Source organism: Fortiea sp. LEGE XX443 (assembly GCF_015206815.1).
In the GTDB taxonomy this organism is placed as follows: Bacteria; Cyanobacteriota; Cyanobacteriia; order Cyanobacteriales; family Nostocaceae; genus Nostoc_B.
In genome coordinates this window covers 57,672-112,617 of record NZ_JADEXZ010000009.1, presented here as the reverse complement: position 1 = coordinate 112,617, position 54,946 = coordinate 57,672, and the positions used below count along the sequence as shown (strand labels likewise).

The 54,946-nt window shown below is 40.3% G+C and carries 50 protein-coding genes and 1 pseudogene (1 of these 51 running past the window's edge); 23 read left to right on the top strand and 28 right to left on the bottom strand.

The window, feature by feature from the left end; translation table 11 throughout:
- Nucleotides 1–287 (top strand): annotated as a pseudogene (locus IQ259_RS06310) (photosystem II q(b) protein); the annotation flags it as partial.
- Between the two features lie 164 nt (nt 288–451).
- Nucleotides 452–913, top strand: a complete 462-nt coding sequence (locus IQ259_RS06305) for a DNA phosphorothioation-associated protein 4 (protein ID WP_193882533.1) — start codon at nt 452–454, stop codon at nt 911–913.
- A gap of 52 nt (nt 914–965) precedes the next feature.
- Here IQ259_RS06305 and IQ259_RS06300 read toward each other — a convergent pair whose 3' ends face one another.
- From IQ259_RS06300 to IQ259_RS06290, 3 genes are all read right to left on the bottom strand, one after another.
- A complete protein-coding gene (locus IQ259_RS06300) occupies nt 966–2,963 on the bottom strand; it encodes a DNA sulfur modification protein DndB (RefSeq protein ID WP_193882530.1) in 1,998 nt (665 codons plus the stop codon).
- Between the two features lie 6 nt (nt 2,964–2,969).
- Entirely contained in the window at nt 2,970–3,647 is a 678-nt protein-coding gene (locus IQ259_RS06295) for a GIY-YIG nuclease family protein (protein ID WP_193882527.1), read from the bottom strand.
- A gap of 73 nt (nt 3,648–3,720) precedes the next feature.
- Complete coding sequence (locus IQ259_RS06290) at nt 3,721–5,319, bottom strand: DGQHR domain-containing protein (RefSeq protein ID WP_193882524.1); 1,599 nt, start codon at nt 5,317–5,319, stop codon at nt 3,721–3,723.
- 205 nt (nt 5,320–5,524) lie between these two features.
- On the opposite strand from IQ259_RS06290, the gene dndC reads away from it, so the two are divergent.
- From dndC to IQ259_RS06270, 4 genes are all read left to right on the top strand, one after another.
- On the top strand, nt 5,525–7,150 hold the full coding sequence (dndC, locus tag IQ259_RS06285) for a DNA phosphorothioation system sulfurtransferase DndC (protein ID WP_193882521.1): 1,626 nt from the start codon (nt 5,525–5,527) through the stop codon (nt 7,148–7,150).
- 79 nt (nt 7,151–7,229) lie between these two features.
- Nucleotides 7,230–7,871: a Uma2 family endonuclease gene (locus IQ259_RS06280; RefSeq protein ID WP_193882518.1), complete on the top strand. Its 642-nt coding sequence runs from the start codon at nt 7,230–7,232 to the stop codon at nt 7,869–7,871.
- A 679-nt stretch (nt 7,872–8,550) separates the two neighbouring features.
- The gene (locus IQ259_RS06275) at nt 8,551–9,168 is read left to right on the top strand and encodes a DUF928 domain-containing protein (protein WP_228014388.1); all 618 of its coding nucleotides are present in this window, start codon (nt 8,551–8,553) and stop codon (nt 9,166–9,168) included.
- 234 nt (nt 9,169–9,402) lie between these two features.
- Entirely contained in the window at nt 9,403–9,750 is a 348-nt protein-coding gene (locus tag IQ259_RS06270; RefSeq protein WP_193882515.1) for a DUF760 domain-containing protein, read from the top strand.
- Nucleotides 9,751–9,808: 58 nt separating this feature from the next.
- Here the strand turns inward: IQ259_RS06270 and IQ259_RS06265 are convergent, their stop codons facing one another.
- Entirely contained in the window at nt 9,809–11,020 is a 1,212-nt protein-coding gene (locus IQ259_RS06265; RefSeq protein ID WP_193882512.1) for an HhoA/HhoB/HtrA family serine endopeptidase, read from the bottom strand.
- Between the two features lie 318 nt (nt 11,021–11,338).
- On the opposite strand from IQ259_RS06265, the gene IQ259_RS06260 reads away from it, so the two are divergent.
- A complete protein-coding gene (locus IQ259_RS06260; RefSeq protein WP_193882509.1) occupies nt 11,339–12,721 on the top strand; it encodes a cobyrinate a,c-diamide synthase in 1,383 nt (460 codons plus the stop codon).
- A gap of 102 nt (nt 12,722–12,823) precedes the next feature.
- Here IQ259_RS06260 and IQ259_RS06255 read toward each other — a convergent pair whose 3' ends face one another.
- Nucleotides 12,824–12,964, bottom strand: a complete 141-nt coding sequence (locus IQ259_RS06255) for a hypothetical protein (protein ID WP_193882506.1) — start codon at nt 12,962–12,964, stop codon at nt 12,824–12,826.
- Nucleotides 12,965–12,976: 12 nt separating this feature from the next.
- Here IQ259_RS06255 and glyS point away from each other — a divergent pair, with 12 nt between their 5' ends.
- The 3 genes from glyS to cobS all read left to right on the top strand — a co-directional run bounded on the left by glyS (nt 12,977) and on the right by cobS (nt 17,503).
- A complete protein-coding gene (glyS, locus tag IQ259_RS06250) occupies nt 12,977–15,127 on the top strand; it encodes a glycine--tRNA ligase subunit beta (protein WP_193882503.1) in 2,151 nt (716 codons plus the stop codon).
- Between the two features lie 83 nt (nt 15,128–15,210).
- The gene (gene murD, locus IQ259_RS06245) at nt 15,211–16,584 is read left to right on the top strand and encodes a UDP-N-acetylmuramoyl-L-alanine--D-glutamate ligase (RefSeq protein ID WP_193882500.1); all 1,374 of its coding nucleotides are present in this window, start codon (nt 15,211–15,213) and stop codon (nt 16,582–16,584) included.
- A 145-nt stretch (nt 16,585–16,729) separates the two neighbouring features.
- Entirely contained in the window at nt 16,730–17,503 is a 774-nt protein-coding gene (cobS, locus tag IQ259_RS06240; protein ID WP_193882497.1) for an adenosylcobinamide-GDP ribazoletransferase, read from the top strand.
- A gap of 43 nt (nt 17,504–17,546) precedes the next feature.
- On the opposite strand, the gene IQ259_RS06235 is transcribed toward cobS, so the two are convergent.
- The 3 genes from IQ259_RS06235 to IQ259_RS06225 all read right to left on the bottom strand — a co-directional run bounded on the left by IQ259_RS06235 (nt 17,547) and on the right by IQ259_RS06225 (nt 19,248).
- A complete protein-coding gene (locus tag IQ259_RS06235; RefSeq protein WP_193882494.1) occupies nt 17,547–18,002 on the bottom strand; it encodes a PPC domain-containing protein in 456 nt (151 codons plus the stop codon).
- Nucleotides 18,003–18,069: 67 nt separating this feature from the next.
- Entirely contained in the window at nt 18,070–18,759 is a 690-nt protein-coding gene (locus IQ259_RS06230; RefSeq protein ID WP_193882491.1) for a ComF family protein, read from the bottom strand.
- On the bottom strand, nt 18,760–19,248 hold the full coding sequence (locus tag IQ259_RS06225) for a GNAT family N-acetyltransferase (RefSeq protein WP_193882488.1): 489 nt from the start codon (nt 19,246–19,248) through the stop codon (nt 18,760–18,762).
- Nucleotides 19,249–19,514: 266 nt separating this feature from the next.
- Between IQ259_RS06225 and IQ259_RS06220 the strand changes: the two genes are divergently transcribed.
- From IQ259_RS06220 to IQ259_RS06210, 3 genes are all read left to right on the top strand, one after another.
- Nucleotides 19,515–19,919 (top strand): type II toxin-antitoxin system Phd/YefM family antitoxin, encoded by a 405-nt coding sequence (locus IQ259_RS06220; RefSeq protein ID WP_370568005.1) that lies wholly within the window; start codon nt 19,515–19,517, stop codon nt 19,917–19,919.
- A 100-nt stretch (nt 19,920–20,019) separates the two neighbouring features.
- A complete protein-coding gene (locus tag IQ259_RS06215) occupies nt 20,020–20,214 on the top strand; it encodes a type II toxin-antitoxin system VapB family antitoxin (protein ID WP_193882485.1) in 195 nt (64 codons plus the stop codon).
- The gene (locus IQ259_RS06210) at nt 20,211–20,612 is read left to right on the top strand and encodes a PIN domain nuclease (RefSeq protein ID WP_193882482.1); all 402 of its coding nucleotides are present in this window, start codon (nt 20,211–20,213) and stop codon (nt 20,610–20,612) included. Before IQ259_RS06215 ends, IQ259_RS06210 begins: the two co-directional genes overlap by 4 nt.
- A gap of 9 nt (nt 20,613–20,621) precedes the next feature.
- Here IQ259_RS06210 and IQ259_RS06205 read toward each other — a convergent pair whose 3' ends face one another.
- The 6 genes from IQ259_RS06205 to ndhC all read right to left on the bottom strand — a co-directional run bounded on the left by IQ259_RS06205 (nt 20,622) and on the right by ndhC (nt 25,753).
- On the bottom strand, nt 20,622–20,909 hold the full coding sequence (locus IQ259_RS06205; RefSeq protein WP_193882479.1) for a hypothetical protein: 288 nt from the start codon (nt 20,907–20,909) through the stop codon (nt 20,622–20,624).
- Nucleotides 20,910–21,050: 141 nt separating this feature from the next.
- Nucleotides 21,051–22,676 carry a tetratricopeptide repeat-containing protein gene (locus IQ259_RS06200; RefSeq protein WP_193882476.1) on the bottom strand — a complete coding sequence of 542 codons (1,626 nt, stop codon included), beginning with the start codon at nt 22,674–22,676 and terminating at the stop codon, nt 21,051–21,053.
- Entirely contained in the window at nt 22,666–23,958 is a 1,293-nt protein-coding gene (locus IQ259_RS06195; protein ID WP_193882474.1) for an ATP-binding protein, read from the bottom strand. The genes IQ259_RS06200 and IQ259_RS06195 overlap by 11 nt, the downstream gene beginning before the upstream one ends.
- A 187-nt stretch (nt 23,959–24,145) precedes the next feature.
- On the bottom strand, nt 24,146–24,673 hold the full coding sequence (locus tag IQ259_RS06190) for an NAD(P)H-quinone oxidoreductase subunit J (protein ID WP_193882472.1): 528 nt from the start codon (nt 24,671–24,673) through the stop codon (nt 24,146–24,148).
- The gene (locus IQ259_RS06185; RefSeq protein WP_193882470.1) at nt 24,666–25,400 is read right to left on the bottom strand and encodes an NADH dehydrogenase subunit K; all 735 of its coding nucleotides are present in this window, start codon (nt 25,398–25,400) and stop codon (nt 24,666–24,668) included. The genes IQ259_RS06190 and IQ259_RS06185 overlap by 8 nt, the downstream gene beginning before the upstream one ends.
- Nucleotides 25,391–25,753: a photosynthetic/respiratory NAD(P)H-quinone oxidoreductase subunit C gene (gene ndhC, locus IQ259_RS06180; protein ID WP_193882468.1), complete on the bottom strand. Its 363-nt coding sequence runs from the start codon at nt 25,751–25,753 to the stop codon at nt 25,391–25,393. The genes IQ259_RS06185 and ndhC overlap by 10 nt, the downstream gene beginning before the upstream one ends.
- A gap of 195 nt (nt 25,754–25,948) precedes the next feature.
- On the opposite strand from ndhC, the gene IQ259_RS06175 reads away from it, so the two are divergent.
- The 6 genes from IQ259_RS06175 (at nt 25,949) to IQ259_RS06150 (ending at nt 28,212) form a co-directional block, all read left to right on the top strand.
- Nucleotides 25,949–26,284: a rubredoxin gene (locus IQ259_RS06175; RefSeq protein WP_193882466.1), complete on the top strand. Its 336-nt coding sequence runs from the start codon at nt 25,949–25,951 to the stop codon at nt 26,282–26,284.
- A gap of 86 nt (nt 26,285–26,370) precedes the next feature.
- Nucleotides 26,371–27,393 (top strand): photosynthesis system II assembly factor Ycf48, encoded by a 1,023-nt coding sequence (locus IQ259_RS06170; protein WP_193882464.1) that lies wholly within the window; start codon nt 26,371–26,373, stop codon nt 27,391–27,393.
- A gap of 96 nt (nt 27,394–27,489) precedes the next feature.
- Nucleotides 27,490–27,738, top strand: a complete 249-nt coding sequence (psbE, locus tag IQ259_RS06165; RefSeq protein ID WP_193882462.1) for a cytochrome b559 subunit alpha — start codon at nt 27,490–27,492, stop codon at nt 27,736–27,738.
- Nucleotides 27,739–27,747: 9 nt separating this feature from the next.
- On the top strand, nt 27,748–27,885 hold the full coding sequence (gene psbF / locus IQ259_RS06160; protein WP_015115279.1) for a cytochrome b559 subunit beta: 138 nt from the start codon (nt 27,748–27,750) through the stop codon (nt 27,883–27,885).
- Nucleotides 27,886–27,894: 9 nt separating this feature from the next.
- Entirely contained in the window at nt 27,895–28,014 is a 120-nt protein-coding gene (locus tag IQ259_RS06155; RefSeq protein WP_010997988.1) for a photosystem II reaction center protein L, read from the top strand.
- 75 nt (nt 28,015–28,089) lie between these two features.
- Nucleotides 28,090–28,212 (top strand): photosystem II reaction center protein J, encoded by a 123-nt coding sequence (locus IQ259_RS06150; RefSeq protein WP_193882459.1) that lies wholly within the window; start codon nt 28,090–28,092, stop codon nt 28,210–28,212.
- A gap of 195 nt (nt 28,213–28,407) precedes the next feature.
- Here IQ259_RS06150 and IQ259_RS06145 read toward each other — a convergent pair whose 3' ends face one another.
- From IQ259_RS06145 to IQ259_RS06120, 6 genes are all read right to left on the bottom strand, one after another.
- Nucleotides 28,408–28,551, bottom strand: coding sequence for a photosystem I reaction center subunit VIII (locus IQ259_RS06145; RefSeq protein WP_193882457.1), 144 nt, complete (start codon nt 28,549–28,551; stop codon nt 28,408–28,410).
- 109 nt (nt 28,552–28,660) lie between these two features.
- Nucleotides 28,661–31,840, bottom strand: a complete 3,180-nt coding sequence (locus IQ259_RS27085) for a hypothetical protein (RefSeq protein WP_228014387.1) — start codon at nt 31,838–31,840, stop codon at nt 28,661–28,663.
- 332 nt (nt 31,841–32,172) lie between these two features.
- Nucleotides 32,173–32,418: a hypothetical protein gene (locus tag IQ259_RS06135; protein ID WP_193882454.1), complete on the bottom strand. Its 246-nt coding sequence runs from the start codon at nt 32,416–32,418 to the stop codon at nt 32,173–32,175.
- Nucleotides 32,419–32,420: 2 nt separating this feature from the next.
- Nucleotides 32,421–33,272, bottom strand: a complete 852-nt coding sequence (locus tag IQ259_RS06130; protein ID WP_193882452.1) for a hypothetical protein — start codon at nt 33,270–33,272, stop codon at nt 32,421–32,423.
- Between the two features lie 161 nt (nt 33,273–33,433).
- Nucleotides 33,434–34,210, bottom strand: coding sequence for an RNA polymerase sigma factor SigF (locus tag IQ259_RS06125; RefSeq protein ID WP_193882551.1), 777 nt, complete (start codon nt 34,208–34,210; stop codon nt 33,434–33,436).
- Between the two features lie 658 nt (nt 34,211–34,868).
- A complete protein-coding gene (locus IQ259_RS06120; protein ID WP_193882450.1) occupies nt 34,869–35,702 on the bottom strand; it encodes a photosystem II manganese-stabilizing polypeptide in 834 nt (277 codons plus the stop codon).
- Nucleotides 35,703–36,470: 768 nt separating this feature from the next.
- Between IQ259_RS06120 and IQ259_RS06115 the strand changes: the two genes are divergently transcribed.
- Nucleotides 36,471–36,788 carry a hypothetical protein gene (locus IQ259_RS06115; RefSeq protein WP_193882448.1) on the top strand — a complete coding sequence of 106 codons (318 nt, stop codon included), beginning with the start codon at nt 36,471–36,473 and terminating at the stop codon, nt 36,786–36,788.
- A 44-nt stretch (nt 36,789–36,832) separates the two neighbouring features.
- Here the strand turns inward: IQ259_RS06115 and IQ259_RS06110 are convergent, their stop codons facing one another.
- Together IQ259_RS06110 and IQ259_RS06105 are read right to left on the bottom strand one after the other, a co-directional pair.
- The gene (locus IQ259_RS06110) at nt 36,833–41,839 is read right to left on the bottom strand and encodes a hypothetical protein (protein ID WP_193882446.1); all 5,007 of its coding nucleotides are present in this window, start codon (nt 41,837–41,839) and stop codon (nt 36,833–36,835) included.
- Between the two features lie 116 nt (nt 41,840–41,955).
- A complete protein-coding gene (locus IQ259_RS06105) occupies nt 41,956–43,287 on the bottom strand; it encodes a P-loop NTPase fold protein (protein WP_193882444.1) in 1,332 nt (443 codons plus the stop codon).
- 852 nt (nt 43,288–44,139) lie between these two features.
- On the opposite strand from IQ259_RS06105, the gene IQ259_RS06100 reads away from it, so the two are divergent.
- The gene (locus tag IQ259_RS06100; protein ID WP_193882442.1) at nt 44,140–44,985 is read left to right on the top strand and encodes a cell division protein FtsQ/DivIB; all 846 of its coding nucleotides are present in this window, start codon (nt 44,140–44,142) and stop codon (nt 44,983–44,985) included.
- 889 nt (nt 44,986–45,874) lie between these two features.
- On the top strand, nt 45,875–47,161 hold the full coding sequence (ftsZ, locus tag IQ259_RS06095; protein WP_193882440.1) for a cell division protein FtsZ: 1,287 nt from the start codon (nt 45,875–45,877) through the stop codon (nt 47,159–47,161).
- A gap of 406 nt (nt 47,162–47,567) precedes the next feature.
- Here ftsZ and gshB read toward each other — a convergent pair whose 3' ends face one another.
- The 6 genes from gshB to IQ259_RS06065 all read right to left on the bottom strand — a co-directional run bounded on the left by gshB (nt 47,568) and on the right by IQ259_RS06065 (nt 53,616).
- On the bottom strand, nt 47,568–48,542 hold the full coding sequence (gshB, locus tag IQ259_RS06090; RefSeq protein WP_193882438.1) for a glutathione synthase: 975 nt from the start codon (nt 48,540–48,542) through the stop codon (nt 47,568–47,570).
- 147 nt (nt 48,543–48,689) lie between these two features.
- Nucleotides 48,690–48,962, bottom strand: coding sequence for a glutaredoxin 3 (grxC, locus tag IQ259_RS06085; protein ID WP_193882436.1), 273 nt, complete (start codon nt 48,960–48,962; stop codon nt 48,690–48,692).
- A 358-nt stretch (nt 48,963–49,320) separates the two neighbouring features.
- Entirely contained in the window at nt 49,321–50,025 is a 705-nt protein-coding gene (locus IQ259_RS06080) for a PEP-CTERM sorting domain-containing protein (protein ID WP_228014386.1), read from the bottom strand.
- A gap of 468 nt (nt 50,026–50,493) precedes the next feature.
- On the bottom strand, nt 50,494–51,642 hold the full coding sequence (locus IQ259_RS06075; RefSeq protein WP_193882431.1) for a histidinol-phosphate transaminase: 1,149 nt from the start codon (nt 51,640–51,642) through the stop codon (nt 50,494–50,496).
- Nucleotides 51,643–51,715: 73 nt separating this feature from the next.
- Nucleotides 51,716–52,351: a YqiA/YcfP family alpha/beta fold hydrolase gene (locus tag IQ259_RS06070; RefSeq protein WP_193882544.1), complete on the bottom strand. Its 636-nt coding sequence runs from the start codon at nt 52,349–52,351 to the stop codon at nt 51,716–51,718.
- Between the two features lie 95 nt (nt 52,352–52,446).
- The gene (locus IQ259_RS06065) at nt 52,447–53,616 is read right to left on the bottom strand and encodes a FecR family protein (protein WP_193882428.1); all 1,170 of its coding nucleotides are present in this window, start codon (nt 53,614–53,616) and stop codon (nt 52,447–52,449) included.
- Between the two features lie 286 nt (nt 53,617–53,902).
- Here IQ259_RS06065 and IQ259_RS06060 point away from each other — a divergent pair, with 286 nt between their 5' ends.
- A protein-coding gene (locus IQ259_RS06060) for a hypothetical protein (RefSeq protein ID WP_370568004.1) crosses the window boundary here: on the top strand, nt 53,903–54,946 show its 5' portion. 312 nt of this gene lie beyond the right edge of the window; 1,044 of the gene's 1,356 nt are visible here — the first part of the coding sequence; its start codon is at nt 53,903–53,905; the stop codon falls past the right edge of the window.

Genomic DNA, 54,946 nt, shown 5'->3' with positions numbered 1-54,946 from the left:
ACAACAGCCGTTCCTTGCACTTCTTCCTGGCTGCATGGCCTGTAATCGGTATCTGGTTTACCGCTTTGGGTATCAGCACAATGGCGTTCAACTTGAACGGTTTCAACTTCAACCAATCAGTGATTGATTCTCAAGGTCGCGTCATCAACACCTGGGCTGACATCATCAACCGCGCTAACCTGGGTATGGAAGTTATGCACGAGCGTAACGCTCACAACTTCCCCTTAGATTTGGCTGCTAGTGATGTTGCTCCTGTTGCTATCACCGCTCCTGCTATCAACGGTTAATTTTCTGGAGATGTTGCATCGCAGCGTCTCTAATTAATAAAAACAAAAACGCTCTCCTCAAAAGGGGGGCGTTTTTTGTTGGTGTGTATAAAATGATGTTGGCTTTGGGGGCGATCGCTCTTCGCTTTCGGTTATGATAACTACAACGTAGATATTTATAATCAATGGCTGCAAATAGAATCAGGGTTGCTAAAGATAAGGCTGATTTGGTGAAATCTCTAGTCGCATCAAAAGACACAACTGGGCCTTTTCAGACTTATGTAGAAGTAATGGTTTTTGCAGCAGCATTGGGCGTTAAATATAAAAAGCGCGTTCCTTTGGACTTAATTTCTAAAGATTTATCCCCACTGCGACAAGATTACTTTACTAGCAGCTTCACTCTATTAATTAATTTGTTGGCTATCACTGAAACAGAAAATATTAAGGTTATAGGTGATGATAATGTAGCTGACGAGCAACGCATTCACATTTTTGAAGAGTATGCTAATGCTGGTTTAGAGATTATACAAAATGAACTGCGCGGAGCAGTAGACTATTCAGAGCGACTTTTATTAATTCTTAGTTATGAAAAAACGAATACACAGCAGCAAGATGAGGAATTTGATCTAACCAAATTCCTATCTTGAATTATTCTCTATTACAACTTAATAACAGTTAGCTTTAATAGACTTTATATTTCTATTCAGTATCAAGTTCATCATCTTCCTCTGATACTTGGAGAAGTGAATATTGAGTATTTAATTCTGGTAAACCAATAGCGAGTATAGCAGAGAACCTGTCTCGAACCATCTCTTCTTTTTGTTGATTGTTCATTTTTTCATGTTCTTTACCATAAAAGGCAACAGTATCAAAACCTTTATACAATGCTCTGTAAGCATCTGTACAACCTGCCCACTCAGCTTTATTTTTGTCTGCACTAAAGAAATTGAGTAGTTTTCGCCTCGATAAGAGTTGAGAACCTTTTGCAACGTCGATTTGTGTTTTACGAGAGCCGAAATACCACAAACATAATAAGGAAAATATCCTATCTTCTACAGTTCTCGCCACTTTAATTTTGTCAGTATTCTGGTTTATCGCTACAAATGTCCATAAGCGAAAAGGGTAATCCGGTAAGTCAGCATCTACTTTTAGAATGCCTTTGTCATATAGTCTATCTAAACAACTCAATACATCATTGATATTACCTAAGTTTGTGTCTTTGGCTTTATAGTCAAACTCCACAATTCTGCCTAGACGAACCACAGCTTTCTGGAATATTGCTTTGAAAGCCCATTGATTATCTTTCATACTACTAATAGCAGCTTGGTGTGTGAGTATCTCTCGACTATTCCAATCACTATCCTTAGCAATTTCTTGTTCCCTAATAATTCCTTTATGCTTACTTGTCTGAGCTTGATAGCTACCAAAATTACCCTCGATTAAATTATGTTCACGAGCATACTTGAGCAGGTTTTGATATGGTTTAAATTCAAGTAAAAGTTTCAGTAGCCAAGGACGAAAGTTAACTTTAAAGCCTTCTATCGCAGAGCCAAGGTAATTCTCTGGTATTCGTGCAAATGGCGTAACAGGATTTCCATCTTCGTCACAATAGTCTTCTATGTAATATTCTTCAAGAGTGCGACTCTCGTACTGAACTTTTTCGTTATCTATGCCAAGGGCAGAATCAATACTTTCGATAAAATCTATTACGTGCTTCTTTTCCATTGGATCGCGTGGCGGTTTGAGATCCAGTGCTGCTGAAATTAGCAAATCTAAATGAACTAATGAATTTAGGTAGTAGGAGCTATCAAATCGGTTTGAGTCGTCTTGCCAGCGCACTAGAGAAAGAGGAAGCTTATCTTTCGCATCTTCGCCTGTACTCTCAGTCAATAAAGTTCTAACGCATTGGGCACTAATGCTTTTGTCATCAAGAATAAGCTCTCTAGCCTTATCTACAGTCTTAGCATTCTTATTCAAATCAGTGAATAATTCACGAGCGATTCCCCGAATTGAATAATCAGCTGTACTTTGAAGATTCTTAAAGCCCGCACTGGGATGAAGCAAAATAAATAAAATTGGTATTTTTGTTTGTTGCTCAATCGTGCGAAGAGTACCACCTCTAAACCTTGGATCTTCACGAAAGGTACGGAGCGCCCAAAGACGATGTTGCCCATCTACTGCTACTGCTAATACTCTATCTTCATCCCAACGCAGCCGAGCAGAGACTCCAGCAGAAACAAATTGAACACCTCCGAAGTTGACAACCTCACTTTGAAAATTTTTCCATTGCTCATCATCAGGATCAGTACCATCCCAAGGTATGGGAGGAGGGGCTATGCTTATTGTATTATCAAAAGCATTCTGAATCTTGCCATCATCGTCCTTTGGCATTAATACAATAGTAATTGCATTAAAAAATTTCAGCTTGTTTGGATCTAGAAGATAGCCTTTAACTATGTCGTCTTCTACTCTTTTTTCATCAATTTCTCGTTGAAAAAGCTCTTTTAGAGACCATTTTGTCTCTAATGAAGCAGGAATTTGTTCAGCTATTTTAAGTTCGTCAATAGCTCGGTTAACTTCAACCAGTGAAAGAACGTATGGAAGTGCTATGCCTTCTGATAAAGTGTAAATACCAGTTAAACCATATAGCGGTTTATTGAATCTTGATTTTCCTTCATTATTGGATAATATCAGCATTTGATCTCAACCGTATCTAAGAGTAAATGATGGAAGAAATAGTCTAGATAAAATATCTTCAACTAGTTTGTCTGAAGCGAATTTAGAACATTCATAGTCTTCTTCAATTTGATTATCTAATTCGTCATCCTCGTCAACACTATCTGACACAGTGCTTGTATCATATGAAGTATGAATAATTAGCAATCTGCATTTATTAATTTTGTGTCCAGCATCTGCAAGACGATCGCGTAAAATGCTACCTTCACGAATATGACTGCGAATCCTAGAGTATAAATTAGTTGCCTTTCCTATATATAGTGGTTGCTGAAATATGAGGGAATTATTCAAAAGCATAAAGAGCAGTTGACGGAAGGACGGATCAGCAGCTAACTCTTTCAGCAAAAGCTCTTTAGAAAATGAAGTCTCTGGCTCGAGTTTTATCCGGTGTGCTGGAGGCAGTTTTGTTTCTCTCGGAGCCGAATGATCCTTATAAAGTTCCCCCAAAATATAATCAACGAAGACTTCAGGATCATTGATGGCATTAGCATCAATCTCGAAGCGACGATACCAAGCATAGACACCACCGATATTATCGGGGATGCGGCTTAAAACAGCATTATTTCCACGCATTTGTGTCAAATCGTACAAGACGACGTTTTCACCTAGCTGTTGCACAGCATCACTGCTATATAGCAATGCCACAAAATATACTCCCTTTATACAATACGTATCAGGGTAGCATAATAATTTCTTTAAAGGCGAGTAATCATTAGGACTACAGAATAGGTGGAAGCCCTACTTGCTTAGGTTCAACAAACTCCCCATCAAAACCTATAGTTTTATCTTCCACAGTTCTAGCATCCGCCAAAGCCTTACGAAGTTCAGCACGTTCCATCTGTTCCTGAATTCCACCCAGAATGTAAACCAATAACTTCGCGGCTAAATCTCGTCCAGCAACCTGCACCCGTTTTTTATTTGGGTCATACAAAACCCCATACCAGAGAGATTGAGGATATTCCATACCACTAAAACCACCTTGCTGGTCAAACTTCCGCAGTTTCTTAAAAATATCTGCTAGAGAAAAACCTTTCTTAAATACCAAAATTCCCAAAGCTTGCGCTAATGCAACTTGAGCAACTGGACGGAAAAGCATATTTCCTTCACCTCCATCTTTCTCAAAGCTGAAGCGCCGCAAAGCTGGTGTATCCTCGTGTTCTAAAATTTTATAACTAGGAAGATTAGCCAAAGAATCGAATAGCTTTTTAAATTCCTCAATTCCCTGCTCAAGTTCTTCATCCTCTGGACGCATGGGAATTAGACCTTTCTCCAAGGGTTTCCAGTGGGGGAACTTTTGAGCCAAATATCGCTCAGACATATCTTGTAGAGCTTGCAAAGTGGTCAAAACTGTAGAATTGGAGGCTACTGTTGCACTATTCCAATTAACGCGGGGTTTGCGTTCTTGTTGTTGTTCTAAGAGTGGATGTGTAACTGCAATTTTTCTAGCAACGATCGCAAAACCATCATCTTCATTCAACTGTGTTAGTTGCCCTTTAGTCAATGGTGCAGCCATCAGGTTGACATGAACAAAAATCGATCTTACCCTCCGCCTCGCCTGAGTGCGAGTTTCCCCAGCCGCTACCGCACAGATGAACTCAATACCAATTTTTTCCTTGGGTAAATTTTGCAAGTAAGCAAGGTCTACTTGGTACTTTTCTATTAAATCATTGACTGTAATAAAACTGTCATCAACACCTTTATCTTTTTTATAGCGCTGGAGTTTACGAGTTTTGATTAACTCCATCAACCCCTGAACCCCCATTAATCGGTGTTGACCATCTAGTGCATATATGGTTACATCATCCTCAGAAATATTTAGCAGACCTACCTTACCGTCTTTATCTAAGGGTATAAAATCAGTCGTAGACTTTGTGGCGCGTCCTTCGTTATCCCACTCAGCAGCTTTAGGATTATCTACCCACGGTTGATTTATCACCACCAACACTGGCGGAAACTTATGATTGTCTCTAGCTGCTAAATACTGGACTAGCGGTGCTTGACGTGACCAATCAAGGGGACGTTGCTGAATTTCATCAATACTATCCGCGTCAATTTCGACATTATCAGTCTCAGGATTGTACTTTTTTTGAAATAAAGGTAAGCCAGAGGCGAAGTGAACCCGACCTGCGAACCATTCCAGTGTAACAGAGCTAACATAAGCCTCAGTACCACCCATCTCGGTTTTTTGAACGAGAATCTGATCTTTTCTCCCTAAAAACTTCTCTAAGAGTAAAGCTAGTACCTGTTTTTCCTTGTCTTCCCGTTCCAGGTATTCTCTAGCAATGTCAGCAGTGGGGTCAGATGCACTATCTTTCATGTTAAATTTTAAAAACAGAATAAGATTATGTCGTTTAATTATCCAAAAATTTGGATATTAGTAGTAAAGTTTTTAAAAACTTTTTTTCAACCCACGGAGGTGGGTTTTGTATTTCGACTCCGCTCAACACAAGTCTGTGTAGCCGCGAATTCCATTCGCCCTATTTGCCCGAATATTACGCCAGCGTTTCCAGAGAGAAGGAGAAATGACTACAGCACAACAAGCAGAAAATAAAGGTCAGCAAACACGTACTGTAGCAGAGTTAGTGGATTACATCCAAGCTCTCACCATTGAAATTCAAGAATTGTATTGTTTAGATGAGATACCTTGGGTTTTGGGCGTGTCTTGGGGAAAGGATTCTAGTACAGTATTGCAGCTTGTATGGAATGCGATCGCATCTCTTGCTCCAGAAAAAAGAACTAAAACAGTCTATGTAATTACAACCGATACTCAGGTAGAAAATCCTGTAGTGTCTGCTTGGGTTCGCAAATCCTTGCAGAATCTCAAGGTAGCTGCAAAAGAACAGGGGATGCCGATTGATCCACATTTACTACAACCAGTAATTCAAGACACATTTTGGGTAAATCTTATTGGTAAAGGATATCCAGCACCTCGTAACCAGTTTCGCTGGTGTACACCACGCTTAAAAATTAATCCTGCTAATCAATTCATCCGTGAAATAGTTAGAGCTAACGGTGAAACAATTCTTGTATTGGGTACTCGCAAAGCAGAAAGCGCCAAACGTGCTGCCACAATGAAAAAGCATCAAGTTGATCGAGTACGAGATCGCCTGAGTCCTAATGCCAGCCTACCCAACTCCTTAATCTATACCCCTATAGAAGATTGGAGTAATAACGATGTCTGGATATACCTGAATCAGTGGGATAATCCTTGGGGACAAAGTAATAAAGAATTATTTGCTATGTATCGGGGTGCAACAGCTGATAATGAATGTCCATTAGTTGTTGATACTTCTACTCCTAGTTGTGGTGATTCCCGATTTGGCTGTTGGGTTTGCACATTAGTGAATAAGGATAAATCAATGGAGGCGATGATCCAAAATGATGAAGAAAAAGAATGGATGCAGCCATTATTAGATATTCGTAATGAACTAGATATCAAAGATGACCGAGAAAAAAGAGACTTTAGAAGAATTTGGGGAGATGTCCAACTATTTGAACGCAATAAAAACGGGGAAACCTCCATTGAACCAATCCCTGGCCCCTATACTAAATATTGGCGGGAACATTGGCTCAGACGATTATTAGAAGCGCAAACAAAAACCCGTCGTACAGCGCCAGAAAGTATGCGCGACATCACCCTAATTACTCTCGAAGAAATGAGCGAAATCCGCCGCATTTGGCTAGAAGAAAAGCACGAATTTGATGATAGTTTACCCCGGATTTATCAAGAAGTGACTGGTGAAGAATTTCAAGACCCCCGTCCTGGCTCTGACTATAGCTTACTAGGTCGTGATGAATGGATAGTATTAGAAGAAATCTGTGAAGGTGACGCGATGCACTTGGAACTCATGGCGAAATTGTTAGACACAGAACGCCAGTATCGCAAAAAAACTCGTCGCGTGGGAATATACGAAACCCTAGAAAAATGCTTTAATACTAGTTCCCGTTCTCCAGAAGATGCGATTAAAAATGCTCGTTTGAAACGCGAATTAAGCGAAGCAGTTAGTCAAGGTGATGTTGCAAAAGTTAAGCAGATGACTTTGGGCGATGTTGCAGCAATCAATGAAGTCGATGAAGGTAAAAGTGAAAGTGATGAAGAGGTAACTTGGGCAAGTATGAAATTTAAAAAGGAAAACTCAGAAGAATAAAATAATAGAAGATGGGAGTCAACAAACTGCTTAAAGAACGCTTGAGAAAGTTTGATTATCTTAAAACAAGCGAGGTTCTATGATTCAAGTCATACACAAATTAGTAACTTTTGAAGATTTTGCAGCCTGGCGGCCTGAAGGTGGAAGATACGAATTACATGATGGCGTGATTGTTGAAATGGCTCAACCAGTGGGAGATCATGAAGATGTTGTTGGTTTTTTGGCACTAGAAATATCTGCTGATATCAAGCGTCTAAATTTACCCTATTACATTCCAAAAACTGTATTAGTCAAGCCATTTGAAGGTGAATCAGCTTATTCACCAGACATCTTAATAATCAATCGACCAAATTTGGTGAATGAGCCTTTATGGAAAAAAGAATCAACTGTATCTCAAGCGATATCTATTCCCTTAGTTATTGAAGTTGTTAGTACTAATTGGCGAGATGATTACTACAAAAAATTAGCTGATTATGTTCGCGTAGCGTCTCGAAGAGAAGCTATAGGTATTCCCGAATATTGGATTATAGACTACGCGGCTATAGGTGCTAGGAAGTTTATTGGTAATCCTAAGCTGCCTACTATATCCATTTATCAATTAATTGATGGTGAGTACCAAGTTACTCAATTTAAAGGCGATACCCATATTGTCTCGCCTACTTTCCCAGAATTGAATTTAACCGCCGAACAGATTTTTCAAGCTGGAGGTGTGCAAATCTAGCCACACTTACCAACACTGAGACAGATACAATCGCATTTCTTAACAGTTAGTGATGGTATTATCCTGCTTTTGTCACTTTCCGGGAGGGCAATTGCTAGAAGTCTTATGAGGCAATCAATACAAGCTATCCTATTAGAAAAAAATGGGTCTTGTATTTGTGATTAGAAAATAATCGTGCGATTGCCTACGGCACTGGCGAAGCCAATCGCTTGCTATGCAAAAGCTCTAGAATTCAGCAATAGCAAATGTTTTCGGAGAGTGACAGAACAGGGATAAATAAAACCTAATTATATCCTGTGTTCTTTACTGCGATTGAATTTTAAATTTTTCAGAGTTTCTATAAAACTGCGATTTTAATGCCGTACCATAAAACCAACGCAAGAACCAAAAACTTTAAATTTAATATGTAATAAAAAAAGCTTCGTGGGCAATTCGCTATAATTGGAGAAACAAAATTTACATAATTTAGTTTCAAAAACAGCACTGAAAGAAATTATTATGAAGCACAAAATAGTTAAAAAATCTCTAATTGGAACTTTGGTTGCAACATTATTGTTTTCTGTGAACGTAATACCTGCTCAGTCACAGTCTATATCTATAGCGCAAAAAAAACATAGATAGCAAAAAGATAGTACCAGGAGCGCCAATCAAATATCAACATTTTGGCAATGGACAACGGATGAGGCGCATCCCAGGAGGAGTAAGAGAGCATTGTTTGCTAGGTAGAGATAAGAATCATCTGACTGTTTTAGTCCCGGAAAATAACCCTGTACTGACTACTGTTGAGCGTCCCAAACTATTTTTCTATATTCCCAAAACTGCCAAAACCACTGTACAAGGATTTGAGTTTTTTGTAAAAGATCCTGCTCAAAAAGTAATTTATCAGCAAAAATATAAAGTTAATCAGCAACCAGGAATTTTTAGCATTGATATACCTGCTGATAAAAATCAGCTATTACTTGAAGCTGGTCAAGAGTATCATTGGTATTTAGGCGTGATTTGTCAACCTCAAGACCGCGCTCGTGATCAAGTTGTAGGTGGAACTGTCAAACAAATCGTTCCTGACAAAGAGTTGACTAATAAGTTAAAAAAAGCTTCGCCAAGAGAACGTGCGGCTCTATATGCAGCCAATGGCATTTGGTACGATAGTTTGGCTATCCTCGCACAGTTACGTCGTCAGCGTCCAAATGATGCAGCTTTGCAAACAGATTGGCAAAGTCTTTTAGAGTCTGTCAAATTAGCAAATATTGTCCCAGAGCCTTTAGTGGGTGAGTTAGAAGTAGATACAACAATCTAAACATGAGGGTTTTTCAGTGTGGTTTAATTACGAATTAACGTGAATTCGATGAACCCTACCCCAATCCCTAGTGTTTTTACTATAACGGCGCGTCAGCCTGTCCTAAGTAAAGAATACGAGCTTTTAACTCTAGCCTCCTCGAAGTGAGATATAAAAGCGATAACCCAGGAAAAGGCCCTACTCTTGTACTATGGTTTAGAGTAGAATTAGCAACTAAGCTAAAAAAGACTGCCAATGGTGTTTGATCCTGACTTTTTGAATGACAACTCCGAGGAACACCCGAATCAACTTCTAAACGAGAACTTTGAGGAAAACCCCAATCAGTTACTCCAGTATTTGCAACATCAGTCTCCTGATGTTCTAGCTCGTGTCGCCCAGTCCGTCAGCCCCGAAATTAAACAAATCATTTCCCAAAACGTCCAAGGGCTGGTGGGGATGCTTCCCGCAGAAAACTTTAATGTGCAGATTACCACAGACCGAGAGAATCTAGCTGGGCTATTAGCATCGGCAATGATGACGGGGTATTTCTTACGTCAGATGGAACAAAGAATGCAGTTAGATTATTTGTCTGACGGCCAATAGTTATCAAGAGTCAAAGTCAAAAATATAGAGACTCAGACTTTAGACTCTGGACTATTGACTATTTTTTGTTTTTGGGATAAATCCCTGACTGCACTTTAAAAATCTGTATTTTCCCACTGCGGTTGATTTCAAGTACTAAGATATCTCCAACTGTGCTGGATTCTACCAGTTTCTGGACTTGGGCGGCTGTTTTAACTGGTTTCGCGTTAACTTTTTGAATTACGTCTCCAGGAAGCAGCCCTGCCCGTTTTGCTGGCGAGTCATCTGAAACTCCCTTAATAACAACGCCAGTATCCGGCTGGATGTTGAGCTTGTTTTCCAGATTAATTTGCTGTTTTTTAGTTGGAGATAAATCTACCATATCAATCCCCAAAAAAGGATGATCTACCCGCCCTTTGGTAAATAGTTCTTTGGCAACACGGGCGGCGGTTTCAATGGGAATAGCAAAACCTAATCCTTGTGCATCAGCGCGAATGGCTGTATTAACGCCAATTACCTCGCCTTGGGAATTTAACAAAGGCCCCCCAGAATTACCGGGGTTAATAGCTGCATCAGTTTGGATAAAACTAACGCGTTTATCTGGGACACCAACTTGAGCGCTAGTGCGGTCTGTAGCGCTAATAATGCCGATAGTAACAGTGTTATCTAAACCCAGAGGATTGCCAATAGCGATCGCCCACTGTCCCGGAATTAAATTTTGAGAATTGCCCAGCTTCACAGTCGGCAATTTATCACCAGGAATTTTCACAACTGCCACATCTGTAATCGTATCAACGCCTAGCACCTTCCCCTCAAAAGTTCGACCATCTTTGAGAGTAACTTGTACTGTATCTGTGTCAGCCACCACATGGGCATTCGTTAGCAATTCACCATTTTTACTCAAAATAAATCCTGAGCCTGTGCCGCGCTCAATTCGCTCCTGGGGAATTGCTTGTTCCTCTTCGCCAAAAAAGCGCCGTAATAGGGGATTTTTTAAAGCTTCTGAGATGGGATTTGCCACCTTACGAGTCGCATTAATGCGTACTACCGCCGGGCCGACTTTCTGCACTGCCGTGGCGATAAAATTTACATTATCTCCGCCACTAGCTCCCATAGAGCCAGGAGGAGCATAAGGAGTAACAGATTCTGGAGGTAAAGCCATCGTCACATTTCTTAACTCTTGAAACGAGCGATTTTGCGTCAGGAGATAGCGACTACCAAACAAACCTGCACTACCACCAACCACCAGTAAAGATAAATAAATAGCCAGTTGCTTGAAAGATAAATTCATAATAATTACGCTTAAGGACAGCAATGCAGTTGCTAATTTCTAAGTGTAGTCAAGCAAGTCATAAGTGGACAGATAAATTTAACATAGAGTTGCTTAATAAATATTAAAACTAAAAATTGGGTAATGGAGACAGAGGAATGTGAAAGATATAGACCCCTAACCTGTTCGTCCTAAAGAAGTATTAGAAAAATCTATGCAGGTGTCGAGCTTTTGAAATCTCATCCATATTGACAACTAGAGTTTTGTCAGAAGGTATATTACTGTGAAAAAGTGGGTTTGGCAAAGAACAAATAGGGCTGCTCAAAATTAACTGGTTTTATGGCTTTAGTAATTGCTGGGGAACGTAGTGGGGTGGGTAAGACAACGGTCACGCTCACCCTATTAGCATCTTTACGTCGTCGCGGTGGCCAGGTGCAATCTTTCAAGGTTGGCCCAGACTACATTGACCCAATGTTTCATCAGTACGTTACTGGTCTTGCTTGTCGCAATTTAGATCCGGTGCTGACTTCAGAAAATTATATTCAACAATGTTTTGCCCGTCATAGCCAAGCAAGTGATTACACTTTAGTAGAAGGAGTAATGGGCTTATTTGATGGTGTTTCGTCATTTGCAAAGGATAAAGGGCAAATCACAGACTTTGCGAGTACGGCGCATATTGCCCGATCGCTCGATTTACCTGTAGTGTTGGTAATTGATTGCAGTCGCTTATCTGGTTCTGTGGCCGCGATCGCTCACGGTTATTGTTCTTTTGATCCTAAAATTAAAATAGCTGGTTTAGTACTGAATCGAGTAGGAAGCGATCGCCATCTCTCCCTACTCAAGGATGCTCTACAATCTCTACAATTACCGATTCTCGGTGTACTGCGTCGTCAAGATAATATTACAATTCCCGATCGCCATCTCGGTTTAGTCCCCACCGCAGAACTCAGCGAATTGGATGCAGTTATTGAACGCCTTGCAGATTTAGGAGATACTTGCTTCGATTGGCAGAGTTTATTACCTTTGTTAAAATCACCATCTTTTCCGCCATCTCCACCTCCTAGTTTCGCCCCTGCCTGTATTAAAATTGGAGTTGCGTGCGATCGCGCTTTTAATTTTTATTACCAAGATAATCTCGATTTACTCCAACAATTAGGCGCAGAGTTAGTCTTCTGGAGTCCTTTAGAAGACTCTGAACCACCACAAAATATACAAGGAATGTATTTTGGTGGTGGTTTCCCAGAAGTGTTTGCTCAACAATTAGCCGCCAATACCAGCGCTCGTCAGGCAGTAAAAACAGCTATTCTTCAGGGAATGCCCACAATTGCCGAATGTGGCGGATTGATGTATTTGTGTGCAGAAATAATTGATTTTGAAGATAAATCTTACCCAATGGTGGGAATCATACCAACATCTGCTTGCATGGGTGGACGTTTAACTTTAGGATATCGTCGGGCAGTAGCTTTACAAGATAGTTTGTTAGTAAATGCAGGTACAAATGTCTACGGACATGAATTTCATCGTTCCAGTTTAAGCGCAAATTCCCCTCAACCATTGTTTGAAACTTATCGCTACGATTGCGAAGAAAATATGGGATATGAAGGCTGGAATTTCCCCGTCAATCTTCATGCTTCCTATGTGCATTTACATTGGGGCGCAAGTGTAGAAATTCCCCAGCGATTTATTCAGCAATGTCTGGAAAAACTGCTGAGTCTTGAGTAACATCATGTTAAGTAGTCGCGCAAAATTAAATTCATTCGTAGAGAGAGGGAACAGGTTACAGGTTACAGGTTACAGGAAAACAATATGTGTAATTAATTCTGTTTAGGTACTTAGCCAAGGTGACGAACTGGGTGTAGGTGAGGAGGCGGTGTTAGTCGGGGCTTCTGCTGCTTCAGCTAAAACATCGCATACTTCAACATGATGGCAAGGTAAACTGGTGGAATTGACTGATGTGAAGCTCAACAACAGTGTCTTATGCCTGCATTTTTATTAGAAGTTGGTACAGAAGAACTACCTGCAAATTTTCTCCGTGATGCCATAGTACAATGGCGATCGCGTATTCCCCAAACTCTCGCAGCCAACAGTCTCAGCAGTGAAGCTGTAGAAGTTTATGGTACTCCCCGACGCTTGGCGGTACTAATTAAAGGTCTACCACAGCAACAACCAGACCGGGAAGAGGAAATCAAAGGCCCTCCCGCCCAAGCCGCTTTTAAAAATGGTCAACCCACACCAGCCGCTGTCGGCTTTGCTAAAAAACAAGAAGTCGAACTTGACGCGCTACAAATTCGCCCCACTGACAAAGGCGATTTTGTTTTTGTCAATAAAAAAATTCTTGGTCGTCCCGTAGCCGACATTTTGACAGAACTAGTTCCCCAATGGATTTTTAATTTAGAAGGTAAGCGATTGATGCGCTGGGGTGACGGCGATGTAAGATTTTCTCGCCCGTTGCGTTGGTTGGTGGCTTTGTTAGATGATGCAGTATTGCCAATAGAATTAGTTAATGGTTCAGAGATTATCAAGAGCGGCCGCATTTCCCAAGGCCATCGGGTTTTACATGCTGAACCTATAACAATTAACCAAGCAACTGATTACGTTAACACTCTACGTTCTGCCTACGTAGTAGTTGATGACAATGAACGTTCAACTATAATTCAAGAACAAGTTCACGCAGCAGTTAATAGTGTCAATGGCTCCACCGAAATCTACCCTGACTTATTAGCAGAAGTGACTAACTTGGTGGAATGGCCTTCGCCAGTTGTTGGTAGATTTGAATCAGAATTTCTGCACTTGCCAACAGAAGTAATTACTACTGTGATGGTGAGCCATCAGCGATATTTCCCAGTTTTTAAAGCAGAAAATTATCAAGAATTACAACCCTATTTCATCACTGTTTCTAACGGCGACCCGGCAAAAGCAGATATCATTGCCAAAGGTAATGAGCGAGTCATCCGTGCCAGATTAGCAGATGGACAGTTTTTCTACAAAGCCGATATATCTAAATCTTTAGAAAGCTTTTTACCGCAGTTAGAAAAGGTAACTTTCCAAGAAGATTTGGGTTCGTTACGTGCTAAGGTTAATCGCATAGTTAATATTGCCGAGCAAATTGCGACACAACTGCAATTAGGAGAAACCGACCGCCACAATATTCAAAGAGCAGCTTTGTTGTGTAAGGCTGATTTAGTTAGCCAAATGGTTTATGAATTCCCGGAATTGCAAGGCATTATGGGGCAAAAATATGCTTTAGCAAGTGGTGAATCAAAAGAAGTAGCAACAGCAATTTTTGAACATTATCTACCACGGGGAGCCGATGACATTTTACCGGAAACTTTAGCAGGTCAAGTTGTTGGTTTAGCAGATAGATTAGATACATTAATCAGTATTTTTGGCTTGGGGATGATCCCCACAGGTTCTTCTGACCCCTTTGCTTTACGTCGGGCAGCAAATGCCATTATTAATATTACTTGGACTGCAAATTTAGCAATAAATTTAGACCATTTATTGCGGCAAACAGCAGCTAACTTTGCTCAAGAATATAACAAAGAATCAGGGCAATTAGTAACAACGTTGCAAGAGTTTTTCTTGCAAAGAATTCGGACTTTACTACAAGAGGAAAAACAAATTGATTACGATTTGGTGAATGCTGTTTTGGGAGAAAATGACCCAGAATATACAGAAAGAGCGTTGCAAGATTTATTAGATGTACGCGATCGCGCCCTATATCTGCAACAAATCCGCAACAATGGTACTCTAGATAAAATCTACGAAACCGTCAACCGTTCTACACGCCTCGCGGCCCAAGGTGATTTAAATACCAAACAGCTAGAACCAAAAGGTTTAATTCGTCCCGAACTATTCCAAAAGTCATCTGAACAAGCATTTTACGATGGCATTATAGAATTAGTACCACAAACCCAAACCGCCCAGCGATCGCGCAATTATCAACTGTTAGTTACAGCGTTAGCAAAAATTGCTCCTACCGTCAGCAATTTCTTTGATGGTGCGGATAGTGTGTTAGTTATGGATACCAATCCCGAAATTAAGCGCAATCGGCTGAATTTGCTAGGATTACTGCGAAACCACGCGCGGGTTTTAGCTGACTTTGGTGCGATCGTTAAAAATTTGTAGCATAAATCAACAAAAGATGGTGTAAATGTTGCCAATAAGCGCTAGTATAAGTAGTGCTTAACCAGGGGTCTCTGCTACAGTCTATGTCCAAAGCTCATGTAATTGGATTAGGTAAGTCCGGTGTTGCTGCGGCGAGATTGTTGAAACGGGAAGGCTGGGAGGTGGAGCTAGGCGAGCGAAACACCTCTGACACCTTCCTGCAACAACAACAAGAACTTGCTGCCGAACAAATCACCGTTAAACTAGGGTATTCTCTAGATTTAGATGGTGCTGATTTACCCCAATTAATTGTTGTTAGTCCTGGTGTACCCTGGGATATACCCGTGTTAGTTAAAGCACGAGAATTAGGCATTGAAACCATTGGCGAAATGGAACTTGCTTGGCGATATTTGCGATCGCAACCTTGGGTAGCAATCACCGGTACAAATGGCAAAACTACCACCACAGCCTTAATTGCAGCCATTTTTCAAGCAGCCGGCTTTGATGCTCCCGCTTGCGGTAACATCGGCTATGCAGCTTGTGAAGTTGCCCTTGTACCCAAACTTCCTGATTGGGTAATTGGCGAAATTAGCAGCTATCAAATAGAATCATCCTCATCTTTAGCACCCCGCATCGGCGTTTGGACAACATTCACACCAGATCACCTCGCCCGCCACAAAACTTTAGAAAATTACTACGACATCAAAGCCAAGCTGTTACGACAATCGCAATTGCAAGTATTTAACGGCGATGATGCTTACTTAAATAAGATAGGTCTTAGTCATTGGCCTGATGCTTACTGGACAAGTGTCAAAGGCAAAGATTTCTTAATCAGTGAAAAAGGTTTTTATATCGAAGATGGCTGGGTTGTCGAAAAATTAAACGCAACTTCAACACCAACCAAAATTGTTGAAACCTCTGCATTACGAATGGTAGGAGAACACAACCTGCAAAATCTCCTCATGGCTGTAGCAGCAGCGCGGTTAGCAGAAATTAAACCCGATGCGATTACCACAGCAATTCAAGAATTCTCTGGTGTACCCCACCGTTTAGAACATATCTGCACTTGGGAAGGTATCGACTTTATTAACGACAGCAAAGCCACCAACTACGATGCAGCCGAAGTAGGGTTAGCATCGGTGAATAGCCCGACAATTTTGATTGCGGGGGGAGAAGCTAAACCCGGCGATGACGCAGGCTGGTTAGCCCAGATTCAAGCCAAAGCGGTTGCGGTGTTATTGATTGGTGCTGCTGCACCAGCTTTTGCCCAACGTTTGCAAGAAGTGGGTTACACCAATTACGAAATTGTAGAAACGATGGAGAAAGCAGTTCCAAAATCAGCAGAATTAGCTAAACAGCATCAAGCGGCTGTGGTTTTATTATCTCCCGCTTGTGCAAGTTTCGACCAGTATCCCAACTTTGAAGTGCGCGGTGACGACTTCCGCAACTTATGCCTAGCTTGGGTAGAAAAGTCCTAAGTGAGGTGTCAGCCTCAGTCATCTCCTTATTTTATACCAATTCGTAATTCGTAATTCGGGTTTGATCTGGGTTGTGGGGTTTGAATGTGTTGCCTAATTTTAGAGAATTGGTATTAATTAATAGCCGTTCAAGAATGTAACCAATATGGCCAATTTTTCACTGTGGTGGAAAACATCTTTATGCAATCTTGCAGCTAGTATAATATTTTACAGTATTCTCCCTTTGCCTTATGTCAATGGCTTAGATTTTCGGGGAGTAGCACGCTTGTCTCCATTGATAGGGCTAATAATTGGGGGAATTTTAAGCTTATGTGACACTGGGCTGAATTATTTGAGTATACCAGTATTAACACGCAGTGCTATAGTCGTTTGCGCTGGGATTGCTTTGACTGGAGGATTACATTTAGATGGCGCAATGGATACAGCCGATGGTTTAGCAGTGGAGAATCCCGAAAGACGACTAGAAGTGATGGCTGATAGCGCCACAGGTGCGTTTGGGGCAATGGCTGCGATCGCCATCGTATTATTAAAAACAGCAGCTTTGACAGAAATTGAGGCTAACCGTTGGTTAATCTTGATGGCGGCTTGCGGTTGGGGACGCTGGGGACAACAACTAGCAATATTGCGATATCCTTACCTAAAACCCACTGGTAAAGGTGCATTTCATAAAGAAGCCATTCGTTCCTACAAAGATGTAATTCCAGGACTGCTGTTGCTATGGGGTTTGAGTGGTTTACTGTGTTTGTTAAATAGCCAAAATCTATTTTTCGCACTAGCCATGATAGTTGTAGGTAGTGCGATCGCCTTTGTCACAGGCGCATGGTTTAATCACAAACTAGGGGGACACACAGGTGATACTTACGGCGCAGTTGTCGAGTGGACAGAAGCCTTATTTCTCTGTGTATTGACTGGTTTGTAATAACTCAGCACGGGCTGAACGCCCCGCTACCGCTAACAGCACTTTACTTAATCGGTTGCAATTTTGTTACCTTAAGTTTGAAATTTCCAACTCCAGTTTCCCCAAAAGAGCGAACACGAATAATGTATATCCCTGTTTCGTTGATGCGGGTAAATAGCAGAGAATTACTTGTACCATCAGGCCCATCGTCATTTTCCGCCACTGTTGAGCCATCTGGTGCTAACAAGGTGATAATGCTGTCAAAGTTTTCGGAAGATAAATCAACTGCTAGATTATCACCCTTACTCAACTTAACTGTATAGTCACGGGCGAATCCACCCTGCCCCGTGGGTATATCTTTGTCTGAAAGCGTATCGGACAGTTCAGTAATATTAGTTAAAGGAATAGGACTGTACAACTTATTTTGAGCTAATGCTGCTGTTGTACTTATACCAATTGCCAGAAAAGTAGTAGGAACAATGATTAATCTTCTTAAACCTGCTGCAAAAGCTTTACTCATAATCTCAGGCAGTGTTACCACAACACAGGGTATTCGCTTAATTATAGATTTGTCAGGGATGACTCGCCTAAGAACTGGTATGTTGGTCTTTGACGGCAATAGCAACCGCTGCTAACCCTAAGACTGTAATTCCAGACTGACGAAGTGTTTGGACAGCAGACTTGGTAGTAGCACCAGTAGTGTAGATATCATCTACCAACAATAATGGAATATCTGGGCAGGGACTGCGAAATTCTTGCCCAACAGCAAAAGCTTCAGCTAAGTTCTTTTCTCGCTCAGACATCGACAAACCAAACTGCGCTTGAGTTTCTCGCACCCTTTTCAAACCGTTTAGTTTCAATTTTAACTTAGTTGTCTGGCAAAAGCTTTCGGCGATTAATGCAGCTTGATTGTAACCACGTTGCTTTTGCTTTTGAGGGTGCATGGGAATCGGTACAACTAGAAGTTGAGTATGACAATGAGGCGAGTTTGATAACCATGCTTCGCCTAACCATACACCTAACATCCGGGCAATATCTGGCTGATTGTCATATTTCATCACAGCGATCGCACGTTTTAAACTACCACCATACACTCCCCAAGCAAATACTGGTATTTCACCTTGCCATGATCCACAAGGATTTTTTTGAGCGCAGTTTTGTAATTGTCTAGCACAGTATTGGCACAAAGCATCAGACGTACTTCGCTGACACAAAGGGCAATGAGATTGTAAAAACAGGTTGAGAAAGCTTTTAAAATTATGCGTCCAACTAGGCATTTAGAATTGGTTGAGATATTTAACATACACGCGATCGCATCGTGCAGTTTCCACACCTGTTTCTGGTTGATAGCCATTGCTTTCGTATAGCTTGACTGCTTCTACTAAACTGCTGGCGGTTTCAATCCAAATTTGCTGAAAACCCCGGATAGCGATCGCTGCTTCTAGCTGTTGTAACAAATATTTCCCCAATCCTATACCCCTAACACTCGGTAAAAGATACATTTTGCGAATTTCGACGGCTTTTTCCCCACGGCTTATGGGGTAATATGCCCCAGTACCTACTATCTGACTTTGGTGTTCAATTACCCAAAACTCACCACCTGTCGCTAAGTAACATTCCTCTACTTGCAACACGTCTCTGTCAGCACCGTTGGGTTCCCAACCCAAGCCGTATTCTGATAATACATAACTGATGACTGCGGCCGCTCTGGTGCGATCGCCTTTATCCCAGCTACGAATCAAGAAATCTCGATAATGTTCTCTCATTCCGATGTGTGGGTTAGGTTTGGACAGAAAAATTTTCTGGATCTATATCCCAATTTACCTACTGGATAGCTATTCTTGCAGAAAGAATATCAGATAGCGCACTTAATGTATGTATTCTGCCCGTACTGGAGTAAGTCATCTTCATTGGAATTAAAGTTATGAGTTGATCGCTTTCATCAGTAGACTGCAAACACTTCATAATTAGATTGACAAACTAAACAGATACTTTTTAGCATTGAATTAGATGCTAATTCAATATTTATATTATGATAAATCTATCAAAAGATATACATTCTCTCACTGAGTTTAAACGTAATACTACTGAGTTCTTACAACAGATTAAACAAACAAAACATCCCTTAGTTCTGACTGTCAATGGAAAAGCAGAGTTAGTTGTTCAAGATGCAGAATCTTATCAAGAACTTTTAGATGCGGCTGAGTTAGTAGAAACTTTAAAGGGTATTAAACTTAGTTTGGAACAGATGCAGGAAGGACAAGGGAAAAAAGCAGAAGATTTTTTCAATGAACTGGAGCAAGAAATCCGCGATTTGTTGCCAAAACGCTATAGACAACGTGAAGAAGTGCTGGCTCGTATTCGTCAACGGGTGGAGGCGTTACCGATGGAAGCAGAAAGCCGGGTGCAGACTTGGAAATCAGCAGGACAATCCTGATGGTGATTGATACGATGGTTTTTCGCCCTCACAACTCCATCATTCCGCCTCAGAACACGAAACTTCAATTACAATCGTCATAAAGATATTTAGTCATACCATGAAAACTGATTTTGTCATTGATGAAAAGCTAATAGATGAAGCAATTAAAGTAACTGGCCTTAAGACTAAACAAGAAGTAATTGAGCTTGGTTTGAAGACACTAATTAAACTAAAGCAACAAGAAAAAATAAAGGCTTATCGAGGTCATCTCAAATGGGAAGGCAACCTTGATGAGATAAGAACAAATCCATGATTCTTGTAGATTCAAGTGTATGGATAGACTATTTCAACGGTAGAGAAACTCCGGAAACAAACAAGCTGGATACTCTTTTAGGAGTAGAACCGCTTGCCATTGGTGATCTTATATTGATTGAGGTACTGCAAGGATTTCGCTCAGATGTAGATCATCAAACAGCAAAGGAATTGCTGACTTCTCTGACAATTTTTGAAATGTTAGGTATTGATCTTGCCGTCAAAAGTGCTGATAACTATAGAATTCTCCGAAAGCGCGGCATTACTATTCGCAAAACGGCTGATGTGATTATCGCTACTTTTTGCATTGAAAGCCAAAATGCACTTTTATTTAGTGACAAAGATTTCTTGCCATTTGTTCAACATCTTGGGTTGCTTTCCGTTCCCACAAAAATATGAGCTAAAAGATCAAGCGATCGCCTTCACAACCCCGCCATTCCACTTCAGAACACAAAACTTCGAGCTAAAAGGTGAAGCGATCACCTTCAAAACTCCATCATTCCGCCTCAAAACACAAAACTTCGAGTAAAAAGCTAGAGCGATCGCCTTCATAACACCACCATTCCACTTCCGAACAAGAAACTTCAAGTAAAAAAGGTGAGCGATCGCCTTCACAACTCCACCATTCCACTTCAGAACACAAAACTTCGAGTAAAAAGAGTGAGCGATCGCCTTCACAACTCCACCATTCCGCATCAGAACACAAAACTTCTAGCTTGAAACAGGAACATTCTCACTTGAAACAAGAATGTTCTCACTTAAAACAGGAAGCTCTTATTTGAAACAAGAATATTTTTGTCTGGAATGTGAAAAGCTGAGATTAGGCGATCGCTGCTATTATTCTGAGGATAGGCGATCATGTAAAGTTGCTAAATTTTTACGACAAGCTACAGTATTTGGGTGATCCACCCCCAACTGTCTCTCTAAAATATCTAAAGCTTGGATATACAAAGGTTCGCTTTTGCTGTATATCCCTTGAGAGTGATATAGTGCTGCTAGGTTGTTTAGGCTTGTAGCAACATCAGGATGTTCTTCTCCTAAAAATTTGCGTGTAAGTGCCAAAGCTTGTATATACAAGGGTTCAGATTCCTCATATCTACCTTGAGATTTGTATAGATGTGCTAGGTTGTTGAGGGTTGTAGCAACATCAGGATGTTCTTCTCCTAGAAATCTGCGATATAGTGCCAAAGCTTCGATGTACAAGGGTTCAGCTTCACTGTATCTACCTTGGGATTCATAAAGTGCCGCAAGGTTGTTGAGGCTTGCAGCAACATGAGGATGTTCTTCCCCCAACAGTTTGCGCCTGAGTGCGAAAGCTTGGATATACAAGGGTTCAGCGTCGCTGTATCTGTCTTGGTAATAGTAGAGTAATGCTAGGTTGTTGAGGCTAGAGGCGACATCGGGACTGTCTTCCCCCAGCAGTTTACGCGACATTGCCAAAGCTTCGATGTACAAGGGTTCAGCTTCGTAGTATCTGCCTTGCAACTCGTAGAGTAATGCTAGGTTGTTAAGACTTGTGGCGATATCGGGATGTTCTTCCCCCAGCAGTTTGCGCCACAGTCCCAAGCTTTGGATGTACAAGGGTTCGGCTTCGCTGTATCTGCCTTGCAATTGGTAGAGTAATGCTAGGTTGTTGAGGCTAAGGGCTAAGTCTTTCTCTAAACCTAACTGTTGTTGTAATTCCACAGCTTTGCTTAAATATTTAATTCCTAATTCTTGCTCTTTTTTATAATCCTGAAACTCACCCCGTTCCAGTCTTTTCCTATAAATATTGCCTAAACTAAAATATAAGGTTGCTAAAGCCGCATCTTTTACATCTCGCTGTTCTGCATCTTGAATAAACCTTTGCAAATCTTCTATAGGCAATAAATAATCATTGTCATCATCCAAGTTTGAAATCTCATTACCACTGAAAGCAAAACGAATCGGCTCTAATTCTCTACCAGAAATAGTGTTTTTCCTTCTAGACACAAACCGAAAAACACCATTGCGCCAACTCCAAAAATCAGGTGCTTTCTTCATCAAATCAACTAATATTTGATTAGTCACCCAGAGAACTATAGCAAAAGGAAATGCCCTCAATGCTTCTCTTGTCCACTGTAAATAACCAAAAAAAACCTGTTGTTCCGATCGCTCATTCCCCATTTTGAGAAAATAAAGCTGTTCTGCACCAGTTACAGTAATAACTGCTGGGTTATGTTGCTGCAAATATTTTTCTCTTTCCACTAATTGAGCAACAGCAGCCGTCAAACTCGGTTCACCCCGCGCCAATGTCACCCGATAGCAACAAATTTCAGGCTGTAATTCTGCTTCATACTGAGCAATAATTTCATCACGAAAACTAGCATCATCACAAACCGCAATTAGCAAATTTAACCGATGTGCTTTAGCCTCGATAGAAACAATTAAATCATCATAAACATCTCGATTTTCTGCATCTTCAAATAGTTCATTAACTGTCATTGATTAACCCCTGGTCTCTCAAGAGTTCTACAACTATTGGATGAACGTCGTACCAGTTCTTGCGGTTGCGATATTCCAAAATATAAAGTCCGTGGAGCAAATCTAAAAACTCAGAATCTCTCGGATCATCGGGCATAAAGTTGTTATATGTAGTTTGCAAGATGCCATAATCCAGTTTCCCCAAAGGCACAGCAAAATCATTACGGATATTATTAACCGCCTCATCTAAAATTTGCTCATCAATAACCACAGCTTGTTCAGGTTTACGCCTAATTAATCGCAGACAAATACGACAGCATTCATTAGCAATTCTCACCAACTCTCGCAACACGCCACCACTATTTAAAACAATCTTTTCTGCCGTTTGTGCTTCTATAAGTTCAGATGCAATTCGTTTTTGTAAGATTTCACACAAAATATCCTTTGCTTGCGGTCGAGGCTTTGCACCAACCTGACGGCTTTGCCCCTGTTCAAATAACTTTAATACAGGCATAACTACAACTTGGTCATTAGTTTCCGTCTCAATCAGTCGTCTGAGAAACTTATCTCGTAAAACAGCAATAGGTAGTGTATAAATAATTCTAAAATTTGGTTGACATAAAGTTTTAATATTGTCTCTATATATATCATTTACCCTTTCTAGTTCCAATTTATCTAAATCATCAATAATCACTACAACATCTTTTCTAGTAGCTACATGAATAACGGCAGCTATTTCATTAATCCGAGCAATTAAATCAGAAATTTTTCTCTCAAACTCTTGTTTAATTTCATAACGAACAGCAGCATCAGCTTTTAACTTATTACTAATCAACTTGAGCAAATCAAACCCAAGTGAAGTTTCAGCCTCAATGTTAAATTCTTCAGTCTTAGTCCGAGTAGCAAACCACTTATAAAAAGCATCTTTCGCAGACTTAGGAATTTCAACTCTACGAGCTTCCGCCTCATACATTAAATTAACAGCGATCGCAAACAAAATATTGATGTGATTAACATCTGACATCTCAATTGTGTCTGAAATAGAAAACAAAACCACAAAATAACGGTCTTGCATTCTTCTACTAAACTCAGCTAACAAAGTAGACTTACCACAACCACGATGTCCAGTAAAAATAATCTTGCCATCACCATTAGGACTATCTTCGACTAACTGTTCTAATTCCTCAATCACCTCATTACCATAATTCACCCTAAATCTATCTAAATCTTTTATCTCAATTAGCGGTAATAATTCTAAATTTCTATATGCTTGCTGAAAAGACTTTAATAATTCATTAGACATAAGCCATCACTGCACAACTTAACTATTCATATCATCACCCATCCTTGCAAAAGTAGAAATATTCTCTGCGAAACTCTGCGCCAACCTCCGCGCCACTTTGGGTATAAAAAACATTACCCCTCTCCGCCGCCGGAAAGGGGTTAAAGATGAGACATCGAAATTCTCACCAACTTGCACTCAGCACTTTTTAATAAGCGTCTTGCAACTCGTAAAAATCAGGCGAGACGTAATCTTTCCGCAAAGGCCAACCCACCCAATCTTCCGGCATCAAAATCCGCTTGAGATTCGGGTGTCCTTCGTAGACAATGCCGAACATATCGTAGCTTTCACGTTCTTGCCAGTCTGCGGTTTTCCAAATCCAGTACACTGAAGGCACTGTGGGATTTTCTCGTGGTAGGAACACTTTCACCCGCACTTCTTCCGGCTTATCAGCATTATCACTCACCTTAATTAAGTGATACACGCTAACCAAATCCTGTCCTGGGCCAAGGTCGATACCACCTTGAAACTGGAGATAATTAAACCCATAAGCATACAAAGCTGTAGAGATGGGGAGCAAGAATTCTGGCCCCACTTTAATTATCTCTACCCCGTTCTTATCAGGCGCTAAAGATTCATGATCAAACCCATTTTCTGCCAACCATTGAGAAATAGCCCCAGCTTGAACTAAGGAATCTTCCCCTGCTGGTACTGGTTTAGATTCTTCTTCAGCCACGGTTCAGTTCCTCCTTGGTTTGCGAAGTTAGCAGCGCCGGTGGTACTGGTAAACCAATTGCTTCTGTCAATTCCTTCGGTGGAGTGAAGCGAGTTTCTGACTGCAAATACTTACCAGTTAAAATTTGCTCTGTCGGCTTCAGGTTATGTGTCGTGCTGTAGAACCGGTGGGTTTGCTTGATTTGATCCCGTTCCTGCATGGAATCATTAGCGATTTTCTTCCGCAGCTTAATGATCGCATCAATAATCGCTTCGGGACGGGGAGGACAACCGGGTAAATACACATCCACCGGAATCAATTTATCAACTCCGCGCACAGCCGTGGGAGAATCCACGCTGAACATCCCGCCAGTAATTGTACAAGCGCCCATAGCAATGACATACTTCGGCTCAGGCATTTGCTCATAAAGACGCACCAACTGAGGAGCCATCTTCATGGTGATTGTCCCGGCTGTAATAATCAAATCAGCTTGACGGGGACTAGAACGGGGAATCAAACCAAAGCGGTCAAAGTCAAACCGAGAGCCAATTAAAGCTGCAAACTCAATGAAGCAGCAAGCTGTACCAAACAGTAAAGGCCAAAGACTCGAAAGCCTTGCCCAGTTGTAGAGGTCATCAACCGTTGTCAAGATAATATTTTCTGAAAGGTCTTGAGTGACTGTCGGACGCTCAATGGGGTTGATGATTCGCTCTTTGTCTTGGGTGCTTAAATCAGAATTCAAGACCATTCCAAAGCTCCTTTACGCCATGCGTAAACTAGGGCAATTACAAGAATTGCGATAAAAATTAGCGCTTCAATGAATGCCAATAGCCCCAAACGGTGGAAAGCAACCGCCCAAGGATACAAAAACACGGTTTCCACGTCAAAAACGACGAAAACCAGAGCAAACATGTAGTAGCGGATGTTGAACTGAATCCAGGCTCCTCCGATTGGTTCCATCCCAGATTCATAGGTAGTGCGGCGTTCCAGGCTGTTACCACTAGGTCTGAGAAGCTTGGAAGCAGAAAGCGCTAGGGCTGGCACTAGGCTACAGATAATTAAGAAGCCTAGAAGGTACTCGTAACCGCTAAGGACAAACACAATGAATTTCTACCACTTATGGTGTAAATAAGGCTGTTACTTTCTTTTACATTATATCTTTTCGACTTTTCTGAAATCTGGGAAACAGAAGGATTTCAGGTATTTAATTCATTTGTGTGAGTGATAGAAAAGTCTAACAGTTATGTCATAATTTTTAACGTATATTTAATAATTCCCCTCTGGGAGACCTTAGCCATGAGCGAACAAGCTGTTGAGACTCCAGCGTTAGACCGCTATGAGTGTCGCGCCTGCGGTTATGTTTATGAACCTGAGAAGGGAGATGATAAGCATGATATTCCTTCAGGGACACTCTTTACAGAATTGCCTGTAAATTGGCGGTGTCCAGTTTGTACTGCCAAAAAAACTGCTTTTGCCAACATTGGCCCGTCTGGTACAGCATCCGGTTTCAAAGAAAATCTCGGTTATGGTTTGGGTGTTAACAAGCTCACGCCAGGACAAAAGAATATCTTAATTTTTGGGGCTTTGGCTCTGGGTTTCTTGTTTTTTATCAGTCTTTACGGCTTACAATAAGACCCGCTATCTTTTTTTACCTGTTCTAGAGAGCGATCGCATCTCTCAAGTAAAGCTTTCTTTGAGAAAACACTAAACAAATACTGATGCACTCCATTTTGAAAAGTTGGCAACGTATAGTTGCCTTGTTAATAGTAGTCGTCTTGTGTATTGGTTGCAGCAAAGTGCCTTCTACTAGCTCCAACCCTTGGGAAGTTATCACTGTACCAACCAAAGAAAAACTGCTGGATATCGCCTTTACCAAAGATCCACAGCATGGTTTTTTGGTGGGTGGTAACGCTACTCTCCTAGAAACCCAAGATGGTGGCAACACCTGGAAACCCCTGACACTAGAACTGGATGACTCTAGATATCGCTTTGACGCGGTAAGTTTTTCAGGACAGGAAGGGTGGATTGTCGGTGAGCCTTCGCTGCTACTACATACCACCGATGAAGGTCGTTCTTGGTCACGTATTGCCTTAAGCGAGAAGCTTCCTGGTAGCCCAGTTTCCATCCAAGCCCTGGGAGCAAACTCCGCTGAAATGGCTACTGATGTAGGGGCAATCTACACAACCACAGATAGCGGCAAAAACTGGAAAGCTCAAGTAGAAGCAGCTGTAGGTGTCGTGCGGAACATGGAACGTTCTGCTGATGGTAAATATGTCGCCGTTTCTGCCAAGGGTAGCTTCTACTCTACTTGGGAACCAGGACAAACTGCTTGGGTTCCCCATAACCGCAATAGTTCTCGGCGGGTGGAAAATATGGGTTTTGCTGACAACGGGCAGTTGTGGTTGTTAGCAAGAGGTGGTCAGATTCAGTTTAGCGAGCCAAATAACGCTGAAGAGTGGCAAGAAGCTTTATATCCAGAGTTATCCACCAGTTGGGGTTTATTGGATTTGGCATATCGCACCCCCGAAGAAATTTGGATTGGCGGTGGTAGTGGAAACTTATTACGTAGTAATGATGGCGGCAAAACCTGGGAAAAAGACCGTGATGTAGAGTCGGTAGCAGCCAATTTGTACAAAGTCGTCTTTTTTCGCCCAGATCAAGGATTTATCATCGGCGATCGCGGTGTTTTACTGAAATATAACCCTAATACTGAGAAAGCTTTGTCATCAGAGCCAGCTTAGTGCTTTTTCTGAGAAGGACGTTGCAACTTGTAACTCTTTCTAAACTTTGTAGGATAATAAACTCAATAACTGTCTTTCTTGAAGGTAGATATCTAAATGTCAGGTACCACTGGAGAACGTCCGTTTTCGGACATTATTACCAGCATTCGTTACTGGGTAATTCACAGCATCACCATTCCAGCATTGTTTATTGCAGGCTGGCTATTTGTCAGCACCGGGCTGGCTTATGATGTGTTTGGCACACCCCGCCCCAACGAATATTACACACAAACACGGCAAGAGTTGCCCATTGTGAAGAACCGTTACGAAGCTAAACAGCAAGTTGAACAATTTATCGGAAAGTAGTTTGAGATCATGACTAGCGGAAATAACATCAATCAACCAGTTACCTACCCAATTTTTACAGTTAGATGGCTGGCAGTTCACACTTTAGGTGTGCCAACAGTGTTTTTCTTGGGCGCGATCGCCGCAATGCAGTTTATTCAACGCTAGGAGTAAATCATGGAAAGAACGCCTAATCCCAATAACCAGCCGGTTGAACTAAACCGTACTTCTTTGTACTTAGGATTACTACTGGTTTTTGTTTTAGGGATTCTATTTTCCAGTTATTTCTTTAACTAACTGGAACTGCTTTTGTGAATCTTTGTTTATCTAATTTGTTTGTGTTGATTTGTTTTTAAGGGAGGAGGAAAATCTGTGTCAGCAGGAACTGGGAGAATTCCCCTGTGGGTTGTAGCTACAATCGCAGGGCTTGGTATAATCACTGTTTTAGGTATTTTCTTTTACGGAGCCTACGCTGGAATCGGTTCTTCGCTCTAACTGCGATTTGAACCTAATAATTATCGACTGAATTTTCTAGCTCTTGTTTAGAAATCAGCAACAAAAAACCGCCTGACTCCCGGAGACAGGCGGTATTATAATCATTAGTGAATTTTACAATTAGGTAAATTAGCAGTTAGTAATAAGTAATTGGTAAAACTTGCAGTAGCCAATTAACTATTACCAAATACCTAATTAGGCAATGTCTTCGCGTTCAATGTATACCAATAGAAACGCGAATGTTGCAATTGGTAAAACCCAACCAATAATGGGAATAAAGATAGGAGACAAGTACGATGCAGAATAAGCCAAAATGTGCGGCAAAAATTCAGTAGACATGGTAAAGTTTCCTGTTAAATCACACTACAATTCAAAATGAGCTTACTGCAAATTTAGTCCTTTTTTTTAAATTCTCAAGATTTTTAACACAGTTGTTTGAGGAAGTCCTTCACAAACCAAGCAATTCATCTAGCTGAAAATTTGGTAAATCTGGTGGAATCACAGTTCTTACTGCTGTGGCTTTGTGACTTTCCTGCTGAGTATAAGTATTGAGTGCGATCGCCTCTAAGCGAATTTCCACACAGCCAAAGGGAACATTGACTTGAGTCATTACCTCCACACCACCCAAAGGTTTAGGTAACATATCCTTCAACAAATGAGGGCCGTCTAACAACCCGCGAGTTTGACAATCCTCAATCCATAGCTTCACTACAACTTGCGGAGAAACTTCTGGTAGTCCTATACGCACTCGTATAGTCTGTCCAGCAATCAACTCGCCTTCTGGTATGTGCATCTGAGGAATTGGCAAAGACTCAAGCATTTCGCCATCCGAAGGTAATAAATTCGACACAGCCGAGATAGACTGCTGTTTTTGCTCTACACAAAAGCTTCCCATAGCATCATCTTCTGGTTCACTATAGGTATCATCAACAACAATCTCTTGTGCTAACCAAGCTCGTGGTATCTTGATTTTTTGCGTCAGAAGTAGCTGTGTTAATGGTAATGAAGGCGTTGACAATTCTTGAGTAATGTTTTCTGTTTCAATTTCCGCCGAGGTATTCAATTCCTCAGGTTCCTCGGTAATTAAACTTATCTCCGTGTCTTCCCAAAGTTCTGAGGGGATGAGACTTCTCTCTGTGTCAATTTCCATCTCCGATTCACCATCTAGATTTTCTAATTCCATATCTAGATTTGATGACAAATCAAAATCAACACTTGGCATTGGTAAGCTAGGCTCTTCTTCAACCGGCGCAATTTGAGGCTCTATTACCTCATTTTTGTCACTTTGGTATGTCGCAGGAGGAAGCTCAGGCACAAAGTATCCTTGGCTCTGCATCCATTTTCTAATTAAGGGAGATGAGTAAGGATTAACCTCTGCGATCAGTTCGGAACTGAATGGAGTGGCTGGTTCTAAGATCGAGTTATTACTAAATTCCAAACTTGGTGTTATGGCCATTTCTGTCATAGATTCGGCTAATAACTCCGAATTTAGGGAGTCTAATGTTTCTACAGTCGGATCATCTGCATCTAAGTTGTCATCGGCTGTAATAGCTGGCTCGACTTGCAGAGAGTCTTGAACTGTGGAAGTATCAGAGACATCCTGTGGATTAGTTTTCTCTTCTGTTTTGTCAGCAGGCAAAGTTGTGAGGCGTTTGAGATAGGGGAAGATATTACCTAACATCCACCCTCGACGATTTTTAATTTCCAACTGTTCTAAGTTGATAGGAGCCAGGGGGATTGTAGTCGGAACTGGTACATTGTCTTTTTGCTCAAGTTCTTCCTTCCCTTCAGAAGGACTTTCTGTCACCACATCATTAACAGCAATCGCACTAACTTGATTTTCTGGTAACTTCGGTAGTTGCGGCGATCGCAAATCTCCTGATTTGTTGAAAGACAACAAATTAATTTGTGGTGGTAGGGGCTGGTTCGGTGATGGAAGAATAGTTTGAGGTTGAGGTTGTGTTAAAGGGGTTTTCACTAGGTTAAACAGTTCTAAACCCAAACTCACAGATGCTTCTGGCTCTGTGTTTGGTACAGAAACCGCTAGGGCGCTAGAGTCCTCCAAAAAGTTTTGCTGATTGGTTTTGGCAACAACTGTCATTGCCAGTAATTCTGTTACGTCCGCAGTAATTGTAAAAGACCTACTAGCTAAAAGTATCACTTCGCCGAAATCTGTAAGTGCGCCATATAAACTGAGTTCTCCCAAAAGCAGCTTAGATTCGCAGTCAACAGGAATATTAATTGCAGAGTTAATTGTAAAAGGCAGTAAATTATCTGTTAAAGGTTGCCGTACCTGAGTTAAGATTTCCGAACTCAAGGGTGATCTGATCTCAATTTTGATCTCCAGTGCATGGAGAGTAGTTGAGTACTGTGGCTCATCTTTAAGATGTGTATTGGCTTGTAGCTCTACATTGGCATTAATGCTTAGTCCTTGCCCCCAACGAGCAATATAGTTTTCTTGCTCTAAAGTCAGTAATAGCGGCGGTGCTGGTTGTGTCGTTGGAAATTCTTCAAGCTGTTCATCCTCTAATAATAATTCCGAGGTAGGTAAAGCTTGATCTATTAAATTTTGTAAAATTTGCTCTGCCGTTTCACCTTTCAGCCATACCGGACTCACTAGCTGATCAATAATTGCCTCTTCTTCTTGTTCAATAGACAGATCACTGCTCACCGAGTCACCGTCAGTAATTTCCTCTGTGGAGACGGAGAAAGTGCGATCGCCAGTGAGGAGAGTTTCTTCTACAGGTGGTTCAACTTCAGCATCAGTAATTTCCTCTGTGGGAACAGAGATAATGCGATCGCCTGTGAGGAGAGTTTCTTCTACATATAGTTCAACTTCATTGTCAGTAATTCCTTCTGTAGGAACTGAGAAAGTGCGATCGCCTGTGATTAGAGTTTCTTCTACAGGTGGTTCAACTTCAGCATCAGTAATTTCCTCTGTGGGAACTAAGATAGTGCGATCGCCTGTGATTAGAGTTTCTTCTACAGGCTGTTCACCTTCATTGTCAGTCGTTTCTTCTGTGGAGATGGAGATAATGCGATCGCTTGCTATTGATGCAATTTTTGAAGAAATTTCACTAGTTGAGTCGCTGTGTGTATTAATTTCCGATTCTGTGGGAATCAATACATCTTGTGCTGTGTTAGATCCAAACTGATTACCAGAAATACTGTCTAGCTGAGGGGAATTCTGTGAATGAGGCAATGAAATCATGAAAAAGTCAAGAGAATTTGACTCTAAATTGCCACCACCGGTTAATTTCTCTATGTCACCATCTGCTAATTGAGACAAGACTTGCAGATAGACACTATATTGCCAAGATTTACCAAAAATATCTGACATCAAATCGCCAGAGCAGCGTAATTCCCAAATTCCCGGCTTGAGGAGCGTAAAGGGAATCACCGCCATTAAACCTTCCGAGTTAGTACGCCGCGATCGCTTTTGAATTCGCCGTTTTGGGGGAACTTCTTGAGTTGAAGAGTGAGTTACCCGCACTTCCACATCCGTATTGGGAAGATTAGAACGAGCTAAAACTCTGTACCAACCTTCTAAAATTTGTATATTTGGCGATTCTAAGGTGTGCCAAGAGCGATCGCCCTGTTTCTGGATGAGAAATTGCCAGTGTTCCATTGTGAGTGAAGCCCAGACCGAAGAGCAGCTGAGTAATATTTTGCATTACTTTGTTTGCCAGTTTACCTCAGCAATTTATAATTGCATCACTTCTTATCATGTTTTGATTCAAACACTGACATTTTTTTCTCAATAGCCATGATCCGCGGCACACACCAAGATTGATGAAAAACCTATGAGGAGCTAGAAACCAGCACTATTTTCTAGACAATCAAATAGGGTCAAGCCAAACATTACCCAATCAACTAGTTACCAGATTGGGTAGATTGACTTCACCCCAGCAAATTCAAATTTATCGATGTCATTTTAGTAACTTGCCTCAATTCCAGTCGTTAGACACCATAGAGGCTGTGGTAGTAAGCCAAAATTTGCTGCACACGTTGTCTGCTTGCGGGACGAGAGTTAGAAGACCAAGATATCCACAGACCATTAATTTGGCTTTGATTGTAATCAAATTGTTTGGATGATTGGGGAATTAAACCTGCTTCTACTCCTTCAACTTGACGCAAATGAGCTGCTATCTCTCGATAGACAGCTAAAGGTAAACCAGCAAATTCAAATTTTTCCTGAGTATTCATCCTTAAGACGCTCCGACAGCAAGAAGATTTTGGGGGGGTGTTGTCGATGAAATGGTGTTACCAGCAGCTGAAGCTGATGGCGTTGAGTTAGGAGGAGCTTCACCTACCATTCTGGCAACCTCAATACCATATTGTTCCAGAATCACGATTGGATTTGAACCCCCATTCATTTCAATACGTTTAATCAACAGACCATTTGCTAATCGCTGTCCCGCCTGTACATAGCGACTTGAAGGCTCATTAGGGATTTGAATAATAGCTTGGGGTTCTCGACCAATCAAAACGACACCAGTCACTATCACTGCTTTTGCCAAATCAGGTTGTGCTACTGGCGGTAACACAGATCCAAAAGTGGAACTGGGGACAACTTGTGGTAAAACCTTAGGCAGAATAGATTGTGGTATTTTGGCTACTTGAATGGCAGGTTTTTTTACTACTACAGCAGCGCTGCTGATTGGCACTTTTCGCGCTTGGATAGTAAGTGTAGGTAATGGAGGTAATCGAGGAATTTGCTTGGCGTTGGGATTTTTGGCAACTTCAGAACTAGTCGCACCGACAATTTGTGCAAATGGATCAGGCCGTCCTTTAGACACTAAATCTATCCGGGATTTGCCATCAGTAGGCTGAATTAAGGTAGGAGTTATAAAAGCAACGTTTGTTGCTTTTTTCGTAGATACTACAGGGTTATGAAAAGTTTGAGCCTGAGTCACTGGCGGTAATTTGGCTGCTGGCGATGCTTCTGGAACCACAGGAGTCGCCGCAGGATTACTGGCTTGTGGCGTGTCTTCAGAAGCGCATCCAGCGATCGCCAAACTTAAAATAGTTACAATTGCAATTGTTGAATTTCTGACCATTAGCCGTTCTCAAAAACTATAAGAAAATTAAGTTGTGGAAATCTACAAAGCCTATTCTTATATCAGGCAAAGTATTTTTCTTTTATAACCTAAATTATTAAATTTTCAGTTTTTTTTAACCTAATTAAACCCGTAAAAATACGGTTTTATTTTGCTTAAAATCAATCATCTGTTGCACACATAAGATGTTTCAAGGAATCCAACCCTTTCTTGACTCTCCGAGAAACCGTAACTACACTAATACCCAAGTGTTCTGCTACCTGTTTTTGTGTCAAATCTTGTAAAAACACACATTCCAAAACTTCACGAGTACACTTTTCTAGCTGAAATAATGCTTGTTGTAGACGTAGTTGGTCTTCTTGGGCTAGTTGAAAGCTACGGTACTGTGGATCAGGAACTAGTTCTCCTAAACTAGTAGCTCCTTCTTCTGAATCTTGAACTGGTACATCTAGGCTTAGAGGAGCGCGATTAATCCATGCTAATTTGATTTCTTGCCACTCACTAAGAGTAATTTCTAGTGCTGCTGCTAATTCAGAGTCTGTGGGTTGGCGGTTATATTTTTCACGCAAAGAACGAGAAACTCCGATAGCTTGCTGTTGCAATGCTAAATAGCGCCTAGGAATTCGCACTGTAACGCCTTTATCTCGCAGGTAGTGTTGAATTTCACCGCGAATGTAGGGAATAGCAAAGGAACTGAAGGCGTGTCCTTTAGAAATTTCAAATCTTTCAATAGCTCTAATTAAACCCAAACAACCAACCTGGAGCAAGTCATCATAGCTTTCACGACATTGGTTAATCCAGTAGTGAGCTTCTTTTCTTACTAGTCCAAAATTGAGTTTTACCAGTTGATTGCGAATATTTTCTGAGCGGGATTGCTGATATTCTCGTAACAACTGCCAAATTTCATGCTTCAGTTCATTGGTAACTGTGGTAGGCATAGCACCGCGTTTATTTAGCAAATCAACAGTTAAGTACGTGCTTTTAAACAAGCTAGGATTGCCAAATATCACAGCATGTAGCCTGCTATATTAACCAGAAAGTTATCTGTCATATAACATTGCTATCACCCTGAAATTTTTAACTATCTAGCGATATTTAAATAAGCGAAATTATTTTTTAGTTATTGTGGTTTGGTATTATCTGTAGCTGAATTAAAACTACATAAAGACAAAATATAAAATAATTTGCTAAATTTCAAACCGAGATTGTACTTAACTTATTTAATTAATCATGAGGATTTTTTATTATCATTTTGCTTCATGAACAAAACTTTTTTTATCCGTAAACTTACTGGATTCATTCAGCCAAATTAATCTAATTTTTAAAGTTGCTCAGTAACTAAGCGTAAATAACTATTATCAAAGTAGTCTCTAGAGAATTTAAAAGATTTAAAGTAGTTAGTGAAACTGCCGAAAAAGCTTATTTTACAAACCAATAAAAAAAGGGCTATTAGCCCTTTTATAGTTAAATATGTTGCCATTTAGGTCAATTTAGTTCAAAATTTATCTGTCTATTTCCTAAAGACGGACATGAAATTTTGTTATAAAACCCAATGGCTAAAAAAATGTGGTCTTGAGTGGCTGCAAATTGCTGAGTTTAGGAACGAGTTGGTTCAACTCTGGCGTAAAATAAACCCCGAATCTTGACTTCCTTAGGTTCACCAGCTCCTAAGTCAGTATCAGAAGGCTGTTCACTCTCAAAAGTGCCAGCAATTTCCCCGCTAGAGCTATCTATTTTGGCTACTTGCAGAGAAATTTTGCCTTTGAGAATTTCGGCCCGCTTGACATTAGCACGGGTAAGTTCTTCATCATCTGCTTGAGCAGGAAGAGCTACCGCATTGTCGTAACCACTAACGATACCGCGACCTTTGGGGTCTAGGAAGGCAGCACCACGATAGGAAGGCACTTTGAACTCACCTTCAAAGTCTGTGGAAGTATTGATACTGGTCAAACCAGGTTGTGTTTGAGCAACCAAGTTTTTAATGGTGAAGAGGAAAGGTACTCGCTCGCCACCAGGAAGTTGCACAGTAATAGCTTGGAAGTCCAAACCATCTGTTTCCACAAAAGTCAAGCTACCGTCTGAGTTGAATTTCAGTGGCCCTTGCACTTGGTCAATGGTAGAAGTGTATCTGGTTAACAATTTACCAGTTACGAATTCTGCCGTTTGCCGTTTATTAGCAGGTTCTTCCTTGACAAAGAAACTTGTTGGTTCTAAACACATTTCTTTGATGGCATAAGACTGGCTGCTATCAATGGGAATTGAGCCACGGCTTGTTTCTGCTAATTGAGGGCATTTGTTAGCCAAGCCAGTTCCACGAATTTGTTCGTAAGTAAGTACATCCCTACCACTAGTCTCTGGAGCATCACTACAAGCAGTTAATAGCCCCAGGCATAAAGCCAAGAATGCAACAATTAAAGCGCGATACCTCATGGTCAACCTCAATGTCAAAAATTAATATCTAAGTTGTAAAACTGTACAAAGTTTTGATCTCTGACGAAAAGCTCTCTTAGCCTACGGCAAGCTTTTCCTGAAGGATAGCGTGCCGAATGGGTGAAACTTTTAACGTCGCTACGGCTTCTCACCCTGCAACTACACAGGCATTTGCAGCGTTTCTGAAGTCGTTATGTACTATGTATGTATTGCCACTACATACAGTCCATTGCTTTATAGGGAAATCAGCCAGATCATACGATTTTTTTTAACTCAAAATCAAAGCACCCTAGTCTAAACTAGGAAGTCTTTGATCCCATCTAGCTACCTGGGAGGCTGTAATCAACGTGACTACTCCCTTTTGCAAGAGATTGCAATTACTTTCCAGTGGTGTTGAGGTAGGAAAATTATTTGTGAGGTTAAAAGAAGACTTTGAACTAGACTGACAAGAAGTTATACCAATTCTCTAAAATCCGGCAACATGTTCAAACCTCGAAACCCATACTGTATCTGACTTTCTTAATTACGAATTACGAATTACGAATTGGTATTAAGGATATTTTATCCGTCTATTTATCTTCAAACCTGACTATTAACACTACCAGTAGTATCAAAAGCGCATAAATAAGCCATCAGACACCGCTAGAAGCTTTCAGAAGCCTTACCGTCCTAACTATAAGGGTTATGTAATAGCAATTCGCGATCGCGCCTGAAAGCTGACAATCTTCGGTAAATTTGAGTAGACCTAATTTTGACACAGAGAGTTGCATGAGCAAGAACAAAAGTTTTGAATCAATAGATTTTGCGGAGCAACTGGAAAAGATTGCCACAGCAGTGCATGATGTAGGGAGGGACTGCCAAGGAGATCCGCTCGCTCTTTTGAACTTACTGCGGCAGTTAGAATATTTACATCGAGCAATCCGGGACGGTGCTTTTCAGGAGAGTCTACCCGATAATCGTCGGCAACTTTACTCGTTACTGAAAGATATTGAGTCGGAGGGTGGTTGGCCTTACATTGAGCGGATGAGACTCCAAGCTTTCTTAGCAAATTTGCGGCAAGAGGTGATCGAGGAAAACAGCGATTAAAAAATTTTAGCAGCGATGGCGTTTGGCTTGATCAGATGAAACCTTTACTGGTTGCGACTAATGCCATCACACAAAAAGCGATCGCGTCCTTCTACATTGTGGTTGTAGTTGAGGTAACTGTCTGCCCAATTACAACCACGCAGCAGTAATTCTTCCAAATGCAAATTCCATAAAATGATCGTGTTATCATCACTTGCCGATGCTAATGTCTGACCATCGGGGCTAAAACTAACACTCAAGACTGGGGCGCGATGTCCATTAAGGGTTTTAATTAACTTGCCATCACGACTCCACAGTTTGACTGTGCTATCCCAACTAGCCGCGGCAAGCCATTCACCATTAGGGCTAAAAGTCACAGAATTCACACTATCGCTATATCCTTTTAACAATGTTTTTAACAAGGTTCCATCGCGCTGCCATAATCGCACGGTGTTATCCCAACTAGCAGAAGCTATTAATTGGTCAGTAGGGCTGAAGCTGACACTCAATACCCAGCTATCATGAGGTGAAAAAGTTTTGATCAAAGTCCCATCCTGTCGCCACAGTTTCACTGTTTGATCATCACTTGCAGAGGCAAGAAGCTGACCATCAGGACTAAAATTAACGCTATTCACCCAACCTTGATGTCCTACCAAGGTTTTGAGTAATTGACCATTTCGGCTCCAAATTTTGACTGTTTTATCTTTGCTGGCTGATGCCAGTAGTTGACCATCAGAGCTAAAACTGACACTCATGACATTATCAGTATGTCCTTGTAAGGTTTTTAGTAAAGTTCCATCACGTCGCCAAAGTTTTACTGTTTTGTCATAGCTTCCCGATGCTAGAAGATCACCAGATGGGTCAAAACTAACACTAGGAACTTTATCTGTATGCCCTACTAAAGTTTTATAAAGTCGGGTTGTAACTTCGCCATGAATATTTTCTCTTTGCCAGAGTTTTACCGTGCGATCGCGGCTACCAGAAGCCAACATCTGGCCATCGGGACTCCAAGCAACACTCAAAACTCTATCCTGATGTCCTTGGAGAACGGGTAATGTTGGGGCATCCAAACTCCAAAATTTTATGCTTTTGTCATAACTTCCTGATGCCAATACTTGCTTATCTGGACTAAAAGCAACACCAGCAACTGCATCGCTGTGTCCTTTAAAGGTTTTGAGTAATGTGCCAGTATTACTCCAGAGGTTAATAGTATTGTCATCACTTCCTGATGCTAATTTTTGACCATCAGCGCTGAAGTTCAGGCTCCAAATTGTGCTGGTATGCTGTTGTAAATTTTTATAGGCACGAAAGTCAAAGTTATTTTCGCTACTTGGTTCTCGCTGCCACAATTTGACTATTTTATCTCTACCTGCCGATGCTATTAGTTGACCATCATGGCTAAAAGTAACAACAGTCACGCCATCTTGATGCCCATGCAGTGTTTTTACTAGACTGCCATCTCGCCGCCAGATTTTGACTGTGCGATCGTCACTAGCGGAAGCAATCAATTGACCGTCAGGGCTGAATCCGACCCAATTAACCCACCCTTGATGTCCTTTGAGAACTTTGACTAAAGTGCCGTCTTTGCGCCAGAGTTTGATGGTGGCATCTTTATTGCCTGTAGCCAGCAACTCTCCATCGGGGCTGTAACTTACGCAATAAACCCAGTCTCGGTCTACCAAGGTTTTGGATGGCTGTAAATTAAATTCGCCGGTAATTAGGTTTTTAGACCATATTTGCACAGTTTTGTCAATACTAGAAGATGCAAGACTTTGCCCATCACGACTAAAACTCACACTAGTTACTGCCTCACTATGACCTTTAAGGGTTTGCAGTAATTTACCGTTAGATTGCCACAGTTTGACAGTTTGATCCCGACTGCCTGATGCCAATAATTTACCATCAGGACTAAAAGCTATACCCCAAACAATATCAGTGTGTCCTTCCAAACGGTTTAACTCTGCTATTCCATAAACTGCCTGTTGTAAGGCAGTCACCACGCGCATCCGAGTTTCTGGTAAGACTTCGTTTGCTTGTTTGAGTCTTCTCCAAGCCCGTAAACCTTCTAAAAGGGCATCAAACTCTTTGTTGGAAGCAAATAAAGCTTCACTAGTTGCGGCGATCGCGCTAATTTTCAAATTAGTTTCACTACGTTCAGCCCGTCTTGTTTGGCGAATTGCTGCTCTTTTTTGCAGGTCGGCTTGCCACCATAAGGCTGCTATGGTTCCTCCCATGATTGCCAACACTACACCTGCTATCCTTGCTTCTCGCAATCGCCGTTGCAAAATTAAATTGAGATGCTCTTGAGAAAGCTTTTGTGCTACTTCTGCTTGTTTTTTTTCGGATTTGATTTTTTCCAGTTCAGCGACTATGCCACAGTTATTTTTTTGCCGAATTGGTTCTACTAAATAATCATGTACTAATTGATAGCGATCGCCTAACTCTTCCCGCAACCGTAATATTAGACCTGAACCTACTAAAATTTCTAAAACTATCTCCCAATCTGATTTTAATTCAGAGATTGTGTAAATATTTTTTCCTAAAGCAATTGCTAAATCAGATTTGCTCTTCAGAGGACGAAAGCCTTTCTCATCAGTTAACTCAAATAATAACTTCCAGCTTAAATCTTCATTCTCTTGTCCACAATCTTTGATCACTTCCTCAAGCCAACGTTCCACTAGCTTTGCTGAACTGCCACAAATTTTGTATTGTTCGAGTGTAGTGATATTCTCTGCTTGTAATTGCACTCCCACTATTTGTAATTCTATGGGATTTACTTCTCCCGATTCTCCGGCTAAATCCCGTACTAATTGATGAATTAATTCATCACTCATCTCATAGTGGGAGCGTTTTGTAAAACTGTAAATAATCCCTGTGGCATCGTCTACCGAAAATTTTCCTAAAAAATAACGAATGTCTTTATCAAGAATATTTTTGTTAATTATGCTTAAGTCGTATATTTCATTACTATTATCCTGGCTCAAGCGTTCAAATTCTAATAAATAATGCAAATAATCTTCTCTTAAAGAAATAATTATTTTTACATAAGGAATATTAAGGCATTCAATAAAGAATTTATAAAACCCAAGTCTTTGTTGAGAATTACTAATAAAGAAAAATTCTTCAAATTGGTCAAAGATAATAACTATTATCTGATTACATTCAGTTACTAAACGTAGTTTTTCCAACATAAAATTAGGTGTAAATTCCACAGCAATTGGTAATTCTGACTGTGCTAATACTTGGTTAATGCTGCGTCCTAAAGCTGTTGTCCAATCTGTATATCCCGATAAAACAATAGGCAAACAAATTCGTTCACCAATAACTCTTCCCTTTAAAGCAGGTACTAAACCTGCCTTAATTGTGGAACTTTTACCAACTCCTGACTGTCCGTGTATGACAGTCAATTTGTGATCAGCGCGAGTAATTCTTTCAATTAAACGATTGACATCTTGCAGCCGCCCGGAAGCAGAAATTTCTTGAGCGATATCTTCAGGAACAAATGGGATTGTTTGTGTTTCTAAAACAGGATTAATTCTGTAGCGTTTTGGCTGTAATTGACTAGCTCCAATGAATACACGAAAGCCATACTGATGTTCTATTTGAACTTTTTCTTGCTTGAGACTGAAGGCTTCTGCATAATCATGGCGCTCAAAGAAGTAGAGCGATCGCAATTCCTCTACAATTTCTAAATATAGTGATGGCTCATATTGTAGTTCACAAACTACTTTTGCCCATTCCAGATTACTAATTGCTTCTTCCCATTGCTCTAAATGTCGCTGAGTCCTGGCCAGCAATAAAAGATACCAGCTTTCCTGTTGACGAGAAACTTCTGTTGCCAATTCTGCAACGGAAAGGGCTGTATTTGCTAATTCATGAGCCAGCACCCAATTATTTCGTGATGCTGCTACATCTGCTAAAAAACCATAATCTTGTGCAACTTTTGCACGATTTCCGTAGGTTGCATGTAAATGCAATGACTTTTGAGCTAATACTTCTAACTCAGACCAAGCTTTTAAGCGTTGCAGCATTTCACAAGCTGGTAAAATAAATTTTGCAACTAAATCTTGTCTTTGTAATTGTTCTAATAGATTTAAACATTTCTGAAACCATAAAAGAGCATGTTGGCAATAGCTACTATTAGTAATTTGATGTAATTCTGCCATACGGCGATAACACAGTCCCAAATGAAATAATACTATTGCCTGCCGGATGCGATACGTATGATTGTATTCTATACTTTCCTCTGAAATTTCTATTTTTTGAACTACATCGTTCTCTCGTTTTGAATCTTGTTGCCACAAACTTAGACTTCTTTGATAATGAGCCAATGCACTATTAATTTGATCACTAGCATATTTGTCTCGTCCTAAAACAAATTCTAAACTAGCTTCTAGTCCTGGCTCTAATTGAATACTATACAGACGAAGTAAATCATTACGGGCAGATTCAATTTCATGACGATGTTGCGATTTAGGAGCTAAATTAAGAGCAGCATTAGATAAAAATTTTTCCGCACCTGCTTCTAAAAATTTGGCAAATAGTGATTCGGTTTCTTGACGTATCAAGTTAATTAAATCTTCTTTTGCCATTTCAAACTTGATGGTGGTTGCAGCCCAACTTTTGAAATCAGGAGCTAATTTGGTAAGCATTGATGCCACTTCATCCTGTAGCCACAATACTAAAGGAAAAGGAAATGTTGTTGTATAAATATCTCTGGCTTGATTAATACTGCTTAATAAGTCTTCAAGCACAATAGTTGACTCAAGATCAAAGACCATAACTGCTGATGGTAGAGAATCAGTAACCACAGCAGGATGATCAAGAGATAATTTTGTAATGATTGTTGTATGTAAAGCTTTCGTTGATGCTTGGAGGTAGATTTCTTGTAAGTTTATGTCTTTGGTAAGAGAACGGATATTTTCTAGCATTTGCTCTCGTAATGACCTATAGTTACACCTGACAAGAATCAGAGCAAATTGACCTTTTGAGAGCTTAATCGAGCGAACTAATCTTTGCAGAGAATTTTTATTATTATTAACGCTCTCTGCTGTGAGTTGGCATCTTGTCATATCTCAAAACCGAAATATAGAATGAATAGAGGAAATTGCTCACTATAAGCTAGTCATTAATCAAAAAAAGATAGACTAATGACTGATGCTAATAACTATTGACTTGCTCAGTGCTATTACCTTTTTTGTCGCCAAGCAAGAACTTTTTCTGTCTCTGCTAATGCCGGGCTAATACCAAACCAACGACCCAAAGGATCGCGGTATTCAAAGAGATACATACTTCGCAGCAAGCTTTGATACTCAGATTCGCCTTTGACGCTCTGCTGTTGCACCACCTCAAATAATAATTCCCATTGGTATTCATCAATAGCTAATAGCAAGTCATCGCGGTAGTCTTTAATTACTGCTTCTAAACAGTCCCTAGAAAAAGGAGGATCTTGTCGTTGCAGACAGCTATAAAGTAACCCTAATAAGTTACGAATGTGGCCACCACTCACACGACACAGACGGTCAAGGGTTTCAGAATGCTCAAATAATTCTGTGATTAGTGAAAGTCTTTCGTTATGAGAAACTTCAGGAAATGCTCTGGCTAAAACTAACTGACGCAGTAGTAACATGCCTGGTTCATAATCATTACCATCTCTTTGCCTAACTCGTACCATTGGCAATACTTTAGGTGCAATACCACCACCCAAGCGGTTTTTAAGTGTTTCATACTCATTGGAAAAAATTAATGCTAGGGGAATAGTGTAGACTACGTGGCATTTGAGTCGGCGCAATTGTTCACCTCGGTCTATGAATAGATATTCTGGTTGCGTCCGTCCAGATGCCAAGGGACGCATATCTACTCGATCTAAATTATCGACAATGACAACTAGACCTTTTTGGCCTCTAAGTTTAAGTTGTTCAACAGCTTTTTCTAAAACCTCTTCGTTAATTGCTTGCAAAATACTATTAGTACGTGGTTCTAAATATTGCCTGAGTTGATTTCGTACTTGAGCGCTATCTTTGGTTTTGGCTGTAATTTTAGCAATTCCCAAAGATAACTCTGCTTGTCCAGAAAGTTCTATGGGGCTTTGTAAAAAATCTCCAATTTCTTTGAAGAGGTTGATAAAGTAATGTGGTTTAATTTTGATATTAATTGCTTCCAAACTAACGCTGACTTGACGCGCTACACTCAGCAAAATATCACTGACATCGATATCGGCCATATCTAAGTCTTGGCTGGACTCAAAGTAAACTACATGAAATCCTACGGCTTCTAGTTCTGCTTTGAGGCGTTGTAATTCTGTAGACTTTCCACAACCTATATGACCTGTAAATAATTGGCAGGTAGGTTCATCTGGAGAAATACGGCTAATTGTGCGTTGTAATTCTTCCACAATCTTGCAGCCACGCACATTAGCGAAATCTATGTAGTATTGCTGATCAAGCCGATCGCTCATGTTGAGTGAATAGCTGGGGTTACATGCTTTATAAAAGCGTGACAAATACTCTGTATTGATCATTTTTTGGTGTAGATGCAGTTGTAGATACTATGTTCTTTGTCTATTTATATACAAAGAATCTCTAGCGAGTTATATAGCCATCCTGTTCACTTACATCTATTTTTTAAGTCGAGGCGAACAGCACTTGACAGAATTTTGATACAAGCAACTATCAGGCAGTACTAGAGATACATTTGTCCCTGATTCTTTCAGTATATCTGTCTTTTTTACATATGCTGTTTAGCTTTTGACAATCTTTAAGCTTTTACTTGACTGAATACAAACTTATATGCAGTTATAAATATAGTCAAAAAATTACTGAAAATCAAAATTGGTTAATTGTATTTATTTAAGCGTATATTTAAGTATTTACTCTTAGGTTGATTTAGGATTTATGCCAAACACAACTGCCATTTAAATTGCTACTTGTCAAACAGGACAAAATAAATAGCGCAGTTCTAAATAATCATTCACCAGAACCGAGAACTCCAGCGTCTTTGAGAAACGGTTTTTAACTCCGCAATGTTTACAAATCAAATAGGATTGCTATAATGTCGGACTCAAGATTATGTTTTGTCATCTTGGGTGAAACGTCGATAAAAAGATTGCTTTTGCTACTCTTGCCAAGTTGGTAGGCGATCGCTTTCACGTAAGTTCACAAGACTAATCTGGAGAGTAACTCAACAGCGCAAAATAGAATAGACTAAATTTCTTATGCCCAAATCTTGCTTTAGTTGCTGTAAGGTAGTCCTAAAAATTAAAAAGAGTCGTGCGGAGAGTGACTTGTAAAATTACGATAATGAGACAGTTTATTGTAATTAATTACCCCTGCACCCCAATTTAAAATTAGACTGTACTCAAAAAGAGGTGTGAATGGCAGGTATCGTATCAGTTTCTCAGACGGATTTAGCCCAGCGACGCAAAAGATTACGTCGCCAGAGACAGATGAAAATTATTCAAGCTATTTGGCGAACTTTTGCCATTAGCAGTTTGGCTGGTGGTTTGATTTGGGGAGCATCTCAACCTGTGTGGGTACTCAATGATCCCAAACAAATTGTGATCAAATCAGGTAATCAAGTCCTCTCTGAGCAAGCAATTAAGTCAATGTTAAAGCTATCCTATCCTCAATCTTTATGGAGGATTGAACCTGCTGCGATCGCTGACTCTTTGAAGAAACAACCGACAATTGCTGACGCAACTGTCAATCGTCGCCTGTTTCCTCCTGGATTAATTATCGAAATCCAGGAACGAGTACCTGTGGCAATAGCACAAAAACCCCAAGAACCAAATAATGGTAATCAAAACAAGCAGTCATCTACTGGTTTGCTAGATGCAAGTGGCGTTTGGATACCGTTAGAAAAATATACATTGGTGAATCCTAGACTGAAATTACCTACTCTGAAAGTTATTGGAACACCAGAACAATACCGTAAATATTGGAGTCAACTTTATCCCTCACTAGTTCAAACTTCTGTGAAAGTTATGGAAGTTGATTTTCGAGATGTAACAAATTTAATCCTGAAAACCGAAATCGGAAATGTACATTTTGGTACTCCAAGTTCACTATTACCAGAACAAATCAAGGTGCTGACACAGATGCGAAATTTACCAGCAAAAATTAATCCCAGTCAAATAGAGTATGTTGATATCAAAAATCCTGACTCTCCAATAGTACATTTGATCCAAAAAAAAACTAAGATTAACTCTCAAATACTCTAACAAACAATCTATATTTGTATGTATCAAATAATTCCAGTAAATCAATAAATTTCGATGTTAATAAATAAATATATAAATTTATTTATAATAGTTTTTTACAAAACACTCAAAAGATGAGCGTGAACTTTTAATTAGCTGCAACAGGAGGTTTAATTACCATGCCTCCTTTGAGAATATAAACCCAACTTTTTCTTTATCTCTAAAAATCTAGTAATTAGGTGGGTAGAAGATAAAATTTAGATTTTAGGTTGCCATTATCGCCAATGTTTAAATCTATCAACTATATTATGAAAGCAGAGAAGACGGGACACATCGCGTCTTTGCCAATGATGCTATTTGCTCAATTAGATGAGCTTAGTGTGCTTTTTAATCTCATTCAGTGTAGATTTTACAACTTAAAACTAGTCAATACTACATATGATAGAAGTAAAAATAACCCTCGTTTTGAGTATTATTTTGTATTAAGAAATAATAAAATTTACGAGTTAAAGTCATGACAAGCGACAGTTAACAGGCAAAAAAGTATCACAGGTAGTTGTAAAATTAATGACCAACTTAAATTATCAACAAAAATAATGGGAGGGCAATCAGTATGGGAAAGGTATACTGTGCAAAATTGGCAACATAGTATTGGAGCTATTAATAGCTTGTTGAAGTTAGACAGATCAACTTTAGGTAAATGTAGGTATACTTCTCTAGAATTAGCCATGCGATCATCTGTTTGAATGGCTGCTTCCATAGCAAACTTCCACACTGACAATCCTGTTAAGGTTGGAAGTCATCATAACAATCAAGAGCAGTACCTATAGATTTTGGCAGTGTCGAACTATAGTTGACTCTTAGGTGAATAACACCTGAAAAAGTCGTTTATCTACCTTTCATAAATCCAATGACGCTTGATAATAACCAAGGGCTTACTTATAAAAACTCCCAATCTGTGGGACAGCCAGGATTCTCACTGGCAGTAAACTCAAATAATCCCTTTAATCATTCAGGGCTGAACTTTGGGCCAAGCCAAGACAGCAAAAAAATATCACTAGAAAATAGCCGCATTGGCGAAATTGTTCCAGGTAGGGTTGCCAACATCAAAGTAATTGGTGTAGGTGGTGGTGGTGGCAATGCTGTTAACCGCATGATCGAGTCTGATGTGAGTGGAGTGGAGTTTTGGTCAATTAATACTGATGCCCAAGCTTTGACACTGGCAGGAGCGCCAAGTCGGTTGCAAATTGGACAGAAATTAACACGAGGTTTAGGAGCAGGTGGTAATCCTGCTATTGGTCAAAAAGCAGCTGAAGAATCAAGAGATGAAATTGCCACGGCTTTAGAAGGCGCTGATTTAGTCTTTATTACAGCTGGTATGGGTGGAGGAACTGGAACAGGAGCCGCCCCCATAGTTGCAGAAATAGCCAAAGAAATGGGCGCTCTGACAGTTGGCGTAGTGACACGTCCATTTGTATTTGAGGGTCGCCGCCGTACTAGCCAAGCAGAACAAGGCATTGAAGGATTAAAAAGTCGGGTAGATACGCTAATTATTATTCCTAATAACAAACTATTAGAAGTGATCCCAGAGCAAACACCTGTGCAGGAAGCTTTTCGCTATGCAGATGATGTGCTACGTCAAGGGGTGCAAGGAATTTCTGATATCATCACGATCCCTGGTTTAGTCAACGTTGACTTTGCAGATGTGCGAGCCGTGATGGCAGATGCAGGATCAGCACTGATGGGGATCGGTATTAGCTCAGGGAAATCACGGGCTAGAGAAGCCGCGATCGCTGCTATTTCTTCACCTCTACTAGAATCTTCTATTGAAGGTGCTAGAGGAGTAGTCTTTAATATTACAGGCGGCAGTGACCTGACTCTACATGAAGTGAACGCAGCCGCAGAGACTATTTATGAAGTAGTTGATCCCAACGCCAATATTATTTTTGGAGCGGTAATTGATGATCGACTGCAAGGAGAGGTCAGAATTACGGTGATTGCCACTGGGTTCACAGGTGAAGGCCAAACAGCACCACCACAAAATACAAGTAATCCGAGGGTAGCTCCTGCACAAAAAAAACCAGCTTCACAATCACCAGCAGCCAATCCATCAACACCAGTAGCAGAACCTAAAGAAAAATCAGGTTTGGATATTCCTGAATTTCTTCAAAGACGGCGTACACCACCACGTAATTAAGTAATTTTGGATTTGAGATATTAATAAAGTTTGCAGTCTCAGCCCAGACCGAGCGCTGTATAAAATTTACTGATTACTAGATTTTACAAGGTACAGAAGAAAAAATTCTGTTACCATATTTCATTTGGCTAATTGGTGAAAAACTCGTCCAGGCTACTTACAGAATAAACTTAGTTGGGCAAGAGTCTATTGATTCAAGTGTCTCACTTTGTATTTAGAACAAATATTAAGGCAAAAAATTTTTGAGCGGGGTAAAGGCTTCTTTTCGCTTGATTAGCACCTGTCCCAAAAGCAAGAAGCCTTATCTGACAGGTGCGATCGCTAAAATTAAGGCCTTGATACCAGAGTTATTTAACAGCAAATCACCGAGACTGAATGTGAAATCTTCAAAATCATGGCAATTATTTTATTTTTTAGCTTTTAGAGTATGTTCCACCCATTGAATTACCTGATGACCTAAACGACTACCATTTAGTCTGTCGATTTCACGGATGCCTGTGGGACTAGTAACGTTGACTTCCGTTAGGTAGCCACCAATTACATCAATACCCACAAAAATTAAGCCATCTTGGCGTAATTGATCAGCTAATCGGACACAAATTTCATGCTCTCTGGTTGTGATTTCAGTTTCAGCGACTGTACCACCAGCCGCCATATTGTTACGAAAATCATTCCCACTAGAAAGACGATTCAGCGCACCAATCGGTTCACCATTGAGTAAGATAATTCGCTTATCGCCCTCTTTGGCCTCTGGTAGATAGGTTTGTACCATTACTGGTAATCTTCCTCGATGGGTGCTGAGTTCGACTATTGAGTTAAAATTGCGATCGCTTGCTTGTAAAAATAAAATCCCTTCCCCAGCTTTATTACCCAGTGGCTTAAGAACTGTTGCTCCTTTAGTTTCAGCAAAATGGCGGATAAATTGCTTGTCAGCACTAACAATAGTTTCGGGAATTACTTCTGTAAACTGGAGTGCATACATTTTTTCATTTGCCCCCCTAATACCCCTAGGATTATTAATTACCAAAGTTTTATTTTGATCAACGTAATCCAGAATGTATGTAGCAAACAGGTAAGAATCGTTGACTGGGGGATCTGTACGCATAAATACAGCATCCATTGTTTCTAAGGCAGTCAACGATTGCTCACGCAATTTATACCAAGGATTCGCTGCTACCCAACTTCTCTCGACCAACTGTATCGATACTAGCTCTACCTGCTGGAGGACAGCCCACGCCTTACCTTCTGACACACTCAGCCAGTTTGCCTGAGTAATCCAGATTTCATGCCCCAAAGTTTGAGCTGCTTCCATTAAAGCAACACTGGTATCATGACACGGGTCAAGCTGATGGATGGGATCAATAATAAAAACCAGTTTCACGCTGTTTGCCTCAATTGCCAGAAAATTCTAATTGATTCAATTTAGATTATCCCCTGATGATTTGTGCAATTTGCGTAGAGCGATAGGATTTTTCTTGTTAGCAGAAATCACTGCTGTGGCAAAAATATAATCTCAATCCTGCTTCATCTAGTTGCTTCGACCAGAACCCAGCAACTCATCTAGTTTGCCTTGATTTTCTAAGGCATATATATCATCACAACCACCTAAGTGGTTATCATTGATAAAAATTTGTGGCATGGAACGTCTTCCGTTCGCTCTTTGAGACATCTTGGCTCTTTCTGCTTCATCTCCGTCAATGCTGTATTCAATAAATTCAACACCCTTTTTATTCAGTAAATTTTTTGCTCGAATGCAAAATGGGCAAGTTGTCCAAGTGTAAATTTCTACTTTGGCAGCCATAACGTCCTCAACTTGATCTAATAAATAATTTTAGAACTTTGATACTGACTGTAGATACTCAATACTATTTTTATCTATAGCGCCTCTGGTTGTCATGAACTACACTTTGACTTTTACGATACCTCTGCTCAAATCAAAAGACTGAATAAAAAAGCTGATGGAATAAGTTTTTGCGTTATTCCCAAATAGAAAGGCAAACATAACAGTAGAGTTGAAAGAAAGATGAAGTTTTCAAAACGCTCTTCTGCTTTCTAGGTCAGCGCTTTGTGCGGGTTCCCCGATTAGATGAGGTTCCCCCGCTCTAGCAACTGTCGTCTTTCTTTTTGCCTTGTCTCAAAGACACTACTCAAATAGTGTACTAGTTAGACTTGCGACGACGGCTAATAAGCATACGACCCATAACTATACCAAGACCTATAGCAACACTAGGTTCTGGTACTTTGGCTTTTGGAGGATCGGGAAGCTTTACGTAAGTAGCTTTGAAGATTGAAGCATGAGATAGTGCCTTCCCTTGTTTACCACTTCCATCTAGAGCAACACCGATGGTGTTGAAGAAACCTGTTAAACCAGTTTTAGAGAAATCAATATCTTTGAAAAGATATGTGCTATACGCAGTACTGGTCTTGAGGCTAATTACAAATGTAGTAGGGCCATCGCCAAGCGCCTTACCGAGATTCCATGTACCAGAACTCAAGTTATTTTGTGCTTCAAAGCCAAAAGAATCCTGCTCATCAGATTTTCCCAGTAATTCCCAAGTGGTTTTAGCACCAATATCAAACAGACCGTTATTCAAGTCAGTCAGTAATGTACCTTTTGCTCCTGTGTCATTACCACTAAAGGGGCCTTTACAAGCTGAAGCACTCGTACTTCCTATGAAGACATCTGTAACATTACAAGCAACACTAGAAGTATTAGTTGTAGAAGTAGATGTAGTGGTTGTAGTGCTTGAAACGCTACTCGTACTTTTCTTTGCTAAAGCTGAGGGAGCGAGGGTTAAAGAATAGACTCCCATTACAGATGTAAGTGATAGTCCAAAAACTAATTTTGAAAAAATTGTTGCCATTGCGTTGTATCTAGTTATTGAAGAACTAAATAAATATCTGATCAACTATGTTGACGAACCGACTGTTAAATTATCATCTTAAAAATTTAACTTTGGCTATAAAAATAGCACTCATTATTCATATCTTTACTTGTATTCCATCAATAATAAAACTTTACAAATCTTCTATTAAGCTCTTACTATATGTAGGACTTCTTGATGCTTTTAACAGTGTAAATACACATTTATTGCTAAAAAATATGTTGTGTATTTCCATGTACTGAGAAAATCACATTTATTTTTTTCAGCCTCTAAAAGCCTTATATATGGATTTCTCCTGTTATGATCTCAGTAAAAATACAATAAATACGAACAACAATTTAATCTTATAAATCTTGATGATGAAATTACTTAGTCATTTCTACTGGCAAATTAATTAAAGATATTTAAACTTAACTTTTCTGGCAAGCAAAATTCAGATTTTTGTAGTTAAGATTCAAAATTCGCCATAGCAGCTTGTAGTCGCGCCAAGGTGCGGGTATTTTCTTCAGATGTCCCAATAGTGATTCGTAATCCTCCCTTAAGTAGTCTTACGAGAGTGCCGGAGTTTTTGAGTTGTTGGTGTAGGTTTTGTAAAGTAGCATCTTGTCTATAAGAACCATTTGGTTTGAGACGCAGATAAACAAAGTTAGCTGCGCTTTCTGTAACTTGCAATCCTGGATGTTGAGACAAAACTGCGATGAGTTTGTCACGTTCATTCAAAGTTTGTAAAATTGAGCTAAGTAAGAGTTGACGGTTTTGCAAAGCTACTAATGCTGCGGCTAGTGAAAAGCTAGGCAGATTGTAAGGCAAGCGAACTTTCTCTAAAATAGCGATCGCTTCTGGATGAGCAATACAATAACCCACACGCATAGCTGCTAAACGGAAAGCTTTAGAAAAAGTCCGTAAGATTATCCAATTGGGGCGCTGTGCCAATTCACCCACTAAGGTGTTTTGGCTAAATTCAAAGTAAGCTTCGTCAATTACTACTAAAATTTGCTCCGATAAATTTCTTAGCCATGCTAATTCTGCCGCAGTTAGTTTATTGGCAGTTGGAGAATTAGGATGTACTACGAAAACTACCCGAATTGGAGGATTTTGAGTTTGTTCTATGGCTGTCTGTGCAGCTTTTAAGTCTATTTCAAAATTTTCTTCATTTCTGCCTACTGTCACTACTCCTATACCCAAGGTTTGAGCTAAAATCCCATACATAGAAAAAGTAGGATTGGCAACTAGAATTGAACCTTCTCCCCTCAGACAAGTAGCAATTAATAAAGAGCGGATTAGTTCATCTGAACCATTACCAACAGAAATATTGGCAGCAGTAAACAACGATGGAGTTAGATTAGCCGATTCATTCACATATTCCGCGATCGCATTTTTAAGTTGCTCATGTCCGCCATCAGGATAGCGATTTATTTCGATGACTTGCTGATATGTCCAGGCTAACTTTTCTTTTAATTCAGGAGGTAAATCATAGGGGCTTTCATTGGTATCCAGTCGATCAAACTGTGTGGCGACTGGTTCATCTGTATTGCTGCTAGGATGGGGTTTGTAAGCAGTAAATTGGGCTAAATCTGACCGAATAAAAGGAAGCATAATTTTTAGTCACCAATCAATAAAACAAACGATTTAGACAATTGCTTGCTGGCGAGGTTCATATTTTACCGCGTTACGGTAACTGACAGGAGCGGCGAATTGCTTGCCAAATTTCTGTTGTGACATCACCTAAGGCATGATCGCTATCGAGTTCTACTAACTCTACCCAAGGACGCGATCGCTTAAAGTCTTGACTCGCTGTAATCGGGATGACCTCATCTTGTATTCCATGCAAAATCAGCGTTGGAATGGAACGTTGCAATATATCCTCTGGGTATTGCTTTGCATCTGTGACGAAATCGTAACTTAGAGGTAGCGATCGCCCTTCCCCATAGTGGTAAACCATGAGATACTTTTCTTGTTGCCAACGCTTAATCTCTTCATTTCCTAGTTTGGGCAACCAATGAGATAAAAAACCAAAAGCTGGTGCTAGTAAAATTAAGCGTTGCACTTGTTGATAGCGCTGTCCCAAATGAGCAGATATCAAACCACCTAAACTAGAGCCTATTAACGTGACTGGTTCAGAATCATCAGGAAATTCTGCTGCAACTTGATTTATTTGACGCGTAATTGTCAATTGGGAAAAGTCACCAGCATTTAGATCGGGAATTTTTAACTGTGTTTGAATTTTAGCAAAGCGATCGCCTATTGCCAGGGCTTTGGCAGATTTAGGGCTGGAAGCAAAACCGTGAAGATAAATATATCGCAAGGTTGTAGCTATTGATTTTAAATAATACACTAAGCAGCAGCTTCCTTGAATCCTTGATCAGGATGTAAGGAAGCTGCTGGTAGATTAATTGGCGCTTAGGGTGATGGGAATACTGGCGGTGGGTCAATTGGTGGTGGGTCAATTGGTGGTGGGTCAATTGGCGGTGGATCAATTGGCGGTGGATCAATTGGTGGTGGATCAATTGGCGGCGGATCAATTGGCGGTGGGTCAATTGGTGGTGGGTCAATTGGTGGTGGATCAATTGGTGGTGGGTCAATTGGCGGCGGATCAATTGGCGGCGGATCAATTGGTGGTGGATCAATTGGCGGTGGGTCAATTGGCGGTGGGTCAATTGGCGGTGAATTAACTGGTGGCTGTGTAGGGAGGTTGATGATATCTTCAGGATTTGTAGATTGCTGAACACTATCGAACAGAACTTCTCCCGTTTCTACCAAGATATCCACCGGAGAATTATCTAAGATAAGACCTTGCTCGACCAAATTAGAAGAATTGACAGATAACTCCAAAAAAGATGGGTTTTCCATCACTCCTTGACCCACTATGGGCTGCTGTGCTGCTAAAGCTGTGGCAATTTCAGATTGAATACTGGCGATCGCTGGATCTGGGTTAGATGTACTATTTTGCTTAGTTAAATCCAATCCTTGAACTAAATCGCTCGTTTCATAAAAATTTCTCAGATCAAAGTCGTATAAACCCTGAAATTCGCCTTTGACTATGACCATCAGTTGTCCAGCTTCCAAGACCTGATTTTGAGAAGCTTCCTGATTAAATACTTCAATACCGCTATTTGTCAGCGCCCCAACAATCGTGGTATCTGTTTGGTTATCGTAACGGACAAACAATGCTGAACCACGAATAGCAGCAGCCGCACTCGGTGTTTGTATACGTGTTTGTCCTCTTCCAGGTGGAATCAGCAAAAGTACTGTCCCATTTGACAACCTGAAATTTCGAGTTTTGGGTAAAAATTGAAATACTGCTCGTTCTCCAACCCTTGCTAAAGAACTATCGTTAAAACGCAAATCGACCAAAGATGATCTCCCTGTCGATAAGCCATCACCAGGAATTATGGGGTCTAATTTGCGTGCTGGACGCTTTTTGTTTTTTCTGGGAAGCAGTTGCACTAAATTTCGCAGATTCTGAATCTCAGCGCGAGTCAGTGGAGTAGCAGCGATCGCCCTGGGTAAAGGCATTAATATCGCTCCCCACAAACCAATCATTAACCAGGAAATCAACTTCAAATACATAGGACTTACGCTGGAGAATTTAAGTTTACTGATACCAAAACATGTAAAAATAAATACTGTAATATGACCCTTGTTACTCAATTTGTTAATTTTATAATTAAACTTTCAGTGGTTTTATTTAAAATTCTAACGAAATTTTGTTATGACTCAATGTAATAAAAACTCTCAAAAAATATTAAAATTAACTAACTTATTTCCGAGAGGTAACAATCTTTGTTTTTAATGCTCAGGCTAAACAATTATACTCCTTTGTGTATCAATCATATATCAAGTATAAATAATGTTGATGCAACCCCAGTCTTGGACAAAATTAAAATTATTATTTGCAACTTTATTAGCTTTTATTGGTGCAAATAAGTTTTGCATCGGGGTAGATGTAGTGCGGGCTGCCAATTTAGACGATTCTAGTCATCAACACAAACCAAGTAGCAAATATTTTGCATATAAACAGCAAAATTATCAACCTTCCCAAAAAAGTCAGTTCAATGCAAATAGTGATTTGCAGCAGTCTCAGTTATTAAATTCAGCAGTGGCGGAAAATACACCATCAAATGTGATCTACCAACCCAGACTAATTGCTCAATCTAATCCAGTAACAAGACCCGATACTGAACCTAATCTGCAACTGCAAAATATTCCTAGCGATACTCAACAACTTAATGACGCGCCGCAACTAGAAGTACAACCAAGAGATTTTCCTCAGCCTTCACCAATTATCAGAGAAGAACTGTTGAATAAACCCTCAGTGGAGAGAACTGAGAGACTACAGAGACTCAGGCGGCTCTTGCAACAAACACAAAAACAAAATCCTCCTGAAATTAGTGGTTTTAGAGAATTAGAACTAAGAGTAAGACCAAGACCTTTACCACAACAAAAACCACCATTACCGATACAACAACCAGTAGCGAAGTTTAGGCCAATAGGTTCCCTACAGGCTCGTGTGGGTTATTTTCAGACGAGTAACATTTTTTCTTCTGCAATTCTTCCCAGAGAAGATGGCCTAATATTTTATGGACTAAGCCTTGCTTCTGCATATTTTCCTTTGGGATCTAAAACTTATGTTAACGGTTCAATCAATGGTAACTTGATTCGTTATATGGAACAATCAAGATTTAATTACAACCAATTAAGTTTTAATCTTGGTCTTTATCAACAACTCTCGCCACGGATGTATGCAGAACTGGGTTTTAACAATCAACAGTTTTTCTATGCTAACAGCACTGATAGCTTTCAATCAGGCGATCGCTTTTTAAACGAAAATTCCCTGCGGCTATCTTTGGGAAGACGAGAACCACTAAATTCTAGATTAACACTAGATAGCCTTTATGAA

Coding starts and splice junctions, on each gene's coding strand:
- dndC (WP_193882521.1), top strand. CDS start 5,525: ATGACTACAGCACAACAAGCAGAAAATAAAGGTCAGCAAACACGTACT.
- IQ259_RS06100 (WP_193882442.1), top strand. CDS start 44,140: ATGGCAGGTATCGTATCAGTTTCTCAGACGGATTTAGCCCAGCGACGC.
- IQ259_RS06225 (WP_193882488.1), bottom strand. CDS start 19,248: ATGAGAGAACATTATCGAGATTTCTTGATTCGTAGCTGGGATAAAGGC.
- ftsZ (WP_193882440.1), top strand. CDS start 45,875: ATGACGCTTGATAATAACCAAGGGCTTACTTATAAAAACTCCCAATCT.
- IQ259_RS06230 (WP_193882491.1), bottom strand. CDS start 18,759: ATGCCTAGTTGGACGCATAATTTTAAAAGCTTTCTCAACCTGTTTTTA.
- IQ259_RS06210 (WP_193882482.1), top strand. CDS start 20,211: ATGATTCTTGTAGATTCAAGTGTATGGATAGACTATTTCAACGGTAGA.
- IQ259_RS06290 (WP_193882524.1), bottom strand. CDS start 5,319: ATGAAAGATAGTGCATCTGACCCCACTGCTGACATTGCTAGAGAATAC.
- IQ259_RS06305 (WP_193882533.1), top strand. CDS start 452: ATGGCTGCAAATAGAATCAGGGTTGCTAAAGATAAGGCTGATTTGGTG.
- IQ259_RS06155 (WP_010997988.1), top strand. CDS start 27,895: ATGGAAAGAACGCCTAATCCCAATAACCAGCCGGTTGAACTAAACCGT.
- IQ259_RS06175 (WP_193882466.1), top strand. CDS start 25,949: ATGAGCGAACAAGCTGTTGAGACTCCAGCGTTAGACCGCTATGAGTGT.
- psbE (WP_193882462.1), top strand. CDS start 27,490: ATGTCAGGTACCACTGGAGAACGTCCGTTTTCGGACATTATTACCAGC.
- IQ259_RS06120 (WP_193882450.1), bottom strand. CDS start 35,702: ATGAGGTATCGCGCTTTAATTGTTGCATTCTTGGCTTTATGCCTGGGG.
- IQ259_RS06110 (WP_193882446.1), bottom strand. CDS start 41,839: ATGACAAGATGCCAACTCACAGCAGAGAGCGTTAATAATAATAAAAAT.
- IQ259_RS06220 (WP_370568005.1), top strand. CDS start 19,515: ATGATAAATCTATCAAAAGATATACATTCTCTCACTGAGTTTAAACGT.
- IQ259_RS06265 (WP_193882512.1), bottom strand. CDS start 11,020: ATGAATTTATCTTTCAAGCAACTGGCTATTTATTTATCTTTACTGGTG.
- IQ259_RS06145 (WP_193882457.1), bottom strand. CDS start 28,551: ATGTCTACTGAATTTTTGCCGCACATTTTGGCTTATTCTGCATCGTAC.
- IQ259_RS06195 (WP_193882474.1), bottom strand. CDS start 23,958: ATGTCTAATGAATTATTAAAGTCTTTTCAGCAAGCATATAGAAATTTA.
- IQ259_RS27085 (WP_228014387.1), bottom strand. CDS start 31,840: ATGGAACACTGGCAATTTCTCATCCAGAAACAGGGCGATCGCTCTTGG.
- IQ259_RS06260 (WP_193882509.1), top strand. CDS start 11,339: ATGGCTTTAGTAATTGCTGGGGAACGTAGTGGGGTGGGTAAGACAACG.
- IQ259_RS06200 (WP_193882476.1), bottom strand. CDS start 22,676: ATGACAGTTAATGAACTATTTGAAGATGCAGAAAATCGAGATGTTTAT.
- IQ259_RS06280 (WP_193882518.1), top strand. CDS start 7,230: ATGATTCAAGTCATACACAAATTAGTAACTTTTGAAGATTTTGCAGCC.
- IQ259_RS06065 (WP_193882428.1), bottom strand. CDS start 53,616: ATGTATTTGAAGTTGATTTCCTGGTTAATGATTGGTTTGTGGGGAGCG.
- psbF (WP_015115279.1), top strand. CDS start 27,748: ATGACTAGCGGAAATAACATCAATCAACCAGTTACCTACCCAATTTTT.
- IQ259_RS06215 (WP_193882485.1), top strand. CDS start 20,020: ATGAAAACTGATTTTGTCATTGATGAAAAGCTAATAGATGAAGCAATT.
- cobS (WP_193882497.1), top strand. CDS start 16,730: ATGGCCAATTTTTCACTGTGGTGGAAAACATCTTTATGCAATCTTGCA.
- IQ259_RS06170 (WP_193882464.1), top strand. CDS start 26,371: ATGCACTCCATTTTGAAAAGTTGGCAACGTATAGTTGCCTTGTTAATA.
- IQ259_RS06135 (WP_193882454.1), bottom strand. CDS start 32,418: ATGAATACTCAGGAAAAATTTGAATTTGCTGGTTTACCTTTAGCTGTC.
- murD (WP_193882500.1), top strand. CDS start 15,211: ATGTCCAAAGCTCATGTAATTGGATTAGGTAAGTCCGGTGTTGCTGCG.
- IQ259_RS06075 (WP_193882431.1), bottom strand. CDS start 51,642: ATGCTTCCTTTTATTCGGTCAGATTTAGCCCAATTTACTGCTTACAAA.
- glyS (WP_193882503.1), top strand. CDS start 12,977: ATGCCTGCATTTTTATTAGAAGTTGGTACAGAAGAACTACCTGCAAAT.
- IQ259_RS06235 (WP_193882494.1), bottom strand. CDS start 18,002: ATGAGTAAAGCTTTTGCAGCAGGTTTAAGAAGATTAATCATTGTTCCT.
- IQ259_RS06105 (WP_193882444.1), bottom strand. CDS start 43,287: ATGATCAATACAGAGTATTTGTCACGCTTTTATAAAGCATGTAACCCC.
- IQ259_RS06115 (WP_193882448.1), top strand. CDS start 36,471: ATGAGCAAGAACAAAAGTTTTGAATCAATAGATTTTGCGGAGCAACTG.
- IQ259_RS06205 (WP_193882479.1), bottom strand. CDS start 20,909: ATGCGGAATGGTGGAGTTGTGAAGGCGATCGCTCACTCTTTTTACTCG.
- IQ259_RS06185 (WP_193882470.1), bottom strand. CDS start 25,400: ATGGTCTTGAATTCTGATTTAAGCACCCAAGACAAAGAGCGAATCATC.
- IQ259_RS06275 (WP_228014388.1), top strand. CDS start 8,551: ATGAGGCGCATCCCAGGAGGAGTAAGAGAGCATTGTTTGCTAGGTAGA.
- IQ259_RS06130 (WP_193882452.1), bottom strand. CDS start 33,272: ATGGTCAGAAATTCAACAATTGCAATTGTAACTATTTTAAGTTTGGCG.
- IQ259_RS06080 (WP_228014386.1), bottom strand. CDS start 50,025: ATGGCAACAATTTTTTCAAAATTAGTTTTTGGACTATCACTTACATCT.
- IQ259_RS06300 (WP_193882530.1), bottom strand. CDS start 2,963: ATGCTGATATTATCCAATAATGAAGGAAAATCAAGATTCAATAAACCG.
- IQ259_RS06270 (WP_193882515.1), top strand. CDS start 9,403: ATGGTGTTTGATCCTGACTTTTTGAATGACAACTCCGAGGAACACCCG.
- grxC (WP_193882436.1), bottom strand. CDS start 48,962: ATGGCTGCCAAAGTAGAAATTTACACTTGGACAACTTGCCCATTTTGC.
- IQ259_RS06125 (WP_193882551.1), bottom strand. CDS start 34,210: ATGCCTACCACAGTTACCAATGAACTGAAGCATGAAATTTGGCAGTTG.